The 57,671-nt window shown below is 36.3% G+C and carries 69 protein-coding genes and 1 pseudogene (1 of these 70 running past the window's edge); 10 read left to right on the plus strand and 60 right to left on the minus strand.

What is annotated here, in order from left to right:
* From I580_RS10430 to I580_RS10495, 14 genes are all read right to left on the minus strand, one after another.
* The coding region (locus I580_RS10430; protein ID WP_016249800.1) for a bacterial Ig-like domain-containing protein at window positions 1–2,655 on the minus strand (2,655 nt) is incomplete at its 3' end.
* 273 nt (window positions 2,656–2,928) lie between these two features.
* Window positions 2,929–3,564 (minus strand): hypothetical protein, encoded by a 636-nt coding sequence (locus I580_RS10435; protein WP_245558630.1) that lies wholly within the window; start codon window positions 3,562–3,564, stop codon window positions 2,929–2,931.
* A gap of 110 nt (window positions 3,565–3,674) precedes the next feature.
* Window positions 3,675–4,649 (minus strand): DUF5067 domain-containing protein, encoded by a 975-nt coding sequence (locus I580_RS10440; protein WP_010770653.1) that lies wholly within the window; start codon window positions 4,647–4,649, stop codon window positions 3,675–3,677.
* Window positions 4,646–7,246: a YfhO family protein gene (locus tag I580_RS10445; protein ID WP_010770652.1), complete on the minus strand. Its 2,601-nt coding sequence runs from the start codon at window positions 7,244–7,246 to the stop codon at window positions 4,646–4,648. Before I580_RS10445 ends, I580_RS10440 begins: the two co-directional genes overlap by 4 nt.
* Window positions 7,247–7,264: 18 nt before the next feature.
* Window positions 7,265–7,834: a signal peptidase I gene (lepB, locus tag I580_RS10450; RefSeq protein WP_143141725.1), complete on the minus strand. Its 570-nt coding sequence runs from the start codon at window positions 7,832–7,834 to the stop codon at window positions 7,265–7,267.
* A 33-nt stretch (window positions 7,835–7,867) separates the two neighbouring features.
* Window positions 7,868–8,548, minus strand: a complete 681-nt coding sequence (lepB, locus tag I580_RS10455) for a signal peptidase I (protein ID WP_010770650.1) — start codon at window positions 8,546–8,548, stop codon at window positions 7,868–7,870.
* 22 nt (window positions 8,549–8,570) lie between these two features.
* Window positions 8,571–9,236, minus strand: a complete 666-nt coding sequence (locus I580_RS10460) for a hypothetical protein (protein WP_010770649.1) — start codon at window positions 9,234–9,236, stop codon at window positions 8,571–8,573.
* Window positions 9,237–9,252: 16 nt separating this feature from the next.
* Window positions 9,253–10,344 (minus strand): WxLIP family cell surface protein, encoded by a 1,092-nt coding sequence (locus I580_RS10465; protein WP_010770648.1) that lies wholly within the window; start codon window positions 10,342–10,344, stop codon window positions 9,253–9,255.
* A gap of 256 nt (window positions 10,345–10,600) precedes the next feature.
* Window positions 10,601–11,407 carry a WxL domain-containing protein gene (locus I580_RS10470; RefSeq protein ID WP_010770647.1) on the minus strand — a complete coding sequence of 269 codons (807 nt, stop codon included), beginning with the start codon at window positions 11,405–11,407 and terminating at the stop codon, window positions 10,601–10,603.
* 31 nt (window positions 11,408–11,438) lie between these two features.
* On the minus strand, window positions 11,439–12,245 hold the full coding sequence (locus I580_RS10475; RefSeq protein ID WP_010770646.1) for a WxL domain-containing protein: 807 nt from the start codon (window positions 12,243–12,245) through the stop codon (window positions 11,439–11,441).
* A gap of 4 nt (window positions 12,246–12,249) precedes the next feature.
* Complete coding sequence (locus tag I580_RS10480; protein WP_010770645.1) at window positions 12,250–12,585, minus strand: EF2685/EF0750 family sortase-dependent surface protein; 336 nt, start codon at window positions 12,583–12,585, stop codon at window positions 12,250–12,252.
* A gap of 16 nt (window positions 12,586–12,601) precedes the next feature.
* Window positions 12,602–15,421, minus strand: coding sequence for a MucBP domain-containing protein (locus I580_RS10485; protein ID WP_010770644.1), 2,820 nt, complete (start codon window positions 15,419–15,421; stop codon window positions 12,602–12,604).
* 118 nt (window positions 15,422–15,539) lie between these two features.
* Window positions 15,540–16,202 carry a winged helix-turn-helix domain-containing protein gene (locus tag I580_RS16500; RefSeq protein WP_010770643.1) on the minus strand — a complete coding sequence of 221 codons (663 nt, stop codon included), beginning with the start codon at window positions 16,200–16,202 and terminating at the stop codon, window positions 15,540–15,542.
* Window positions 16,203–16,393: 191 nt separating this feature from the next.
* The gene (locus tag I580_RS10495; protein WP_010770642.1) at window positions 16,394–17,512 is read right to left on the minus strand and encodes a tyrosine-type recombinase/integrase; all 1,119 of its coding nucleotides are present in this window, start codon (window positions 17,510–17,512) and stop codon (window positions 16,394–16,396) included.
* 417 nt (window positions 17,513–17,929) lie between these two features.
* Between I580_RS10495 and I580_RS10500 the strand changes: the two genes are divergently transcribed.
* The 5 genes from I580_RS10500 (at window position 17,930) to I580_RS10520 (ending at window position 23,764) form a co-directional block, all read left to right on the plus strand.
* On the plus strand, window positions 17,930–18,688 hold the full coding sequence (locus I580_RS10500) for a LytR/AlgR family response regulator transcription factor (RefSeq protein WP_010770641.1): 759 nt from the start codon (window positions 17,930–17,932) through the stop codon (window positions 18,686–18,688).
* 21 nt (window positions 18,689–18,709) lie between these two features.
* Entirely contained in the window at window positions 18,710–19,978 is a 1,269-nt protein-coding gene (locus tag I580_RS10505; RefSeq protein ID WP_010770640.1) for a sensor histidine kinase, read from the plus strand.
* 77 nt (window positions 19,979–20,055) lie between these two features.
* Complete coding sequence (locus I580_RS10510; protein WP_010770639.1) at window positions 20,056–20,544, plus strand: GNAT family N-acetyltransferase; 489 nt, start codon at window positions 20,056–20,058, stop codon at window positions 20,542–20,544.
* A 115-nt stretch (window positions 20,545–20,659) separates the two neighbouring features.
* Window positions 20,660–21,997 (plus strand): branched-chain amino acid transport system II carrier protein, encoded by a 1,338-nt coding sequence (gene brnQ / locus I580_RS10515; RefSeq protein WP_010770638.1) that lies wholly within the window; start codon window positions 20,660–20,662, stop codon window positions 21,995–21,997.
* A gap of 258 nt (window positions 21,998–22,255) precedes the next feature.
* Window positions 22,256–23,764 carry a helix-turn-helix domain-containing protein gene (locus I580_RS10520; protein ID WP_010770637.1) on the plus strand — a complete coding sequence of 503 codons (1,509 nt, stop codon included), beginning with the start codon at window positions 22,256–22,258 and terminating at the stop codon, window positions 23,762–23,764.
* Between the two features lie 70 nt (window positions 23,765–23,834).
* On the opposite strand, the gene truA is transcribed toward I580_RS10520, so the two are convergent.
* The 36 genes and pseudogenes from truA to rpsJ form a co-directional block, all read right to left on the minus strand.
* Complete coding sequence (truA, locus tag I580_RS10525; protein ID WP_010770636.1) at window positions 23,835–24,581, minus strand: tRNA pseudouridine(38-40) synthase TruA; 747 nt, start codon at window positions 24,579–24,581, stop codon at window positions 23,835–23,837.
* A gap of 21 nt (window positions 24,582–24,602) precedes the next feature.
* A complete protein-coding gene (locus tag I580_RS10530) occupies window positions 24,603–25,400 on the minus strand; it encodes an energy-coupling factor transporter transmembrane component T family protein (protein WP_010770635.1) in 798 nt (265 codons plus the stop codon).
* Window positions 25,397–26,266 (minus strand): energy-coupling factor ABC transporter ATP-binding protein, encoded by an 870-nt coding sequence (locus I580_RS10535; protein ID WP_010770634.1) that lies wholly within the window; start codon window positions 26,264–26,266, stop codon window positions 25,397–25,399. Before I580_RS10535 ends, I580_RS10530 begins: the two co-directional genes overlap by 4 nt.
* The gene (locus I580_RS10540; protein ID WP_010770633.1) at window positions 26,242–27,081 is read right to left on the minus strand and encodes an energy-coupling factor ABC transporter ATP-binding protein; all 840 of its coding nucleotides are present in this window, start codon (window positions 27,079–27,081) and stop codon (window positions 26,242–26,244) included. Before I580_RS10540 ends, I580_RS10535 begins: the two co-directional genes overlap by 25 nt.
* Window positions 27,082–27,289: 208 nt before the next feature.
* Window positions 27,290–27,411: pseudogene (locus I580_RS17400) on the minus strand (DUF3788 family protein); the annotation flags it as partial.
* Window positions 27,412–27,435: 24 nt separating this feature from the next.
* Window positions 27,436–28,605, minus strand: coding sequence for a M20 family metallopeptidase (locus tag I580_RS10545; protein ID WP_010770632.1), 1,170 nt, complete (start codon window positions 28,603–28,605; stop codon window positions 27,436–27,438).
* A gap of 15 nt (window positions 28,606–28,620) precedes the next feature.
* Window positions 28,621–29,823: a hypothetical protein gene (locus I580_RS10550; protein ID WP_010770631.1), complete on the minus strand. Its 1,203-nt coding sequence runs from the start codon at window positions 29,821–29,823 to the stop codon at window positions 28,621–28,623.
* A gap of 287 nt (window positions 29,824–30,110) precedes the next feature.
* Entirely contained in the window at window positions 30,111–30,494 is a 384-nt protein-coding gene (gene rplQ / locus I580_RS10555; protein WP_010761666.1) for a 50S ribosomal protein L17, read from the minus strand.
* A gap of 27 nt (window positions 30,495–30,521) precedes the next feature.
* A complete protein-coding gene (locus I580_RS10560; protein WP_010761667.1) occupies window positions 30,522–31,460 on the minus strand; it encodes a DNA-directed RNA polymerase subunit alpha in 939 nt (312 codons plus the stop codon).
* An 80-nt stretch (window positions 31,461–31,540) separates the two neighbouring features.
* A complete protein-coding gene (gene rpsK / locus I580_RS10565) occupies window positions 31,541–31,930 on the minus strand; it encodes a 30S ribosomal protein S11 (protein ID WP_010761668.1) in 390 nt (129 codons plus the stop codon).
* Between the two features lie 27 nt (window positions 31,931–31,957).
* Window positions 31,958–32,323: a 30S ribosomal protein S13 gene (gene rpsM, locus I580_RS10570; protein WP_010766211.1), complete on the minus strand. Its 366-nt coding sequence runs from the start codon at window positions 32,321–32,323 to the stop codon at window positions 31,958–31,960.
* An 18-nt stretch (window positions 32,324–32,341) separates the two neighbouring features.
* Window positions 32,342–32,458 carry a 50S ribosomal protein L36 gene (gene rpmJ, locus I580_RS10575; RefSeq protein ID WP_002288710.1) on the minus strand — a complete coding sequence of 39 codons (117 nt, stop codon included), beginning with the start codon at window positions 32,456–32,458 and terminating at the stop codon, window positions 32,342–32,344.
* Between the two features lie 32 nt (window positions 32,459–32,490).
* Complete coding sequence (gene infA / locus I580_RS10580; RefSeq protein ID WP_002356224.1) at window positions 32,491–32,709, minus strand: translation initiation factor IF-1; 219 nt, start codon at window positions 32,707–32,709, stop codon at window positions 32,491–32,493.
* Window positions 32,710–32,903: 194 nt separating this feature from the next.
* A complete protein-coding gene (locus I580_RS10585; protein WP_010766212.1) occupies window positions 32,904–33,554 on the minus strand; it encodes an adenylate kinase in 651 nt (216 codons plus the stop codon).
* A gap of 86 nt (window positions 33,555–33,640) precedes the next feature.
* Entirely contained in the window at window positions 33,641–34,939 is a 1,299-nt protein-coding gene (gene secY / locus I580_RS10590) for a preprotein translocase subunit SecY (protein ID WP_010770630.1), read from the minus strand.
* Window positions 34,939–35,382 carry a 50S ribosomal protein L15 gene (gene rplO / locus I580_RS10595; protein ID WP_010761672.1) on the minus strand — a complete coding sequence of 148 codons (444 nt, stop codon included), beginning with the start codon at window positions 35,380–35,382 and terminating at the stop codon, window positions 34,939–34,941. Before rplO ends, secY begins: the two co-directional genes overlap by 1 nt.
* Before the next feature lie 36 nt (window positions 35,383–35,418).
* On the minus strand, window positions 35,419–35,598 hold the full coding sequence (rpmD, locus tag I580_RS10600) for a 50S ribosomal protein L30 (protein WP_010770629.1): 180 nt from the start codon (window positions 35,596–35,598) through the stop codon (window positions 35,419–35,421).
* Between the two features lie 13 nt (window positions 35,599–35,611).
* Window positions 35,612–36,112 (minus strand): 30S ribosomal protein S5, encoded by a 501-nt coding sequence (rpsE, locus tag I580_RS10605; RefSeq protein WP_010770628.1) that lies wholly within the window; start codon window positions 36,110–36,112, stop codon window positions 35,612–35,614.
* 20 nt (window positions 36,113–36,132) lie between these two features.
* On the minus strand, window positions 36,133–36,489 hold the full coding sequence (gene rplR / locus I580_RS10610) for a 50S ribosomal protein L18 (RefSeq protein WP_010761675.1): 357 nt from the start codon (window positions 36,487–36,489) through the stop codon (window positions 36,133–36,135).
* 96 nt (window positions 36,490–36,585) lie between these two features.
* Window positions 36,586–37,122, minus strand: a complete 537-nt coding sequence (rplF, locus tag I580_RS10615; protein ID WP_010770627.1) for a 50S ribosomal protein L6 — start codon at window positions 37,120–37,122, stop codon at window positions 36,586–36,588.
* Between the two features lie 31 nt (window positions 37,123–37,153).
* On the minus strand, window positions 37,154–37,552 hold the full coding sequence (gene rpsH / locus I580_RS10620) for a 30S ribosomal protein S8 (protein ID WP_010770626.1): 399 nt from the start codon (window positions 37,550–37,552) through the stop codon (window positions 37,154–37,156).
* Window positions 37,553–37,587: 35 nt separating this feature from the next.
* Window positions 37,588–37,773 (minus strand): type Z 30S ribosomal protein S14, encoded by a 186-nt coding sequence (locus tag I580_RS10625; RefSeq protein ID WP_002356214.1) that lies wholly within the window; start codon window positions 37,771–37,773, stop codon window positions 37,588–37,590.
* A gap of 18 nt (window positions 37,774–37,791) precedes the next feature.
* Complete coding sequence (rplE, locus tag I580_RS10630) at window positions 37,792–38,331, minus strand: 50S ribosomal protein L5 (protein WP_010770625.1); 540 nt, start codon at window positions 38,329–38,331, stop codon at window positions 37,792–37,794.
* Window positions 38,332–38,357: 26 nt separating this feature from the next.
* Window positions 38,358–38,666: a 50S ribosomal protein L24 gene (gene rplX, locus I580_RS10635; protein ID WP_010770624.1), complete on the minus strand. Its 309-nt coding sequence runs from the start codon at window positions 38,664–38,666 to the stop codon at window positions 38,358–38,360.
* 34 nt (window positions 38,667–38,700) lie between these two features.
* On the minus strand, window positions 38,701–39,069 hold the full coding sequence (rplN, locus tag I580_RS10640) for a 50S ribosomal protein L14 (protein ID WP_010766218.1): 369 nt from the start codon (window positions 39,067–39,069) through the stop codon (window positions 38,701–38,703).
* A gap of 59 nt (window positions 39,070–39,128) precedes the next feature.
* Window positions 39,129–39,395, minus strand: coding sequence for a 30S ribosomal protein S17 (gene rpsQ / locus I580_RS10645; RefSeq protein ID WP_010761681.1), 267 nt, complete (start codon window positions 39,393–39,395; stop codon window positions 39,129–39,131).
* A gap of 23 nt (window positions 39,396–39,418) precedes the next feature.
* On the minus strand, window positions 39,419–39,607 hold the full coding sequence (gene rpmC, locus I580_RS10650; protein WP_010766220.1) for a 50S ribosomal protein L29: 189 nt from the start codon (window positions 39,605–39,607) through the stop codon (window positions 39,419–39,421).
* A complete protein-coding gene (gene rplP / locus I580_RS10655) occupies window positions 39,597–40,031 on the minus strand; it encodes a 50S ribosomal protein L16 (RefSeq protein ID WP_002356208.1) in 435 nt (144 codons plus the stop codon). The genes rpmC and rplP overlap by 11 nt, the downstream gene beginning before the upstream one ends.
* Before the next feature lie 2 nt (window positions 40,032–40,033).
* Entirely contained in the window at window positions 40,034–40,690 is a 657-nt protein-coding gene (gene rpsC / locus I580_RS10660; RefSeq protein WP_010770623.1) for a 30S ribosomal protein S3, read from the minus strand.
* A gap of 110 nt (window positions 40,691–40,800) precedes the next feature.
* Window positions 40,801–41,148: a 50S ribosomal protein L22 gene (gene rplV / locus I580_RS10665; protein ID WP_010761685.1), complete on the minus strand. Its 348-nt coding sequence runs from the start codon at window positions 41,146–41,148 to the stop codon at window positions 40,801–40,803.
* A 21-nt stretch (window positions 41,149–41,169) separates the two neighbouring features.
* Window positions 41,170–41,448 carry a 30S ribosomal protein S19 gene (gene rpsS / locus I580_RS10670; RefSeq protein WP_010770622.1) on the minus strand — a complete coding sequence of 93 codons (279 nt, stop codon included), beginning with the start codon at window positions 41,446–41,448 and terminating at the stop codon, window positions 41,170–41,172.
* A 42-nt stretch (window positions 41,449–41,490) separates the two neighbouring features.
* Window positions 41,491–42,321 carry a 50S ribosomal protein L2 gene (rplB, locus tag I580_RS10675; protein ID WP_010770621.1) on the minus strand — a complete coding sequence of 277 codons (831 nt, stop codon included), beginning with the start codon at window positions 42,319–42,321 and terminating at the stop codon, window positions 41,491–41,493.
* 39 nt (window positions 42,322–42,360) lie between these two features.
* Complete coding sequence (gene rplW / locus I580_RS10680) at window positions 42,361–42,651, minus strand: 50S ribosomal protein L23 (RefSeq protein WP_010761688.1); 291 nt, start codon at window positions 42,649–42,651, stop codon at window positions 42,361–42,363.
* On the minus strand, window positions 42,651–43,274 hold the full coding sequence (rplD, locus tag I580_RS10685) for a 50S ribosomal protein L4 (RefSeq protein WP_010770620.1): 624 nt from the start codon (window positions 43,272–43,274) through the stop codon (window positions 42,651–42,653). The genes rplW and rplD overlap by 1 nt, the downstream gene beginning before the upstream one ends.
* 25 nt (window positions 43,275–43,299) lie before the next feature.
* Window positions 43,300–43,929, minus strand: a complete 630-nt coding sequence (gene rplC / locus I580_RS10690; protein WP_010761690.1) for a 50S ribosomal protein L3 — start codon at window positions 43,927–43,929, stop codon at window positions 43,300–43,302.
* Between the two features lie 24 nt (window positions 43,930–43,953).
* Window positions 43,954–44,262: a 30S ribosomal protein S10 gene (gene rpsJ / locus I580_RS10695; protein ID WP_002389727.1), complete on the minus strand. Its 309-nt coding sequence runs from the start codon at window positions 44,260–44,262 to the stop codon at window positions 43,954–43,956.
* A 435-nt stretch (window positions 44,263–44,697) separates the two neighbouring features.
* Here rpsJ and I580_RS10700 point away from each other — a divergent pair, with 435 nt between their 5' ends.
* Entirely contained in the window at window positions 44,698–45,024 is a 327-nt protein-coding gene (locus I580_RS10700; RefSeq protein ID WP_010770619.1) for a PadR family transcriptional regulator, read from the plus strand.
* Window positions 45,014–45,562, plus strand: a complete 549-nt coding sequence (locus I580_RS10705) for a DUF2812 domain-containing protein (RefSeq protein WP_010770618.1) — start codon at window positions 45,014–45,016, stop codon at window positions 45,560–45,562. Before I580_RS10700 ends, I580_RS10705 begins: the two co-directional genes overlap by 11 nt.
* A 156-nt stretch (window positions 45,563–45,718) precedes the next feature.
* Here the strand turns inward: I580_RS10705 and tuf are convergent, their stop codons facing one another.
* The 4 genes from tuf to rpsL all read right to left on the minus strand — a co-directional run bounded on the left by tuf (window position 45,719) and on the right by rpsL (window position 50,162).
* Window positions 45,719–46,906, minus strand: coding sequence for an elongation factor Tu (gene tuf, locus I580_RS10710; protein ID WP_010770617.1), 1,188 nt, complete (start codon window positions 46,904–46,906; stop codon window positions 45,719–45,721).
* 139 nt (window positions 46,907–47,045) lie between these two features.
* Entirely contained in the window at window positions 47,046–49,133 is a 2,088-nt protein-coding gene (fusA, locus tag I580_RS10715; protein ID WP_010770616.1) for an elongation factor G, read from the minus strand.
* An 82-nt stretch (window positions 49,134–49,215) separates the two neighbouring features.
* Window positions 49,216–49,686 (minus strand): 30S ribosomal protein S7, encoded by a 471-nt coding sequence (gene rpsG / locus I580_RS10720; RefSeq protein ID WP_010761695.1) that lies wholly within the window; start codon window positions 49,684–49,686, stop codon window positions 49,216–49,218.
* Between the two features lie 56 nt (window positions 49,687–49,742).
* Window positions 49,743–50,162 (minus strand): 30S ribosomal protein S12, encoded by a 420-nt coding sequence (rpsL, locus tag I580_RS10725; protein ID WP_010761696.1) that lies wholly within the window; start codon window positions 50,160–50,162, stop codon window positions 49,743–49,745.
* 352 nt (window positions 50,163–50,514) lie between these two features.
* On the opposite strand from rpsL, the gene rpiA reads away from it, so the two are divergent.
* From rpiA to gpmA, 3 genes are all read left to right on the plus strand, one after another.
* On the plus strand, window positions 50,515–51,189 hold the full coding sequence (rpiA, locus tag I580_RS10730) for a ribose-5-phosphate isomerase RpiA (RefSeq protein WP_010770615.1): 675 nt from the start codon (window positions 50,515–50,517) through the stop codon (window positions 51,187–51,189).
* A 123-nt stretch (window positions 51,190–51,312) separates the two neighbouring features.
* Window positions 51,313–51,900, plus strand: coding sequence for a recombinase family protein (locus tag I580_RS10735; RefSeq protein ID WP_010770614.1), 588 nt, complete (start codon window positions 51,313–51,315; stop codon window positions 51,898–51,900).
* Window positions 51,901–52,150: 250 nt separating this feature from the next.
* Window positions 52,151–52,837: a 2,3-diphosphoglycerate-dependent phosphoglycerate mutase gene (gene gpmA, locus I580_RS10740; RefSeq protein ID WP_010770613.1), complete on the plus strand. Its 687-nt coding sequence runs from the start codon at window positions 52,151–52,153 to the stop codon at window positions 52,835–52,837.
* A 179-nt stretch (window positions 52,838–53,016) separates the two neighbouring features.
* On the opposite strand, the gene I580_RS10745 is transcribed toward gpmA, so the two are convergent.
* From I580_RS10745 to I580_RS10770, 6 genes are all read right to left on the minus strand, one after another.
* A complete protein-coding gene (locus I580_RS10745; protein WP_010770612.1) occupies window positions 53,017–53,352 on the minus strand; it encodes a hypothetical protein in 336 nt (111 codons plus the stop codon).
* A gap of 33 nt (window positions 53,353–53,385) precedes the next feature.
* On the minus strand, window positions 53,386–54,576 hold the full coding sequence (locus tag I580_RS10750) for an iron-containing alcohol dehydrogenase (protein WP_010770611.1): 1,191 nt from the start codon (window positions 54,574–54,576) through the stop codon (window positions 53,386–53,388).
* Between the two features lie 152 nt (window positions 54,577–54,728).
* Window positions 54,729–55,436, minus strand: a complete 708-nt coding sequence (deoD, locus tag I580_RS10755) for a purine-nucleoside phosphorylase (RefSeq protein WP_010770610.1) — start codon at window positions 55,434–55,436, stop codon at window positions 54,729–54,731.
* 26 nt (window positions 55,437–55,462) lie between these two features.
* Window positions 55,463–56,281 (minus strand): purine-nucleoside phosphorylase, encoded by an 819-nt coding sequence (locus I580_RS10760; protein ID WP_010770609.1) that lies wholly within the window; start codon window positions 56,279–56,281, stop codon window positions 55,463–55,465.
* A 10-nt stretch (window positions 56,282–56,291) separates the two neighbouring features.
* Window positions 56,292–57,458 carry a phosphopentomutase gene (deoB, locus tag I580_RS10765; protein WP_010770608.1) on the minus strand — a complete coding sequence of 389 codons (1,167 nt, stop codon included), beginning with the start codon at window positions 57,456–57,458 and terminating at the stop codon, window positions 56,292–56,294.
* 126 nt (window positions 57,459–57,584) lie between these two features.
* On the minus strand, window positions 57,585–57,671 hold the 3' end of the coding sequence (locus I580_RS10770) for an ABC transporter permease (RefSeq protein WP_010770607.1). The gene runs 876 nt beyond the window's last position; the window shows 87 of its 963 coding nt (coding positions 877–963); its start codon lies off the right edge, out of view — the gene reads right to left on this strand; the stop codon is at window positions 57,585–57,587.

The following is a 57,671-nucleotide window of genomic DNA, read 5'->3' on the forward strand; positions in this document are numbered from 1 at the left end:
TACTTCTTTGCCTTCTTTATCCGTTGCTGATACAAAATTATCTTCGGGATTCCAAGTTTCTCCTACTGTAATTGTAGAATTTGTTGTTTTAATGCTTGTTTGATCTTCAATATCTGCTTCTTTTACTGTGATTACTGCTTCTTGGGTTACTGAACCATAACTATAAGTCACGATATATTCTCCTGCTTTATTTGTATCTACGTTTCCTTCTACATTTATTTCTGTATAGGCTACTTCTTTGCCTTCTTTATCCGTTGCTGATACAAAATTATCTTCGGGATTCCAAGTTTCTCCTACTGTAATTGTAGAATTTGTTGTTTTAATGCTTGTTTGATTTTCAATATCTGCTTCTTTTACTGTGATCACGGCTTCTTGGCTCATTGAACCATAACTGTACGTCACCGTGTATTCCCCAGCTTTACTTGTATCTACACTACCTTCTACTTTTACTTCTGTAAATGATACTTCTTTTCCTTCTTTGTCTGTTGCTGATACAAAATTATCCTCAGGATTCCAATTGTCTCCTACTTTTATAGTTGAGTTGGCTGTTTTAAGGCTTGTTTGATTATGAGGATCATCTACCTCTAACCAATTATTTTCTTGAATTCGATAATAATAGGTATCCTTAGTTGTAGGAAGGAGTAGCCCATCTTTATAACGATTCACACGTTTGCTTGCTTCTTTGTGGGTTAGTTCAATAATATCTCCAATTTCTACTGGAAAATTATTTAATTCTTTCGCAATATCCGTACCTTTTGAACTGCCATAGCCAACTACTTCTTTTTTTACAGTATCCATTGTTTTGTTATAAATTTTGATATCTGGATATTTATTGTCAGGCAAATTCTCTAAGATTCTTTTTTCATTTCCTAATGCTACCAACTTCTTATTTTTTTCATCATAGCCCACAGCAGCGTAATTCCCTCTTTGTCCAGCCATAACATAAGAATTACCCGGCGTAATTTTTACCGATATATCCAGTTTATTTTGTATCTCCAAAGCATTTTTTAAATAAACAGAAATAATAGCATTATTCGTGAAATCAAATGATTCGGAGAATGAATTAGTTGAAACTGCAATCAGACTAGCTTCACTTTCAATAGGTGTTGAGTATAATTTTCTAAAAACTGAATCATAGCTTGAAAGTTTTTGTATTTCTTCAAAGGGAATTGAAGCATTTTCGTATAAGTCACCTGTAGGAACAGTGTAAGGTCCAACACTATCAGAAATACGATACGTTCCATTTTGTTCGTCTTCTTCACTAGCCAATATATCTTTCCAAATATCTTTTTCTAGTGGTTGAAGATTTAAGTCGGACATCTCTTCTCGTGTTTCATCTGTCACAGTAAAGCGCCAATAATCAAAAAACGGTAATAAATTTCTTTCAGCTACTTTTGATGTCATCAAAATAAACATCTGTTTCTTTTCTAAATCCGTTTTAGGCTTTTCATTCTCTGGCAGTGAACGGTAATTTTGACTTAAAACGGAATAAAAATCATAACCAAATACACGGGGAAGAGTCATATATAAACCAAGTACTGCAAAATGATAATCACTGCTTTCTAGTGTTTCTCGATCAAAAGTCCACGTTGGATCTTCCGAAAGTTTATTAAAATAATTAGCTACCGATTCACGACTGCCATTAGATACATTGACAGCATCATATCGACCAGTTCCTTCAGAATTCCAATTTTTTTGGGCATAATCCGCATAGATATTTACTGTTACTTCTTTCATATTTTTCCACAAATAACTATTATCCTGATAAATATGACCAATCTCATGACTTAAGCCCCAGTCTGGAGTATCTCCATCTGAAGCAAATATTATTCTATCTTTTGTTGTCTTACTATGCAGTCCTACAAAATAATTAGTAGCAAACAGAGTTCCAGCACCAAATGAAGGATTTACAATGTGAATACGTTGCTTTGATTTTTTAGCGACACCAAAAGAATCATCTGCCAAACCAGCTACATGATCTGATAGCATCTTTACTTTTTTTACTGTATCTATAAATACCTTTTCTTGACCTTTTTTTAGAAAAATGTCTTTAGCACGATCAATACGAATAGTTGCAATGACATTATCATTCTCCATTTCCATAAAAGGAACATCTTTATATGTCTCTAACTGTGTTTCAAAATCGTTAGTGCTAGTTATTCCTTCAATATAATGTGGAACCTTTACACCGCCTTTGATCGTTACATTTTCAGGTCTTGTTTCAGAGTAATTTACAAGATAAACCATTCCACCAGATTCGTCTCTTTTAACACGATTAATTCCTTTATGAAGAGAAAATATTCCATTAGTAAATGGTTTTGTTTGCGTTCCATTCAAAATATAGGGAACATCATTGTAACCACCCCATTGACCAATACGTACTTCTAATTTTTCAGGTTCGTCTTTAACATCAATTTCAAGTTCTTCTCCTTGGTATAGGAATAAGCCTGTTGACTCAAAAGATGTAAATTCTTTTAATCGATTCTCCATTTCTTTGGTCTTAGTTGGATTTCCTCGTGGTTCAATAATCATTTCTTTTTCTATATTCCGTACACCATCATATGTTTCTGCAAAAGCAACTTTTGATGAAAATACTGATATAAAACAAAGTAACATAAATAATAATTTAATCTTTATTTTTTTTGATTGACGCATTCATTTCACTCTCATTTCCATTGGTTTAACAATTATACTCCAACTATTCTTCAGTTATACTAATAAGTAGAATACTTCATTTAGATTTTTCCATTACATATTAAATTGACTCCAGAAAAAATACGCTTATAACTGTAATAAACAACTGAGCGAAAAAAATTAGAGAGTCATGCCAATAAACTAAAAGCCACTTGCCTAATATCAGGTAAGTAGCTTTTAGTAACAGTTATGCTTTAAACTACATTGTTTTGTTCTATAGATATATGGCTATAATCATTTGGTCATTTGATCAGAAACTTCTGCATGAAACTCTCTAAGCGTTCCCGATGGATCATATCCCACAGCTATTTCTTTCAAAAAGTCCTTATCAGTGTTTAATCCTCTACTTGTAGAGACAACTGGAAGGTAGTCCGTTGTGATAATTGATTTTGTTTCTTTAACTTGTTTTTCATATCCTGCCAAACCAGAATTTATTTCTTTCTCAGATATATTCATATTTTTTCCAAGTACCTCAATAAGTTCGCTCACGTTCTTATTTGGTAATTCACCTTTTACTGGAGCTATGTTTATATTGATGATTTGTGATTTTAAATAGGCTTCTTTTCGATCAGCAGAATAGGTATAGGTGAGCACAACTTCCGCAAATACTTGTAATTCCTTTTCTTTATAGAAAGGATACAATGTTTTAAACACTAATTCCTTATTTTGAGAAAAAATAGAGTAAAGAGCCTCTTTTGGGATTACTGTTTTTGAAGAGAGTTCATCAAGTAGTGTTTTTTTTGTTATTTCATAATACTCTGGTACCTGTACTTTGTATTTCTCTTGAAGTAAATCTAATGCCTCTGCTTCAGTTTTAATTTTGGAGTAATCAAAATCACCAAAGGGGCGGCTACGCTCACCAGTCCACATCAACGATTGATCCTTTTTAGAAAAATCCGCATAACGCTCTTTTTTCCCGCAACCACTAAAAACTATTAATAAAACAAGGACTAGAAAAACAAGGATTCGCTTATTTATACTCATTGGGGAATCACCACCTCAACAGCCTTTTCACCTGGAAAAGCGTCTTGAGAAAAACTTAATTCAATATTACTCATATCTTTTAATTCATAAAGTACAGTAGTTTCAATTGCTTCACCACGTTTTACTTCTTTCGATTGATTATTTATCAGCTCTTTTAAATCTAATAGATTAGAGTCTGCAGATAATTTTCCTATACTGAGAATATTTCCATTTTGTTTTGCCGTCACATAATCGTTCCAAACAACTGGTTGGATCGGCGTATCCATTAAATTAGTAAAGGTATAGCGAATTGCTAATAATTTTTTCTGGTTTTCTCCCGTTACTTGACGTACACCAGTAGTTTCCATCTTGATATCGTGGTTTATAATTGAAATCACGTCACCTTCTTCTTCTCTCTGTTCATTTTTTGCTACTTCTGCCGCACCTTCATCAAAACCTGTTTCTTTAAAAGTAGCGACGGATTCATCAATTATTTTTGAACGTTTCTTATAAGAATTATCATCCGCTGAATAATACGTTAGTTGAACAAATCCGTGTTTCGTCCAAATATAATATAGATGGGCCCAAACACTTTTCTCTTTATAAGTTGTATTTAATGTATATTTATATGCGGGAGCCTTATTTACAGTGATTTTTTTCATGTAGATTCCTTCGATATCCTTGTAATGATAACGTTTCTTTAATTTTTCTCTAGTTTGTTTGCCAAAATCTTTTTGCGGAACATCTTTAACTGGTACACTGCTTATAAATACATAAGAGTTACTTTTTTTATCTTCCGCATTAAACGCAGCTTGAAGCCCATATTCATTATATCCAGCTTTAGATGTCTCCCAACCTGCTGGTAATTGAAATTCATAAGATATACCTTTATCTTCTATCTGTTGCTTATTTTTCGCCAATTTTTGTGTACAACCAATTAAGAGAAAAATACTTAAGCCTAATAAACAAATCACATGAAAAAATTTTTTCATTTGACTTTCCCCTCCTTTACTTTTTTCTTCAGCCAATAGATATAACCTGTGAATGCTAAAAAGCAACTTGCAAATAAGAAACATCCAACTTTCATTCCTTCTGGGTAATAGATTAGCTTAATCTTATGCTTTCCTTCTGGAACCTTTACTGATATTAACGCATCTTGAATAGCTTTAATTGTCACGATTTTACCATCGATCGTTGCTTTCCAGCCTGCATCATAAGGAATTGTTGTAAAGACGAGTTGTTCTTTTTTTGCGTTCACTTCTGCTTCCACTTTGTTGCCTTTTACATCAAATACAACCTCTTTTTGTCTGATTGATGCGATGGCTTGGTCTAATGCTTCTGTTTTCAGTAAAAGAACAGATGGGCGAACAATCTTGATTATTGTATTTCCAGTAAATTCAGCTGTAACTTTGATGGTTTTCGCCTTTTCATAATAACCAAGATTATGATAAATACCCGTAGAAGAAAGTGGACTGATTGTCTTCTGCCCAGAAACACTTATTTCAACAGTGCCATCATCTAATCCCTTAGAAGCTCTGGTATCTAAAGTTAAATAGGCTTGGCTTTTTTCTGGAATGGAGACTTCCCATGTAATTTTTCTACTTTCACCATCGGATGTTTCCTCTGAAAAATACGTATAATCTCCCTGTTCACTTACCACTAAGTTGTTACGACCGACTTCTTTCAAACTAGTGAACTGAAATAATGTATCTTCTCGTCTAGATAAATACTGGATCAACGCAGTCTGATTACTATTATTCTTTGGCTGATAAATTCCTTCATCGGTAAGTATGCCTAGTGGTAATGCATATTTATTTTCGTAAAGACTGTAGTTTTTCTCAGAAGCAATTTTTTTAAAGCCATATTTTCTTGGATCATTTTTTGCTAGATTATATTTCACTCCTAATAGCTCATCCATTAAAAGTGTATTATTTTGATAATGAATATTAAGATTCGTGTCTGGCGAACGATAACCCAATCGATCCATATATTGGGATGAGTGACGATTGCGTATAGACGAAAACATGGTGATGCCTGAATAGTTATAATTAAAGCTATCTGTTCGACTGATTGGATCTAAGTTTTCCATACGATAAAAGCCTTTAGTATGTTCTTTGGTTTTATTCACTAGAGGACTGATTTGCTGATACGCTTTTGTATAATACTTTCTATTTACATATCCCCACTCTCGATCGATTCCAATTGTCATCTGTTGTGTATTAAAATATAACTCTCCACAGATACATAAAAATAAAAGAACAGATAGAAGAGCTGTATATTTTGGATAATTCACTTTTAACCCAATAATCAAAAGATAGATAAGTAACAACACAGCAGACACGATCAATGACTCCTGCGTAATATAACCATAACGTTTTTTATTCGCTACAATAACAATTAAGATAAACAGCCCGACCAAAGACAGGGTAATATTACCTAGGATATTTAAATCTTTTTTTTCAAATTTTTCTAACCCATACCCAGCTAAAATCAAAACTAGTGTGGAATAAAGGAAACTATAGCGAAATAAAAACATATTTGGTGAATGCAGACCTTGCCAAAATAAATTCAATGGTTGAATATAGACACTTGCTACTATCACTAAAAGTAAACTACCGTACAGTAATTTGTTTTTCAAAGGAACTTTATTCGTCACAAAATAGAATATAGCAAACAATAATGACAATAACCCAATATAAATAAAGGGCGCACTTTCAAACTTCGATGTATCATAAACACCCGACATGCTTTTCACAATAAAGTCCCATGGACCCACATCCTCTGTAAAAAACCGTTTAATTGTATCCATTTTTTCCCCATTCATCCGCAAATCCATTACTGAAGGTAATATAATAACCATAGATGCCCCACCAGCAAGTAAAGAGGTAACAAAATAATGAGGAATCGCCTTTTTATAACGTTCCCAAATTGTCAAAGTTCGTACAAAGAAATATATGCAACTAAATACCCCAACCATAAAAGCCATATAATAATTTGTTATAAACAACAGAAAATAACTAACAAATAATAAAATTGGCTTGCTCTTATCCATTACTCGGTGAATCCCTAATAAAATCAGAGGTAGATAAATCATAGCATCCAACCACATCAGCATAATCGAATACGCTACAGTAAAACTCATTAATGCATAGAAAATACTCAAACTGACCTTTAGCAATTGGGGTAAATGGAAGGTTTGTTCGGAGAATATCCAAAACGTAATCCCCATAGTTCCAATTTTCAATAATAAAATTAGATACATTGCATCTGGTATATATAAATTATCGAAAAAAAAGACAATGAAAGTAAATAAGCTATTGGTGTAATAACTCATCAATGACACGAAATTTAATCCTAATGAGCTAGACCATGTATAAAAAAAAGATTGTTGTCCATGTAAAAAATTATTAAATCCTGAATAAAAATTAACTAGTTGTCCAAAACCATCACTTGCTAAAATCGTGCGATCACTTGTTGGATAAATTCCTAATTGAAAGTAGCAAGTTGCCATTATTGCTACAGGTATAACAAAACTAAGTCCTATAGCTAAAACATTCTTTTTCAAAATATGTTTCTGTTCTTGTTTCATTTGTTTCCTCGCTTTTCTTTAGTTGACCACTCCAAAACGAGTGAACGGATAATATCGAAAGATTACTTTCCCCTTCACTGCTTGCTTATCAATCAGTCCCAGCTCCCTGCTATCAGTGGAATGCCTTCTATTATCGCCTAAAACAAAAAACTTATCTTTTGGAATCACTGAAAGCCCCGCTAGTTGCGCTGCAACTTCCCATGTCACTCGAACCTTTAACGTTCCGTCTGGTAACTCGATCCCTGATAAATTACTATTGTTAGAAGGTGTTGAATTATTTGAAGCCATTTGAGCATTTAAATAGACCATATTTTGATCCAACCAAATCCGATCGCCAGGAAGTCCTATAACCCTTTTGATATAAGAATCATCTGCGTTTACTTGCGGCTGAAAGGTAATCAATGAATAGCGAGTCAAAGTAGCCGTTTTTTTTATGAACAGTCGATCTTTATTTTGAAACGTCGGCTGCATAGATTCTCCATTTACTATGTATGTTTTTACTTTAACTAAAAATAGAATGCTCAATAACACAAAAAGAAAAAATACACTCTTTCTAAGCCATCCGTTTTTTCTCTCTACTGGTTCTATGTTTTCCGCCTCTTTCTTTTTATCTACTGATTGTTAAAATTGTTTAAGGTTTTGAATAGGTAAAACTCTCATTTCTACGATCCCCACAATATTTTTTTCATCAACGCAATCATAGTCACGACTATCTATCCCATAAGGCCGATTATCACCCAAAATAAGGTACTTTCCTTCTGGAATTACCTGTTGTCTAGGTGTCCAGTCAGCTGTGTATAAACTCTTACTCTGTTTTGCTCGTTGTACCTCAGAATCTATAAATCGTTCGTATACTTCATGATCATTGACATATAATTTATCTTTTTTATAATAGATTTTTTCTCTCGGCAATCCAATCAATCGTCTTACTGAGGTTTCTTTACTTTCTGGATCTTTATAGAGAATTAATTTAAAGCGCCTACGTTTGGCTAATTTATTCACGAATACCCACTCACCATTTGTTATAGTCGGTACCATTGAATAGCCTTCGACCTTTACAAATGAAAAAGTAAAAAGCGAAAGGATATAAATTACTATCGTTAATGTTATCAAGCTGGCTCCTAGCTCAAAAAGAATTTTTTGACGTCGAGTTGCTTGCCGCTTTTTTGCAGCTTCTTTTTGCTTGATATAACGGATATGTTTTTTTGTCTTTCGCTTTTTAGAATGTATATTTTTTGGGGTTTTGTTTTTGGGTCTTTTCTCAGGGCATGAATGAGTTTTTTTTATTTGCTTTCCACTCATAATAAAATCCCTTCGCTTACAGTTATTTTTTTTGTTTCAACGCCTGCTCGTTTATTTTAAATCGTGTAAATACTTTCTTTTGTGTTTCCTTGATTTTATTAATATCTGCTACATACGCTTCTATCGTATCTGAGTCACTCAATTGTTCTACTTTTAATGAATAGAGATTTGTTCCAAACTCACGCAATTGAACATAGTAACGATTCAATAATTGCTGGCCGTCTTTTGACAAACTATTAGAAGCTGTGGAGCTTCCATATGATGCTAACAGTGAACTTAATTCCATTAATTTTTCTTTACTGTCTTTTACATCTTCTCCATTTTGGAGCGCATGCAATTGTGTATTTACTTCATTAGTTATAAAATATGTTTGGGCAATTACAGTGCTATCCACAGAGGAAAGATTTGTTTTCTCGTAGTAAGTAGTGTACAAACTAGCACATAACAGAAATACACTGCTGACAATTAAGATAATTCCTCTTTTTAAAAATTTCTGAACTTTATTTTCCAATTTATGTTTGATTCTAAGCCATTTTTTTCTTTTCCGTTTTGCTTTTGGCCTTTTTCGTTTGAGTACACCCAACTGTTTTTTATACGAATTAAAGAGTATAAACTGAAAAATACTTAAACAAAAAGCAATTAAAAATGCTGAAAAAAAGCATACAAAGAGCCAATTTAGTATTGTCATGGTCTACATCTCCTCTTTATCTTTTTCTCCGCCTTTTTTTCGCCTTTTTTACTTTATTATTAGATATACGATGAATAATCAAGTAAATCACTAGAAGTGTTCCTAAAACGCCAACAACAATCATTACAATGATCTTCCAACTGATCCCTCTATCTTGTACTAATGAAACATCTTGCGCATTGTATTTCTCGGCTTCTTTTTGAGTAACCTCAAATTCTTCTTGCCATTCCCATTTTTTATCTCCTGCAGTTACTAAAATATGACCAACATAATTTCCTGCCACAAATGACTCTCCATTTAAATTCACAGGAAATGTTATTGCAGAATTTGGTGCCATTCGATAATTTTCTTTTTTTGATTCATATAAAACTTCATCTGATCCTTTTTTGAATATCTGCACATCAACAGTCATTCCTTCTACGTAAGTTGCTTTGGTATTGGAAAAATTGGTTAGAAATGCATTACGATAGTTCGTTACACCTGCATTAATTTTATTAAAAACTAACTCTGGCTGTACCTTGACATCTGTTTCACTTAAAAGCATCCCTACGATAAACGCGTATTTATTTACTACACCTTTTTCAGCTTCATCTGCTTTTTTTTCTTCATTCGTCTCAGTTTTTTGTAGATATATACCACCTGAAATATAGCCATCAAATTGTTCTTTTGGCATTGTGATGTTCACAGGTATATTTTTCGTCTCTTTAGGTTGTAATGTGACTTTTTTTGGTACTTCTATAATATTTTTCATATCATAAACTAAAGATGGATCATTCTTTAGTTTTGTTGGTCCGTACTCGATTACACCGTTACTGTTTGTTTTAGCGCTATTGACTGAAAGGTCAACAGATAATTCTTTATCTGTCATATTATAAAATTCAATCTCTACAGTTTGCTTTTGCTCTGGTGTCATACGTAAATCAAAATAACCAGCATTACCTATTTGATTTTTTGGCTTAATTATTTTATAGGTATAGCCGATACCAGCAGGATTCTCTTGCGCACATACAGTTTGTGGAAGAATAAGTAGTAAACTGCTTATATAAAATAATGAATATAACATGTATTTAAACGATAATTTCATAGTTAATTCCTTTCCAAATAACATTTAATTCACTCGAGTTACAGATAAAGTAACCGATATGTGCGTGTTCTCATGCTCTATAACAATTAATCACAGTACCCATTGACAAACCAAATTGTCTACTATGTAAGAAAAAATCTGACCTACAATTTAAATCCTTAAAATACTTTTATCACTTTAAGATTTAATCACATCTTTTATCGGATTTAGAGTGTGTGCTAAAACTGATTAGTCGTTTTAGCACACACTCCTTCACCCTATTTGTAAATAGATAACTCAACTATTTAGTAGCTGATAATACCCAAGTTACTTCACCTTTATATTGGCCTTCAAAGATTGTTTGATCTTTACCAACTGTTAATTTTACTGATTTATCAGATGCAGTATCGCCTGCTGCATTTAATTTACCAAATTGAATATATGTTTGACCTTGACCTTTGTCTGGAGTAGCTGCGTTTGTGTTATTAACGACTGCTTCTGGAGCATCTTCTTTTACAGTTACAGTAGGTGCCACTGCATCTGGTGATAAAGCAATCTCATCCGCTACATTTGTTTGACGTTGAATATTTGAGTAAGTCAATGTTGCGCCTTCCAATTTACGTTCTACAGATGTATTTCCTTCAGTCACTGTTGTTGTCATTGGTTTAGTAATTTGAGCAGTTAGTGTATAGTTGTGATTTAATGTGCTGCGGACGTCTTTGATTACAACGTTATTAGCCATTTCTCCATTTGTTTCTTTATAGTTTTTTGCCCAGAATTCACGAGTATTCCCATCTGTAACAATCGCATGTTCACCAAAACTTAATGGTGTCACATCTTGAATCCCAAAAACTGCTGGTGTCAATGGACGAGTAACTGTGCCTGAAGTAAGATCAGTTACTGGAGTACCATCAGAGTTAGTAAGCTCTGGTCGAGTGGTATCCGTATCATCAGCTGTATTACGTGTGAATTGAATGTCCATATCTCCTTTATTAGTCGAGATAGCTTGTTCTGGTTCCTCTGCTGCTTTTGTGATACTTGGTAGTGCTATTGATACCCCAACTGCTGCTAATAATGCTGCACTACATAATTTGTTTGTTAATTTCATTTGTGTTTCCTCCTACTATTTTATCTACTATTTATGGTAGCTCGGATATAATCCAAGTTAACACCGTTGCGTAAGTGCCTGGTTTTTTTTTCGTTTTACCAGGCAAGGATAAACGGACTGCATTATTCATATACAGTGCTTGATTTTCCTGTGGATCAGAGATAATGTTCCCATTTTTGTCTAAACGTGGATTTATAGTTCCTGACTCATCTTCTGGATTGTCTTTAGATGCACCAAAAACAATACTCCACGTTCCGTTTCCTGTCCCCTTTGGAGAGTGGGCCAAGGTATATGTTTCTCCTAAGTTGTCCAAGCGAATTACTTCTTTTGATACATCCGGTTGTCTACTTGCACCATTACGTGTACTGACCCAAGAATTGTCAAAAGATAACACAGCGCCATCTAATTGTGTCTTTGAATCTTTTATATTGGTAAACTGTGTATCTTGACGAACCTGTAAGCTCCAACCAGTTTGTCCTTCTCGATAATCCGATATTTGAATAAATTGACCTCTAGGAGCTATTTCACCTTCAAACAGTAATGCATTTGCAGAATAACTCATATTTGAAAGATTAATTGCACTGCGACCAAACTGGAAATTTGGAACAAAATCAATTCGTAAAGGCCCCGATGTTTTTCCATAATCGACTCCTGGATTCAATGTTTTTTCTGGATGCTCGGGATCCAATATACCGTATCCAGGATCCAACATTCCTTTAAAAGAAATATCCATATCTCCTTGGTCTTGTGACTCAGCTTGAGCAGAACTAGGTGCTAGACTGCTAACGAAACTTATTGAAAAGAACAGCAATACTAGCAACCAATTTTTTTTTTGCATTCACTCATTGCTCCTTTCTATTTTTTTGATGATGTCTTCTCAGACCATAAACCAAACAAATAGTTACAACGAGCAAACTACCGCTTATCGCTAAGCCATTTTTTACAAGTTCACCTGTTGAAGGCATTCGCCCTTTAGGTTTAGAAATAGATATATTTGACGTGCTAGTTGACGTTTTTGTTCCTCCATTACTGGACGTACCCTCATCAAATAATGTGATTTCTCCTTTAATCGAAACTTCTGCTCCTTCTTGAGCAATAACTTTTCCCGTAGGTACTATTAAAAAAAAGAGTAAAAGAAAAGAAACAATTAGATACTTTATAAACTTATTTATTTTCATTCTTTTTCTGCTCCTTTTACTTTGCGTTCTCTAAAGTAATCGTTATTTGTGCTTTATACTTTCCAAGCACTTTAACGGCACCTGGTTGTAGGTCAAGCATAAATCCATCTCCTTTAGACCAGCGCTCTTTTGTCACATTATAGCTTCCTGAATCTGTATTTAAGTGACTAAAAATAACTGTATCTTGGTCTGTCAATGTCAATTCATCATCTTGATATTTATACTTGATTGCATCGGGGATTATTATATCTCCTTGCACTTTATCAGAATGAGTTAGTGGCTGATCTATCCTTGCCTTTAGATTCCATTTCACTTTATCAGCCCGTGTATCCGATATAACTAATGGTTCACCAATGATTGTAGGATTCGTATATTTAACCGCATCAATGGTTGCTTTTTTCGTTTCAAAATCTAGTATGTCAGGAGCTGAGCTGATTTTTAAAGTACCACTAAATTGGTAGGTAAAATCATTTTTCCCATCAATTATTGTAATCACTTCATTATCTGGCTTTTTTGCTAAAATATAATTATCATTAGTTAATTCTTTTATGGTCTCTGTAACCCCCGTCAATTTAGTTAAATCTATTGGCGTCCCCACATTTTCTTCTGATGTGTATGGATCATGCAATTGATTCCCTTTTTCATCTAAAAATTTAACATTTAATTGTGCAGTATTCGGTTTTACTATAACGTCTTGAGAAAAGTCTTTTAAAAATTGATTATTAAAAGCATTATCCATCGTAATTAAACTAAATATAAATTTATAATCTGAATTGGCAGGTTGTTCACTTGAAACGGTCCCGTCATATTTTAAATATACTTCTGTTCCCACCGGTACATCTTCATTTATTTTCCCTACCATTCGACCAGGTGGATCTCCTTGCTGTTGATAAAGAACTGTTCCGACAGATTTCCCATTTTTATCTACTAATTTCATATTGCTTGGTTCATCTTTAAATACGTTTTTAGGAAAAGTAGTTATAATTTGACCACCTTTAAAAGTACTATCTTCCATAGCTCCATTGTAAATTGTATTAAAACTGACCGTTATCTTATCATCATATTTCAAAACATTATTCTCTAGTAACTGCTCATTTTTATAAAAATCAATATTTCCGTCAAAACGTTTGTCTTTAAGAATAATTTTTACCGTAGCGTCTTCTGGCGTCTGACTTCCTTTGATATTGTCACTAACCGAAACAAGCGAAAAACCCCAATCATTCACTTCGTCAAGGAGAGCTGTATTGTCATACTCATTTCCTACAGTTTGCACTATTGATTTTTGGAAAACCTGCTTATTATTTTCATCCCTAAAATCAAATGTCAGTGATGATTGATTTGTAAATACAACAGGAGTTTCTGATTCACTTTCTCCTAATAAACCTCCAAAATCTTTTGAAAAAAGCGTCACTATCCCATTCACTTTGATTAATTTACTATTGTTGCCCTCTCCATTTGGATCATTTTCCGCATAGGCACTATAGTCTTTGGTAAAATCAATTTTCACAGGAACAGTAATCCTAAAAATATTAGAATATAACCCCGAACCATTTGATAGATTACTGTTTAAATAAGCTTCTGTTGCACTAATTTTAAGCATTTGTTGCCCATCTGATCCTACCGTGATCGTTTTATTAAATAGATCGTTAGTAATAGCTATACCATTCTGATCTTTGATACTAATGTCTTCAGTATTTATATTTTTAAAAACAGCGGGCAGTATTATCGCTAAATCAAATTGTTCGAGTACTTTACTCGGCTGAGACGGAACAACTTGGTAGATTGTGTATGCACTACTATCTGCTGCTTTAGTCACGGTATTCTCTCCACTCATAACTGGTATAGGAGGCTTAATAAGTAATGGTGGTGTAGCACTTAATATTTGAGTAACACTTGAACTAGTTTGGTTCATACAAATCCCTACAGCTCTAGTTGCTAAGTCTTCATACTGTTGAACTATTCTATTTGTTGCTAGATTCGAGTTAGCTTCAGATTGAAATGTATAGACTGGGTTTCCATTATTAATTGTCATAGTTGAATTTGGATCATACGTAACAATGCTATCGTTTGGTGTATATAAATTAGAAATTTGATCCCTTTGCAATATTAATTTTTTTGCAATGGTTATTTGATTATAGGTCACCACACCCGATGTTTTTATTTGCTTTGTTGTATCACTTTTTACTGTTGTGATTGCGATATTTATTTCTGTATCAGTTTTACCTGACATATATAAATTCAAGAAATTGCTTTTCTCCACACCTAATTCAAATTTTGCAGGTGTTCTTATTGTTCCCCATATATTAGTATCATTTACTTTCTTTATATAAGTAACCTTAACCAGCAAGTCTAGATTAACTCCGTTGTACATTCCAACGTTAGTAACTCTCAATACTCCTGGGGTGGTATCATCAGTTATTGGTACCACATCTAAATTCACATCACTTATAGTTCCTTTTGAGGTTTCGACTTTCTTTTTACTTGTTGCATACGTCGATTCGTAATACCATTTTGAATCATCATTCATTCTAGGAAAAAAAGAATACTTTGAATCCAAAGGAGTGTTATAATCAGATGTAACTCTTGGAAATGTAAAAATTGAATTATTAGCATATGTTTGAATAGACGTCCTTGCATTTAGTGGGTTCTTATTAGTTTTATCTGCACTAAGGTCAGTTCCATTTAATGGGCTGATTACTTTTTTGTCCTCAGTAGAGGCCTTCATAATTTGATTTTCTTCCATCTTATCTGCCAATATAGTATTCGGTTTTGCAACGGAGAACAGTACACAATAAAATAAAACTAGCATACTGAAGATAATTAAATACTTTTTCACTTTCCCAACTCCTTTTCAAGCTTCTTTTTTTCCTATTTCAAAAATATTCACGACATCACTAAATCTCTAATTTTTCTTGTTGATTTTTGTATAATGAGCTAAATCACTCTACTTGAATTCATCCAATTAAACGATAACCTTTAGTTCGAACAGTTTGAATATATTGTTCCCCCTGCATCCCTAGTTTTTTTCGCAGATGAAAAATCAAATTTGCAACTCGATATAAATCATCGTTTGCCTGTTTATTCCAAAGTGTTTCATAAATAGTTTGATAACTTACTGTTGATCCTTTCTGTTTGTACAATATTTGGAGGATTTGGTATTCAGAACGTGTTAATGGAATTTCTTTTCCTCCATTAATCACTGCACACATATTAGTATCATTTAGAACTATGCCTTCTCTTTTCTTTTTTTCTTCTTCAGGGTATCCAGAAAAAATACGACTAAATGTGTTTTTGAGCATTAATGGAAGCTCATTCGTTTCATTTTCTTCCAACATGCATCCGTTCATGCCCAAATGAAGGTACATATTAATTTCACGTATATTGATATTAGGCAAAATAACCCATATAAATACCTGTGGTGCTATTTGACAGTGAATCAACCATTCACACACTTGTGAAAAGCAATTATCTTTTCCCACATCCAAAATGATTCCATCCAAATCTTTTATTTGAGACTTATCTGATATTTTAACAGCTATGTAATTACTTTCATTTAGTAATTGATGTATCGCTTGACTATTTTCTTTTTCTAAAGTTACAACTCCGATTTTATGCACTATGTATCATCTCTTTCTTAATTTATTGGAACATCTGTTATTTTTCCTAATTCTCTATATTAATAAATGGTTAAACTCTAGCTGAGCATATATTTTGATTTTTATCTTAATTTTTCTACAATTGAGATAAATAAAACATTATTTCGATATTCACAACTGTTTTTAGCTCATATGACCATTTTAATGACGTCTTACATTTCATTTACTAATAGTTTATCAACTGTAGAAATCGCTTTTTTTCTTGTTTCGAAAAGGGAGCCTGTATACGTGTCCAAAGTCATCTTAATCGACTGGTGTCCAAGTATTTTACTAACACTTGCAATATCTGCACCTTTTTCAATGCACCGTGTAGCAAAAGTATGTCTTAATACGTGGAATTTAAAATCTGGTAAATTAGCGGTTTTGATTGTCTTTTTGAATTTGTACGTGATTGCTCTTGGTTCCATCAATTCAGATCCTGTACCGATAACATAGACTGATGAACTATCAGCTTTTTTATTCATTAAATACTTTTTTAGATTTTTTGCTAAAGGAATCTTCCGAATAGAACTTGCTGACTTGGGCGTTCCAGCTACTAACTTTGTTTTAGAATCAATTGAGTTTTCATTAGTTATTCTCGAAATCGTTCTTCTCACATGAATCACATTAGATTCAAAATCAATATCAGACCATTTTAATCCGCTGATTTCGCCAATTCTTATCCCTGAGTACAACGATAAAATGATTGGAGAGCAACCAAGCTCTTGCAAAGCAACTTTTTCAAGCTTACGTTGTTGTGGAATAGTCAGCACATCAATTTCTGCTGTTTTTAATTTCGGTAATTCAAGTGTTTTATACAGATTGCCAGTTACATATCCTTTTTTATGCGCCTCGCAAAACGCCTTTCTTAACAGTGTTATCACATTCCTAACAGAACCTGGAGAAAGACCTTTGTCTTGTAGCTCGTAGATAAAATTTTGAAGATCATTCGACCTAATTTTGGTTAAAGGAGTTGATCCTATAGATGAAAAAATATGTTTTTCAGCTAAGCGTACATAATTAGAGTAGGTCGTTGGTTTTACCCTGTTTTTTACATCCACTGTTAACCAGAAAACAAGCCATTCTTTTAAGGTTCCTTCATATGGTACAAACCGTTCATTCGTTTCTAAATGTTTTGCTTTTAAATGAATCAATTGTTCTTTAACACTTGCATAGGTTCTTCCATAAATAGAACCATATATAATTTTTCCGTTTTGTGTTCTTCCTTTTATATATCGTCCTTCCCAGCGACCATCTTTGCGCTTGTAAATATTCTCTCCTTTGCGTGTCATAAAATGACCTCCTTCTTTTGACAATTTTTTTGACGGCTTTCTTGAGAAAATAGCAATGAAAATGAATATATTCTATCCTTAATGTCTAATTGTCCGATGAAAAACAAATATTATATAAAACCATATTGACATTTTTCAAAAAAAAGATAGAATTACCTTATAAGATTTATTTCATTCCAAAGCTTTTATCTATCTCAATTGTAGAAAAATTAAGATAAACATTTATAGAGATATTCTTATAATAATTGTTATTTTCTATCAATTATTTTTTAATACTTAGTTATATTAATTCAAAATTTAAATGAATGACTTGCCTTTCAAACAAAAAAAATGCTTTTTGTGTAAAAGGCATTTTTTTTTAATATTTTTCTATTTTTTAGTATAGTTAATTAAAATACTTTTCTAGAGGATAAAACAATGACAATGACAATCACCTGCTTTATCGTAGAAGACGAATTGCAACATGGAAAAATAATTGCTGAAAGTATTGAAGACTTTTCTACCACTAACTCTGCAATTACATTTCAGCCAAAAATCATAAGTGAATTTATCCATTTCTATGAAAATTTAAATGACTTTGTCTTTGCAGATAAAGATATATTTATTATTGATATACACCTAAATACATATTTTTCAGGTATAGAGCTTGCGAAAAAAATTAGAGCTTTAAACCAGAAAGTTCCGATTATTTTTCTCACCAATGATGAGCATAGCGGCATACAAGTGATTAATGCACAAATCTCCCCCTTAGGATACGTAGTGAAGCATATCTTGCCAAATATTATTTTTAAAGAAGAATTATTTTCACTGCTTGAACAAATCAGATCACAGCTCCTAGTTAATCTAAATAGTGGAGAATTACTCGTTTTTCGATCTGGAAATAGACAAATTATAATTTATCCAGAAGAAATATTTTATATTGCAACCATTAAAGGCGTTCGTGGGAAAGTGCTTATTAAAACACAAAAAAGCGAAATCACCTGTACAGAACAACTTCACCAAATAAAGAAAAAAGTTAGCCATACTCACCTTTTTACAGAGCTAAAGTCCTACATTATTAATCTTGCTCACATCAAGTCGTTCTCTAGATTGGAAGGGATTATTCTATTTGATCATGGACAAGAACTTTATGTTGGAACGAAAATTATTGATAAGATTTCTAAAAAATTGAAATAATAGCCATGGAGGTGATTAATCATGTTCTCATTTACCATCTTATTTACTTTAAAAAATTTGTTGTTTTTATGGTTGATAGAATACAATATTGTCTTAAAAAGAAATCAAGTTCTTTGCTTATCCAGTTTTTTATTTCTAATCATTTTTTTAAGTTTTTTTGTTACTCAAACATTTACTTCCTTATTAAATATTATTTTTGTGATATTAAAAATTTTTTTATTGATTAAAATCTACAAAAATTGGCTAGTTCCTGTTCTTTCTTTTTCATGGATAACATTTATTCTACTGATAGTATGGACAATTACTTATGCGCTCCCCACTCAGCTATTTTCATTCTCACGTACTTCTGTGATTTTATTATTGATATCCCAACCCTTTTTATTAATAGCCATTTGTTTATCCATGAGGTTCTATATAAAAAAATATGATTTCTTTCTTATCCTTAAAAGTATACAAAAAAAGTACCGGCTTTTATCATTAGCGATTTTTTTGTTTTTTAGCATTATTTTTTATATGTATCAATCTATTGTCAATTATATTTCCCCACAACTACTTGCACTTTTTTTCTTATTAATTTGTCTTAGTGGCTTTTTGTTTAGTTTTTTCTTTCATTTAATTGCTTCATCTTATAATCAGCGACAAGCTTATGTAACCATGGCAAAATCAATGAATTCTGTAAAAGAGAAATATGAAACTACTCTGGAATTCAGACACGATTATAGAAATATATTAACTAGTGTTAATGGATATCTTAACGATGGTAAAATTACTGATGCAAAAACGTACATACAATCTATTATTAATTATTCATCCTCTGTCATAATTCCTGAATACTATTCACAGTTGCTCAACCTGTCTATTCCACCAATCCAAGCTATTTTGCTAGCTTTTTTTGAACAAGCCTCTTCAAAGGGAATCAATTTATATGTTGATATTCCTCAAAAAATTTATCAGATTGATATGGACTTAATTGATCTGACACGTTGCTTGTCTATTTTATTAGATAATGCTCTAGAAGCTTATAATGAAGATAAAAACTATACAATCCAAGTGTCAATATATCAAGAAAATGATCATACTCTTTTCCTTATTAAAAATCCTTTTACTTCTGATACTCACCTTTCACTAGATAAGATGCTTGAAAAAAAATATACCACTAAAAAAGGACATCTTGGAAAAGGCTTGCCAATAGTAATCAAAATTACATCTGAATATACAAATGTTGTAATGGACTTTTATATTGAAAATGATTTATTTACTTCTAATTTGGTAATAGGTACCCTTACTTGATATACTAAATTTACTAGTCGATTGATCCTGTTTTATAAATTATCATTCTTAAATATTGAAATGAAAGAAGGGATACAATGAAAGACCCAGTATCTATTCGTCTAATTAAAGAAAGCGATTTCCCTGAATTACTTGAGATAGAAAATACGATTTGGAACACTCGTAATTCTCCTGTACTTCATTATTATGAATCGGTTGATGAATACAAAGAAAAGATTCAAGGAAGACTTATTTTTGTTGCTGCAGATGAAGACAACGTTCACGGCTTTGTTGATGTACATCATCCTACTCCTTTACTCTCCCATAAGAAACAATGGATGCTAGGTATCGGAGTTCATCCAGATAGCCAATCATTAGGGATTGGTCGGAAATTACTGGATTATGTAAAAGATGAAGCTGCCAAAGAAGGCATTCGCAAAATTGCTTTGCGCGTCATGGGGCCTAATACTAGAGCAATCCAGTTTTATCGTAAGAATGGGTTTGTCCAAGAAGCATTGTTCAAAGATGAATTTTTTATCAATGGGGCATTCTGTGACGATTATCAATTTGCTTATTTTATCGAGTAATCTCAGATAGTTTTAATATTTTCAGAAAACATCGGTTCCTTTCTGAAAATACGCTTGCTGTAGACTCTTTATTCTGTTATTTTAGTTAAGGATAATGTTTAAGGAGTGTTAAATTATGACAAAGAAGTTAACATGGCGTGAGTATCTTTATGTAGGATCTATGCTATTTGGGTTATTTTTTGGGGCGGGAAATTTGATTTTTCCTGTTCATATGGGACAAGAAGCTGGAGCTACTATTTTTTTAGCTAACCTAGGTTTTTTGATCACTGGGATTGGATTGCCATTTTTAGGCGTAATTGCCATTGGCATATCCAAAAGTAATGGTATTTTTGATTTGGCTACTCGTGTAAATCGGCGTTATGCTGTTATATTTACAGTATTATTATATCTGACGATTGGGCCTTTCTTTGCATTACCTCGTCTAGCAACGACATCTTTTGAGATTGGTTTAGCACCATTCATACCAAGTGAGCAGCACAAATTGATTTTAGCAGTCTTTTCAGCGCTATTCTTTTTGATTGCTTGGGCTTTTTCTCGTAAGCCTTCTAAGCTGTTAGGTTATGTAGGAAAAGTTTTAAACCCATTATTTCTATTTTTACTAGCTATTTTAATTTTATTTGCGTTTATTTCTCCTTTAGGTTCTGTCTCTTTAGCGCCTGTTGCTAGTACTTATGAATCCAATCCTTTTTTTAAAGGATTTACAGAAGGTTATAATACTTTAGATGCACTAGCATCTTTGGCGTTTGGGATCATTATTGTTTCAACAATTAAAGGAATGGGTGTTGAACAACCAAATGATATTGCAAAAGACACCATAAAATCTGGTGCAGTTAGTATTGTTTTGATGGGCATCATTTATACATTTCTTTCTTATATGGGTACAATGAGTCTAGGTAAGTTTCCTACTAGCGAGAATGGCGGGATTGCTTTAGCTCAAATCGCTAATCATTATTTAGGGAATTTAGGCAGTATTTTATTAGCATTTATTGTGATTTTAGCTTGTTTAAAAACGGCAATTGGCTTAATCACTGCGTGTTCTGAAATGTTCAGTGAGTTGTTTCCAAAAGGAACCTATACATTTTACATTGCAATAGCCAGTATTTTACCTTGTTTATTTGCAAATGTTGGGCTAACGAATATTATTCAGTTTTCAGTTCCTGTTTTGATGTTTCTTTATCCTTTGGCAATGACTTTGATGATTTTAGTCATCATTAGCCCACTGTTTCACCACCGTAAAGAAGTTTACCGTATGACGACTTATGTCACAGTGTTTGCGGCATTACTTGATGCATTGAATAATACACCTGATTTTATTAAAGCAAATACTGTCGTTTCATCTATTTTAAAAACTGCAGAGAATTATCTGCCTTTATTTACGATTGGTATGGGATGGGTCGTTCCGGCGGCACTTGGCTTTTTAGTTGGTTTAATCTGGACTAAGCTAAAAAAATAGATACACTTATGTAAGATATGAACTGAGGTGAACCTAACAAAGGTTTATCTCAGTTTTTTTAATTTGTTATACTCTTATCTATCACACCAATACTTTTTCTAACAAAAAACAGGGTAAGGGGTATCTCTTATTCCTTTCATCCCCTTCTAAAAAAGATATCTTTTTGTTAAATATAGATTTCTAACTGTTCGACGACCACCATCTTAGCTGACAAGTGCCCCTAAAGTACAGTAGAATAGAGGCAAGGAAGTGATTAGCATGTTATATGAAGAATTGATGATGGATTCAGGAATGCTTACAAAGTTTAAGCTTTTTAAACGAATCACACAAATCAATCAGTCAGATATTTCTATTACTCAATTAGCTGATGAATTGTCTTTAAACTATCAGCAAACATTTATTATTATAACTGAGATCAATAATGATTTGACTAAAATAATTTCAACTCATCCATCGATTTTACACAAAGCAGGAAAAATGGATAGTACAAGATTAATAGTGACTATAGATGAATATCGCTATTTTCTATTAAAAAAATCGGTTCCTTTTCAATATATCCTCTATTTTTTAAATCATGATTCTCCAAATATAAACGATTTTTGCGATCGCTATTACGTTAGCCGTTCGACAGTTTCTAGAAAGATGCTGCCTTTGAAAAAACATGTAAAGCAATTTAATTTGCGTTTTACATATACTGAAGCAAATTTGACTGGTGATGAACGGGCTGTTAGAGTTGCTTTGTTTGATGCACTCTGGTTAGGAACACGTGGAACTGTCTGGCCTTTTAAAAGTGTTGCTTTTGAAGATGCAGAAAAACTTGCCAACGCCTTTTCTGAATATTTCCCATTATCTAGAACTTATTTAGGTGCAAAAGAGCTGACCTATTTCGCAGCGATTTTTCTTTGTCGCACACGTAGAAAGATTTTTGTTTGTTATGATGATCGCTACGACTTTTTGATGATGGATAATCCTTATTATGATTTTGAGCGCCTAAACAAAGAGCTTGGCCCTATTCAAGCTTTGCCGCCTAAAGAAAGTAAAGGAGAAAGTAGTTTTATTTTTTTCCTAGCACACTATGCTCCATTTTATACGTTAGAAGATGATGCTTCATTGTTTCAGACACTGCACGATTTTTCGACACGACCGAATCCAGTATATGAATTAGTGCAGGAATTTTTAGATTACGCTAAAGTCAATATCTTTAAAAAGGAACCCGAAGCGCTGGATAAATCAATTATTATCGGGAATTTACTAAATATTACGTTTACTTTTTTTGTCTTGCGTCAACCTTACCCTAACCTACAAAAATTAGTAGAATTGCCAGGTAAGAGAAAAAAAGCGGATGAACTTTTAGAATCAAAAATCCAAACTTTTTTTGATGCGAAATCAAAAGAAAAAGAATATAAATTTATTTATACAATTAAGAATCCACTAGTCAAAGCTTTCAAAAATGTTTTGCTTCCAGTATATGACAAACCAAAACATTCTGAGCATCTGATAGTCGGTGTAGCATTTGAACATAACTTTCTTTTAGTTAGAAGAATTTACCAATTTTTAAATGATTTAGGCTTTGTCGATTCTGCCCCTTACCAAGAAGCTCTAACTGAGCAATATGATCTTGTTATCAGCTCCTCGTTGCTACCAAGGAAAAAATATCCCGAACTGCCGCTTTATTTCTGGGATCTATCGTATGGTGAAGAAGGGCTAGCTGATTTATATCGAACCTTACAACAACTTTTTGAGAATAAAAATATCATTCAAGATTAGAAAACAGGTTCTATTGTAAAGATACGCAAAAAGTTCTCAGCTTACATTTAAGCTAAGAACTTTTTTTAGATTATTCATATTTCACTTCAACTAAATACAAACCTTCTGGATGAGCTGTTGGTCCAGCCAAATTTCGATCTTTCGCGGCAATAATTCCGGGAATCGAGGTTTCATCCATCCGCCCATTTCCCATTTTAAGCAAGGTTCCAACTAAAATTCGAATCATTTTATACAAAAAACCATCTCCACGAAACGTGAATATCAGCTCATCTCCTGCTTCATTCATTTCCACTCTCGCTTCATAGATTGTACGAACTTTATCTTCAATCTCCGTACCTGATGCACAAAACGATGTAAAATCGTGTGTTCCTATTAAATCAGTCAATGCTCGTTGGATTTTTTCAGTATCAACTTGATAGGGAAAATAACTAGCATAAAATCGTTTGAATGGACTTCTTGGTTTTCCAATATCTACACGAAATTGATACGTCTTTTCAACAACATGATAACGTGCATGAAAATCATCAGAAACAATTTCAACACTTTTTACCGAGATATCTTCAGGTGTTTGGGTATCCAATGCATAACGCATTTTTTCCAGCTCTCTTGTTTGTGGATAATCAAAATGAATAACTTGCCCTACAGCATGGACCCCAGCATCCGTTCGGCCTGAGCCAAAAATCGTGATTGTTTTACCATTGTTCATTTTGCGTAATGTTTTTTCAAATTCTTCTTGCACAGTTCGTCCATTTGGTTGAATTTGAAAACCATTAAAATTCGTTCCATCATACGCAATGATTGCTTTATAACGCGGCATTTCACTTCCACCTTTACTTCTCTAGCTTCTTAAAAAAATCAATACTACAGTCAATGCTACAAATGCCAATATGACAGCTGTATCTTTTGAATGCCAATGTAACACTCGATACTTCGTCCGACCGTCACCACCTTGATACCCTCGTGCTTCCATCGCAGTTGCCAAATCTTCTGCTCGATTAAAGCTGCTAACAAATAGTGGTATCAACAATGGGACTACCGCCTTCATTTTTTGAACTAGATTTCCTTCACCAAAATCAACACCACGGGCACGTTGTGCATTCATGATCTTTTCTGTCTCATCCATTAAAGTTGGTACAAAACGTAAGGCGATCGAAAGCATCAATGATACTTCATGAACAGGAAAATGAACAGCTTTTAGTGGACGTAACAAGTACTCTATCGCATCTGATAGATCAAGTGGCGGTGTCGTTAGCGTCAATAATGTCGACATGAAAATAATTAACACGAAACGGCAGAAAATAAAGAGTCCATTGATCACACCAAATTCAGTGATTGTAAATATTCCCCAACTAAAGTAAACTGTTCCGCCTTGAGTAAATAGCATCTGCAAGGCAACCGTAAATAGAATCAACCAAATCAACGGCTTGATTCCTCTTATAAAGAAGCGGATATTTACTTTTGATAAAAAAATGGCAAATAACGTAAAAATGGCTAAAATACCATAGGTTTGCCAATTATTCGCTAAAAATATGATTCCGATAAAATAAAAGCTGGCAAGTAATTTTGCTCGTGGATCTAGGGTGTGTATAAAGGAATCTCCTGGTATATAACGACCAAAAATCAACTTATTCATCATTGATCTTCACCCGCCATTTCTAATCCTTTTAACAACTTATCTGCCAACGCATCTGCAGTCAATGGTAGTATATCAAAAGTCATACCTTTTTCCATCAATTTTTCTGCAAATGACGCAGCCGTGGGAACACCTAATTGTTTTTCTTTTAACCAATCAATATTTTGAAAAACATCTTGTGGTGTACCAGATTTAACGATTTTCCCTTTTTCTAATACAATCACATGATCTGCATAATTAGCCACATCGTCCATTAAATGTGTCACTAGTACGATTGTCATTCCACGTTTTTCATGTAACTGTTGAAACATTTCCATCATTTCTTTACGACCTTGCGGATCAAGTCCTGCAGTCGGTTCATCTAATACCAAGACTTCCGGCTCCATCGCTAAAACACCAGCAATCGCTACACGTCGCATTTGACCACCTGATAATTCAAAGGGAGAACGTTCTAAATAAGTAGCATCCAATCCAACTAAGTCAAGCATTTCTGCTGCCAATCGCTGTGCATCTTCTCCTGTTACACCAAAATTCTTTGGACCAAACGCAATATCTTTAGCAACTGTTTCTTCAAATAGTTGAGCTTCTGGAAACTGAAAAACAATTCCAACTTTTTTCCGGATTGGTTTTAAATTTTTATTATTTGTTTCTGGTACAATTGTTCGATCACCGATTGTGACTGATCCTTTCGTCGGCTTCACCAGCGCATTCAAGTGCTGTAGTAGCGTAGACTTACCACTCCCAGTATGTCCTACAATTGCAGTGTACGAACCATCCTCAATCGTCAAGTTCAAGTCGAATAATGCCCGTTGTTCAAATGGTGTGTTCGGTTGGTACGTAAAATCTACTTGTTCAAAACGGATGTCCATAACCAATCCACCATCCTTTCTTCAGTCAAATATTCAGTTGGCACATCAACACCACGCTCTTTTAAAGCAATTTTTAACTTTTCTGGAAAAGGTAGATCTAAGCCCATCTGAATCAATTCTGTCCCAGCAGAAAAAATTTTTTCTGGTGTCCCTTCGCTGACAAGTTCACCTTGCTTCATTACTAAAATTCGATTTGCATTAGCCGCTTCATCGATATCATGTGTAATTGAGATAACCGTTAAGTTGCTTTCTTCTTTGATTTTTTTGATTGTTGTAATAACTTCTTCCCGTCCCTCAGGGTCAAGCATACTGGTCGCTTCATCCAAGATGATAATATCTGGACGCAAGGCCACAACACCGGCAATCGCTACTCGTTGTTTCTGACCGCCTGATAATCGAGCTGGTTCTCGTGTGGCAAAAGAATCCATACGTACTTTCTCTAGTGCATCTCTAACTCTAACAAGCATTTCCTCACGTGGAATTCCTTGATTTTCCAGACCAAACGCAACATCATCTTCGACAGTTGAGCCGACAAACTGGTTATCTGGATTTTGAAACACCATTCCGACCATTTTGCGGATGTCCCAAACATTGGTCTCATTCAGTTCTTTACCACCTACCGCAATACTGCCAGAGGCCGGTAAGAGTAGTCCATTGATTGTTTTTGCTAACGTTGATTTACCTGAGCCATTATGTCCAATGATTGCAATCCACTCACCTTGTTGGATGGAAAAAGATACATCTTTCAAAGCGGGAGAAGCATCTTCTGGTTGATAGTTAAAATCAATATTTTTTAATTCAATTATCGGTTGCATCGCGTACTCCCTCAATTATTTAGTCTTACTAACACTAACAAAAAATCAGTGTTTTTTCAATCATCTCTTCTTAACTTTGCACTAATCTCTATTATAACAAAATATTGCCTAATATGTGAATTCTTATCTGTCAAGACAGAAAGTTTTTTCCTTTAAAAATAAAATGTGTCTGGGACATAACTCTATGAGTCACGTCCCAGACACAAGAAATCTGAATAAACGGTGAGAGCAGAAGCAACACCTTGGGAAATAAGTTGGAATTCACAAAAATTTGAAGAGCAATTTTCGTGAATTTCTCTTATTTCTCGGAGTTAAACACTTCTGTCCCATCTCTCGCTGATAAAAAAATTACGACTATTTATTTAAATACTCAAATGCATACTGCGCATATAACTCTGCTCCAATTTCCATCGCATCTTCATCCACATTAAAACGTCCGTGATGATGTGCCCACTGCGTATCTTTTTCAGGATTCCCACATCCGACTAAAGCAAAACAACCAGGTGTATTTTCAGTGAAATAGCTGAAGTCTTCTCCTCCAGTGGTTGGCGGTTCTTGAATAAGTGCTGCCTCACCAAAATTTTCTTTGATGATTTTTTGTGCAAATAAAGCATCTTCCTCATCATTGATTACAGGAACAGTACCATAATTATATTCCACACTAGCTGTACCGCCATACATCGCCGCAGTTTGCGCAGCATAACGTTTTAACGCTTTCTCTACACGATCACGGGTTTCAATGCTAAAGCAGCGTACAGTACCTTCTAATCGAGCATTTTCAGCAATTACATTAAATCGTGTTCCCACATCCATTTTCCCCACAGTCACGACAACAGGATCTAAAGGATTTGTTTCTCTAGAAACGACACTTTGGACATTCATCACAAACGAAGAAGCGATCATAGCAGCATCAACACATGCATCTGGCATTGCTCCATGTCCCCCTCGCCCTTTAAAGTCAATAGAAAAAATATCAGCGGATGCAAATGATGATCCTACCACACATGAGACTGTTCCAGAAAGCATCTGAGACCAAATATGAATCCCAAAGACATCATCTACACCTTCCACTGCACCTTGTGCTACCATTGCTTTGGCTCCCTGTGCGTTTTCTTCTGATGGCTGAAAAATAAATCGAACGGTTCCTTTAATTTCTGACTGCACCTCTTTTAATGCTTTTGCAGCAGTCAAAAGCATCGCTGTATGAGCATCATGCCCACAAGCATGCATTTTCCCCTCTTCTAAGGACTTATAAGAAATGCCATCATTTAGCTCTTGAACAGGTAACGCATCCATATCAGCTCTCAAAGCTACTGTTTTTCCTGGTTGACCGCCAACTAATTCTGCAATGATTCCTGTAGGTTCAGTCTTACGATAAGGAATACCGATTTTATCTAACGTCTCAGCAACCTTTTCTGTTGTTCTAAATTCCTCAAATTGTAATTCTGGATGTTGATGTAAATCTCTTCTAAAATCAATCATTTCTTCTTTATACTTCTGAATCAATTTTTTTAATTCTTTCATTTTACTCCCTCATTTCTATAAACTCAATAAAATACTTGAAAAGATTCCAGCTAGTATAACAGATACGATCGTAACCGTTATAAAACCAGCAACTAACATCGGTGGCATCATATGACTTGTCAAAGCTTCTCTTTCTTTTTCATCTTCCGTCAATGACTGAATGACTTCATTAGTGATAATATAATCTGCTGGAAAGCCATATAGAGCAGTCAAGGAAACAGCAAATGCCATTTCTTTACTAACTCCCAGTAATCTTCCCACAATAGCAGAGAAGACATACATTCCAATCACGCCAATTACAATAATGCCAACCATCGGTAATAATAATGTTTCTAGCATTTCTGGTGTTGCTTTTTTTAATCCATCAAAAATAAATAACATCAATCCTAAAATTGCAAAACCAAAACTATTTGCTTTTTTTAATGGCTGTTTCTCTAGAAATCCTAATGAAGATGCCACAACACCAAAAAACAAACAAAGAACGAATGGGCTAATTGATACAAATGACGCACACCAAACTGAAACATAATAAGCTAATAATGCAACAATGGCTAAACGAAAAATTCTTGAAAAATCAGTGTGATATTTTTTAGGCACTGCCTTAAACAACCTTGGTATATCTTCATCACTTGCTTCTACTTGATTATCTTCTTGTTCATGAACTGGTGTCCATTCACCACTGCGGTATTTTTCAAGCATTCGCTGCCCTTCTTTTTTTAACATAATCGACGTTAATGGATACCCAGCAAACCCTTGCATCACATAGATTAAAATAGCTAGTACCGAAAGCGAAGTAAGACCTGCTGTTTGGGCGGCCTCAGACATAATTAAGGAAGAAACAACCCCTCCAACTAAAGGCGGAACAGCTACTAGAACTGTTTGGAGATCGAAAACCAAAGATCCAACTGTTAGTAATAATACAACGATTCCTAAAATACCTGATAGTGTGATAACGATCGTCTTCCATTGATTCGCTAATTCTTTGATTGATAGCAAAGTCCCCATATTGGTAATTAATAAGTACATCAATAATGTCGCAACAACTGGTGGAATCCCAGCAATTTCAACAATGTTTTCTGGAAAAAAAGTCCAATAACCAATAACAAACAGTACTGCACAAACAAAAACCGATGAAATCCATGCTTTTGTTTTGCTTGATACAACGTCTCCAATGTATAAAATTCCCATTAGTAACGTAAAAGCTGTCATTTGTGCCATGTTACTCCCCCTTAAAACCTCTCTTTTTTGTCAGAAAATTCCGACTAATAAAAGTATACTAAAATACACACTGGGATGCAATAACATAACAAAAATAATCAGAGGTACTCCTATAAAACAAAAAAGCCCTAAGAATAAATTCTTAGGACAAAAAAATACACCTTATCTATGATGAGTGCTTCCCTACCAGACAAGTCTGGCAGGGAAAGCGTTGAGCTAGACTAGGAGTCGCCTCCAACATCATAACACTCTAAAAGAATCATCTATAAAGTGACGGTATAGTTTGATTATTTAACAAATTCGATAATTACCATTGGTGCTGCATCTCCGCGTCTTGGTTCTGTCTTCAAGATACGAGTGTAACCACCTTGGCGTTCAGCGTAACGAGGTGCAAGGTCATTGAATAACTTTTGTAAAGCTGATTCAACAACGATTTTTTCGTCTTCTTCACGAACGCTAGCAACTTCATTACGTACAAAAGTAGCTGCTTGACGACGAGCATGAAGATCTCCACGTTTGCCTAAAGTAATCATTTTTTCTGTAGTCGAACGAATTTCTTTCGCACGAGCTTCAGTTGTAACGATACGTTCATTGATAATTAAATCAGTAGTTAAGTCACGCAACATTGCCTTACGTTGGCTTGATGTGCGTCCTAATTTACGATAACCCACGTTGGTTTTCCTCCTTCGTAAAAAGTATTAATCGTCTTTACGTAAGCCTAAACCTAAATCATGTAGTTTTAGTTTAACCTCTTCAAGAGATTTACGACCTAAATTACGTACTTTGATCATTTCTGGTTCAGATTTATTTGTAAGTTCTTGTACAGTATTAATACCTGCACGTTTTAAACAGTTATATGAACGAACAGACAAGTCTAGTTCTTCGATGGTCATTTCTAGCATTTTTTCTTTTTGTGTTTCTTCTTTTTCAACCATGATTTCAGCGTTTTTCGCTTCGTCAGTAAGGTTAACAAAGATGTCTAAATGCTCCGTCATAATCTTAGCAGCTAAGCTAAGGGCTTCTTGAGGAATGATTGAACCATCAGTCCATATTTCCATTGTTAATTTGTCAAAATCATCACGACGACCAACACGAGTGTTTTCTACTTGGTAGTTAACACGGCGAACTGGTGTATAGATGGAATCAACAGGGAGAACACCAATTGGCATATCTTCCTTCTTGTTTTCGTCTGCTTGAACATAGCCACGACCAGGTTTCACTGTTAAGCGAGCATGGAAAGTAGCTCCTTCAGAGACACTACAGATAATTAAATCTTTATTCAAGATCTCAACATCGCTGTCGACGATAATATCGCCAGCAGTTACTGTAGCAGGTCCTGTAATATCGATCTCAAGGGTTTTTTCTTCTTCTGCATAAAGCTTTAATGCTAAGCCTTTGATATTCAAAATAATTTGAGTTACGTCTTCTCTTACACCTTTAATGGTAGAGAATTCATGCAACACACCATCGATTTGAATATTGGTAATAGCAGCTCCTGGTAGAGAAGATAATAAAATACGACGTAGAGAATTGCCTAAAGTAGTCCCGTAACCTCTTTCCAGTGGTTCAACGACGAACTTGCCATAATCTCTATTCTCATCAATTTTTTCGATTCTTGGTTTTTCAAATTCAATCATTCTTATCTATACCCCTTTCAAAACGAAAAGTGTCTTGTTCAATGACGTTCTTAATTCAAACTCAGAATGAGTGGCACTCATTAAACACGACGGCGTTTTGGAGGGCGGCATCCATTATGAGGAACTGGAGTCACGTCACGAATTGCAGTCACTTCTAAACCTGTTGCTTGCAATGAACGAATCGCTGCTTCACGTCCAGAACCAGGTCCTTTAACTGTTACATCAACAGTTTTAAGTCCGTGTTCTTGTGCTGCTTTAGTTGCAGCTTCTGCGGCCATTTGAGCTGCAAACGGTGTTGATTTTTTGCTTCCTTTGAAACCTAATGAACCTGCAGATGACCATGCTAATGCATTACCATGACTGTCAGTGATCATTACAATTGTATTATTGAATGTAGAATGGATATGTGCAATCCCAGTTTCTATATTCTTTTTCACACGGCGTTTACGACTAACTTTTTTTGCTGCCATGAAGATCTAACCTCCTTCACTTAGGAATTATTTTTTCTTGCCTGCTACAGTACGAGCTGGGCCTTTACGAGTACGTGCATTATTTTTCGTGTTTTGTCCACGAGTTGGTAATCCACGACGGTGACGGATACCACGGTATGAACCGATTTCCATCAAGCGTTTGATGTTCAAGTTCACTTCACGACGAAGATCACCTTCAATTTTTAACTTATCAATTTCCGCACGGATAGCATCTGTTTGTTCGTTTGTTAAATCACGAACGCGAATATCTTCAGATACGCCAACGTTTGCTAAAACTTTTTTAGCAGTAGTGTTACCAATACCAAAAATGTAAGTAAGGGAAATCACTACACGTTTATCACGAGGGATGTCTACTCCTGCAATACGAGCCATTCTACGTTACACCTCCTATTATCCTTGACGTTGTTTATGTTTTGGATTTGCTGGGCAAATGACCATAACACGTCCTTTACGGCGAATTACTTTACAATGTTCACACATTGGTTTTACTGATGGTCTTACTTTCATGATAATACCTCCCTGAATTTTACGGAGTACAATTATTTAAAGCGATAAGTGATTCGACCACGAGTTAAATCATATGGAGATAACTCTACAGTTACTTTATCTCCAGGTAAAATACGAATATAATGCATACGAATCTTACCGGAAACAGTAGCAAGAACTTGGTGTCCATTTTCTAGTTCAACTTTAAACATTGCATTCGGCAAAGTTTCGACGACTGTACCTTCGACTTCAATCATATCTTCTTTAGCCACGCACAGTACCTCCTTGTACTTGTTTCGCATTTTCACACGATAAAATGGCGGAAACTTCAGCTCCCACCCAGAATTTTCAATTAAACTTCCACAAAAAGGTAGAAGTCGGACTGATATATTCTATCATAAACTATTCTATTTGGCAAGAGAATCTGAATCAAACACAAATGGTAAGCTTGCGGCAAATCAGAAAACTATTTTTTTTCAATGATTTCTTTCACTTCTGAAAAAACAGTATCGATCTCGCGATTCCCATCTATTGTATGCAATACGTTTTTAGCTTTATAAAAGTCTAAAATTGGTGCACTGCTTTTGATGTTGACTGCCAGACGGTTTTTGACCGTTTCAGGCTTGTCATCTTCTCTTTGATAAAATTCATGTCCGCCGCAACGATCACATGTTCCTTCTACGGTAGGAGGATTGAAGATTTTATGATAAGTTGCCCCACACGAACGGCAGATAAACCGACCGGCTAAACGTTCAACCAAAATTTCTTCTTCTACATGGATGTCGATGACAGCATCAATTTTTTTATTTAATTCTGTTAACATTTTATCTAATGCTTCTGCTTGATCCAAAGTTCGTGGAAAACCATCTAATAAAAAGCCTTTATCAGTATCAGGTTCCGCCAAACGTTCTTTGACAATTCCATTTGTTACATCATCAGGAACTAAAGCACCTTTATCGATATAAGATTTCGCTTCTAAGCCAAGAGCAGTTTCGTTTTTCATCGCAGCACGGAACATATCTCCTGTAGAAATATGAGGAATACCGTACGTATCCACGATCTGTTCTGCTTGAGTTCCTTTGCCTGCTCCAGGCAATCCCATTAAAATGAGGTTCATTTCATTTCCTCCTAATTTTAAAGGCTGGCTTTTGAAGCTAGCCTAGCGAGAGAATGGTGCTGAGGATGATCCTCAACACACGACTCCTACTTATTGATAAAGCCAACATATTGACGTTTCAACATTAAACCTTCTAATTGTTTCGCTGTTTCTAAAGCAACACCAATCACAATCAGTAAGCTTGTTCCTCCCAGTCCAATAGATTGCGGTAAGTTCCAAATCATTTGAGCAATGATTGGAAGTAACGCAACTAGTCCTAGGAATATAGAACCGACAACACTTAGTCTCATTAACATTCCAGAAATATATTCTTCTGTCCCTTTACCTGGTCGCACACTTGGAATATAACTTCCTTGCTTTTGTAAGTTTTCCGCTAATTTCTCAGGGTTAACTTGAACAAATGCATAGAAGAATGTGAAAGCGACGATCAGTACAGTATAAATAATCGCACCTGGAACGGTATTGTAACTAAAAATTTGTGTCATTACATCATACCAACCTTCACCAGAATAATTCTTAGAGAAGGCTTGTAAAACAGCATTCGGCGTTGCGATCAATGAACTAGCAAAGATAACTGGGATAACCCCTGCAGCATTTACTTTTAACGGTAAATAACTACTAGTTGGCGCACCAGAAACACGTTTTGTATATTGGATTGGAATTTTTCGTTCTGCTTGCTGGAAGAATGTTACTAATGTAACAATAACCAAAATTGCAATAATTAAAAGAGCAATAAAAATAGCAGACTGCCAAATTTTAGAAGACTCAATATTGATAAAGTAATCGTCAACGATCTCTTTGATTCCTTCTGGTAACCGAGAAATAATCCCAGCGAAGATAATCATTGAAACCCCATTACCGATCCCTTTTTCAGTAATTTGTTCTCCTAACCATGTAACAAACATTGTTCCACCAGTTAAAATTACAGAAATCATCACAAAAGTGCTGATGTTAGGATTTTTTACGATCCCAACTGAACTTAATTGGTTAAATCCAGCAGTAATCCCAATAGATTGAGCAATACCCAAGACAATCGTTAGATATCTTGTTGCTTGATTTAATTTCTTACGTCCAACTTCACCTTGCTTCGACCATTCTACAAATTTTGGTACGATATCCATTTGTAATAATTGGATGATGATCGATGCTGTAATGTACGGCGAAACCCCCATCGAGAAGATAGAGAAGTTTTGCATCGCACTACCACTGACCATATTCAACATATTTAAAAATGGTAAATTGCTCAAGTCTTGCAAACCTTTTGCATTTACGCCAGGTACAGTTATATGCGCACCTAAACGAAATACAAAAAGAATGAATACAGTAAACAAAATTTTTGATCTAATGTCTTTGACTTTAAAAGCGTCTTTTAATAGTTTAAACATTAGATCACCTCGATTGATCCACCAGCTGCAACAATTGCTTCTTCTGCTGCTTTAGAGAATTTAGCTGCTTTCACAGTTAATTTTTTAGTTGTTAATTCACCATTAGCAAGAACTTTGATTCCAGCTTTTTCGTTTTTCACGATTCCAGCTTCGATCAATCCTGCAGGTGTAACTTCAGTTCCATCTTCGAAACGATTTAAGACATCTAAGTTGATGACTGCATAATCTTTACGGTTGATGTTCGTGAAGCCGCGTTTTGGTAAACGACGGAATAATGGAGTTTGACCCCCTTCAAATCCAAGTCTTACACCACCACCTGAACGAGCTTTTTGCCCTTTTTGTCCACGGCCGGCAGTTTTACCATTACCAGATGAAGTACCACGTCCAACACGGTTACGTACTTGGCGTGAACCTTCAGCAGGTTTCAATTCATGAAGTTTCATTGGTTTGGCACCTCCTTAACAATGTACTATTGTAAATTAAACTTCTTCAACGTCCACTAAATGTGACACAGTGTTGATCATACCTTTAACTGCTTCGTTAGCAGGTTTGACAACAGAGCTGTTTAGTTTACCTAAACCTAATGCTTTAACTGTATCTTTTTGGTTTTGAGGACGTCCGATAACGCTGCGTTTTAATGTAACTTTTAATTCAGCCATTATTTTGTCCTCCTTATCCTAAGATTTCTTCTACAGATTTACCACGAAGTGCTGCCACTTCTTCGGCACGTTTTAATTGTTTTAACCCTTCAACTGTTGCGCGAACAACGTTGATTGGTGTATTTGAACCTAATGATTTTGATGTAATATCTGCTACACCAGCTAATTCCAATACGGCACGAACTGGTCCACCAGCGGCTACCCCAGAACCTTCTACTGCAGGTTTCATAAGGATACGGCCACCACCGAATACCCCAATCACTTCGTGAGGGATACTAGAACCAACCATAGGCACTTCAACTAAGTTTTTCTTCGCGTCTTCGATTGCTTTGCGGATTGCTTCTGGCACTTCTTGTGCTTTACCAGTCCCAAAGCCAACATGACCGTTTTTATCTCCCACAACAACTAATGCTGCAAAGCGTAGACGACGTCCACCTTTAACAACTTTCGTTACGCGGTTGATAGCAACGACGCGGTCTTCTAATTCCAAGTGTTTTGGATCAATATAAACCATGAATGGTGTTCCTCCTTCTCCTAAAATTCTAGTCCATTTTCACGCGCTGCTTCAGCTAAAGCTTGCACGCGGCCATGGTAAAGGTATCCACCACGGTCAAAGACTACTACTTTAACGCCTTTTTCAGCGGCACGTTCAGCGATTAATTTACCAACAGCTGCGGCTGTTTCTGTTTTGTTTCCACCTGAAATTTCTTTATCTAAGGCAGAGGCACTTGCTAGCGTTACACCCGCTACGTCATCAATGATTTGCGCGTAGATGTTTTTGTTAGAACGGAATACGTTCAAGCGTGGGCACTCAGCAGTACCAGAGATTTTGTTACGTACACGACGATGTCTCTTTTGGCGTGTTTTGTTTTTATCTGGTTTTGTAATCACAATTGTCACCTCTTTGTATTTGCTAGCTATTAAGCTGCGATAGACAACGGATCGTTATTTTTCAAACTGAATTGAAAAATAACTCTCAAGCTGCTATTATTTACCAGTTTTACCTTCTTTACGACGTACGAATTCGCCAACATAGCGGATCCCTTTGCCTTTATAAGGTTCTGGAGGACGAATTCCACGGATGTTTGCTGCTAATTCACCAACGTGTTCTTTGTTAGCGCCTTTTACAACTACTTGTGTATTCGAAGGTACTTCTACAGTTACACCAGCTGGTGGTGTAATTTCTACTGGATGAGAATACCCAACGTTAAGAACTAATTTAGTCCCTTGCATTTGAGCACGGTACCCAACCCCGATAAGTTCAAGACCTTTTTCAAAGCCTGTACTTACACCAACAACCATGTTGTTGAAGTTCGCACGAGTTGTTCCGTGGATTGTTTTCATATCTTTGCTATCGTTTGGACGAGTGAATGTTACTACGTTTCCTTCGATATTCATTGTGATATCAGCAGAAAATTCACGTGTTAATTCACCTTTAGGTCCTTTTACAGTAATGTTGTTTCCTTCTTGCTTGACCTCAACGCCAGCAGGAAGTTCAACGATTTTATTACCAATACGGCTCACTTAGAGACACCTCCTTGTGTGTTTTTTTAAATTACCATACGTAGGCGATTACTTCGCCGCCGATGTTTTTAGCTCTTGCTTCTTTATCAGTGATAACACCTTCAGAAGTAGAGATAATCGCGATTCCTAGACCATTCAATACTTTAGGTACTTCGTCAGATTTGACATAAGCACGTAAACCTGGTTTAGAGATACGTTTTAAGTTTGTGATAACACGTTCTTCGTTTTTACCGTATTTAAGGAAAACACGAATCACGCCTTGTTTGTCATCTTCGATATATTCTACATCGCGTACGAAACCTTCACGTTTCAAGATTTCAGCGATATCACGTTTGATTTTTGACGCAGGCACTTCTAAGCTTTCATGTTTAACCATGTTTGCATTACGAATGCGCGTTAGAAAATCTGCAATTGGATCTGTCATGACCATTGAACTATTTACCTCCTTTATGCGAGTTTACTTGTTTACCAGCTAGCTTTCTTCACGCCGGGAATTTGACCTTTATAGGCAAGTTCGCGGAAGCAAATACGGCAAAGATGAAATTTACGATAAACTGAATGTGGACGTCCGCAACGTTCACAACGAGTATATGCTTGTGTTGAATGTTTTGCAGGGCGTTTGTTTTTAGCAATCATTGATTTTTTAGCCACGTAGTTCGCCTCCTTTTATTATTTTTGGAATGGCATACCTAATTGTGTCAACAATTCACGAGATTCTTCATCTGTGTTTGCTGTTGTTACAATAACGATGTCCATACCGCGTACTTTATCTACTAAATCATAATCAACTTCTGGGAAGATTAATTGTTCTTTAACACCTAAAGTATAGTTACCGCGTCCGTCAAAAGCTTTTTTGCTTACTCCGTGGAAGTCACGTACACGAGGTAGAGAAACAGATACTAATTTATCTAAAAATTCGTACATTCTTTCTCCGCGTAAAGTAACTTTCGCACCGATTGGCATTCCTTCACGTAAACGGAAACCAGCGATTGATTTCTTAGCTTTAGTGATCAATGGTTTTTGACCTGTGATCAATGCTAATTCTTCAACTGCTTTATCTAAATTTTTTGCGTTTGAAACAGCGTCACCCACACCCATGTTAATAACGATCTTATCAACTTTTGGTGTTTGCATAACTGAACTATAATTAAATTTTTCCACTAATGCTGGAGTAATTTCTTTAATATATTTTTCTTTCAGGCGGTTCATTTAGTAAGCCCCTCCTTCCTTTTAATCTATTTATCTAAGACTTCACCGGTTTTTTTAGAAACACGGACTTTTTTACCATCGATTTCTTTGTAACCTACACGACCAGCTACACCTGTTCCGTCAATCACCATTACATTAGAAACATGAATCGGCGCTTCGACTTCTAGGATTCCGCCTTGCGGCGCTGCTTGATTTGGTTTTTGGTGTTTTTTCATGATGTTAACACCTTCAACGATGACTTTGTCTTTTTTAGGAAACGCTGCTAATACAACGCCTTCTTTATTTTTGTCTTTACCAGTGATAATTTTCACTTTATCGCCTTTTTTAACAAACATTACTGTTTCGCACCTCCTTTGATACGTGTCCTGATTATAATACTTCTGGTGCTAGAGAAACGATCTTCATGAAGTTGTTTTCACGTAATTCACGTGCAACAGGACCGAAGATACGAGTTCCACGCGGGCTCTTATCATCACGAATAATTACAGCAGCATTTTCATCAAATTTAATGTATGAACCGTCTGTACGACGAGCTCCTGATTTAGTACGAACGATAACGGCTTTTACGACTTCACCTTTTTTGACAACCCCACCTGGCGTTGCTTGTTTAACCGTAGCAACAATCACGTCACCAATATTAGCAGTTTTACGTCCAGAACCACCTAGTACTTTAATCGTTAAGATTTCACGAGCACCTGAGTTGTCTGCGACTTTTAATCGGCTTTCTTGTTGGATCACGATGTGTATCCCCCTTTCAGATTTTATGTTTCAATCTATATAGGAAAATCTCGTTTTTATTAGATAATAACTGCTTCTTCGACTACCTCTAGTAAACGGAAACGTTTTGTAGCTGATAATGGACGAGTTTCCATGATTCTTACGATGTCTCCAACTTTTGCAGTGTTGTTTTCATCATGAGCTTTGTATTTCTTAGAATATTTCATACGTTTACCATAAATAGGATGGTTTTTCTTTGTTTCTACGACAACAGTGATAGTTTTATCCATTTTGTCTGAAACAACACGACCTTGGTAAACTTTGCGTTGATTTCTTTCTTCAGTCATACGCGTTTGGCCTCCTTCCACTATTAGTTAGCTTGTTCACGCAATACTGTTTTGATGCGTGCAATCGATTGACGTACTTCTTTAATACGTGCAGTGTTTTCTAATTGACCTGTTGCTAGTTGGAATCTAAGATTAAATAATTCTTCTTTGAATTGCTTTTCTTTTTCAAGCATTTCGGCAGTGGTTAATTCTCTGATTTCTTTAACCTTCATTCGATTCACCACCCATTTCCTCACGTTTTACAATTTTGGTTTTCACCGGTAATTTGTGGGATGCAAGACGAAGTGCTTCACGAGCTACTTCTTCAGGTACGCCTGCGATTTCAAACATGATCTTGCCACGTTTAACTGGAGAAACCCAGCCTTCAGGAGCCCCTTTACCTTTACCCATACGAACACCGATAGCTTTACTTGTATATGATTTGTGAGGGAAAATTTTAATCCATACTTTCCCGCCACGTTTCATATAACGAGTCATAGCAATACGGGCAGCTTCGATTTGACGGTTAGTAATCCAGTGAGATTCAGTTGCTTGTAAACCCCATTCACCAAATGCTACTTCTTTTCCGCCTTTGGCTTCACCACGCATTTTACCTCTAAATTCACGACGGTGTTTTACACGTTTAGGTACTAACATGATTATTTCCCTCCTTTCTCAGTGTTTTTTTTCGTTGGAAGAATTTCTCCACGGTAAATCCACACTTTAACTCCTAATTTTCCGTAAGTTGTGTCTGCTTCTTCCCATGCGTAATCAATATCAGCACGCAAAGTGTGAAGTGGAACTGTACCTTCAGAGTAACCTTCTGAACGAGCGATATCAGCACCGTTTAAACGACCTGATACTTGAGTTTTGATTCCTTTAGCGCCTGAACGCATAGTGCGTTGGATCGCTTGTTTTTGAGCACGACGGAACGCAACACGGTTTTCTAATTGACGTGCAATTCCTTCGCCTACTAATTTTGCATCTAAATCTGGTTTTTTGATTTCAATGATGTTGATGTGAACTCGTTTACCAGTTAGTGAATTTAATGATTTTCTTAGGTTTTCGACTTCAGATCCGCCTTTACCAATAACCATACCTGGTTTAGCTGTGTGGATTGAAATATTCACACGATTTGCAGCGCGCTCGATCTCAATTGTAGACACAGCGGCATCAGCAAGTTTTGACGCGATAAATTTACGGATTCTTAAATCTTCGTGTAAGAACTCAGCATACTCTTTTTCAGCATACCATTTTGCATCCCAGTCGCGGATGATGCCTACACGCATTCCAATTGGATGTACTTTTTGACCCACTGATTGTCCCTCCTCTTAATCTTTTAAGGTTCGGTAGTCACTATCTTTTAATACTTAGGTATCAAAGATAATGATCCTCCTCTTATTAAGTGACGTCTGTTTAAAACAGATTATTTTTCTGATACTACTACTGTAAGATGACTTGTACGTTTATTGATTGGTGATGCTGAACCTTTTGCACGTGGACGGAAGCGTTTCATTGTTGGTCCTTCGTTAACAAATGCTTCAGATACTACTAAGTTTTCAACGTCTAAGTCAAAGTTATTTTCTGCGTTAGCAACTGCTGACATTAAAACTTTTTCAATGATTCCAGCAGATTTGTTTGGCATGAATTTCAAGATAGAAATTGCATCCGCAACGCTTTTACCTCTGATAAGATCGATTACTAAACGGGCTTTACGAGGTGAAGTGCGAACTGTTTTTGCAGTTGCCTTAGCTGATGTAATTTGTTCTGACATTTGCATTTCCTCCCCTCAAAATTAACGTCTAGTTTTCTTATCGTCGGCTCCGTGGCCACGATAAGTTCTAGTTGGTGCAAATTCACCTAATTTATGTCCTACCATGTCTTCTTGGATGTATACAGGAACGTGTTTACGTCCATCATATACGGCAATTGTAAACCCAACGAATTGTGGGAAAATTGTAGAACGGCGAGACCAAGTTTTAATTACTTTCTTCTTTTCGGCACCTTGTTGAGCTTCTACTTTTTTCATTAAATGCTCATCAGCGAAAGGTCCTTTTTTCAAACTACGACCCATGGTGAACCTCCTCTCAAAATGTACGACACATGGTCAAAAAAATTATTTAGTACGACGACGAACGATAAGTTTGTCTGATTTAGCTTTTTTATTACGAGTTTTCAAGCCGATAGCTGGTTGACCCCAAGGTGATACTGGAGCTTTACGTCCAATCGGTTGTTTACCTTCACCACCACCGTGTGGGTGATCGTTCGGGTTCATTACGCTACCACGTACAGTTGGGCGTTTACGCATCCAACGAGAGCGGCCTGCTTTACCAATGTTGATTAACTCGTGTTGCTCGTTACCAACAGCACCGACAGTTGCACGGCAAGTTGCTAAGATCATACGAACTTCACCAGAGTTCAAACGGATCAATACGTATTTGCCTTCTTTACCAAGTACTTGAGCACTTGTTCCAGCAGAACGGATTAATTGACCGCCTTTACCAGGTTTCATTTCAATATTGTGGACAACAGTACCTACTGGAATATTTTCCAATGGTAATGCGTTCCCTACTTTAATATCTGCTTCAGTACCGGAAACAAGGCGCATGCCTACTTCCAATCCTTTTGGTGCTAAAATGTATGCTTTAACTCCATCTTCGTAATGTACTAACGCGATGTTAGCAGAACGGTTTGGATCATACTCGATAGTTTTGACAACCGCTACAACGTTATCTTTATTACGTTTGAAGTCGATCATACGGTATTGACGTTTGTGACCGCCACCTTGATGACGAACTGTAATACGACCGTTGTTGTTACGACCGGCATGGTTTTTTAATGGCGCCAACAACGTTTTTTCCGGTGTTGATGTCGTGATTTCAGCGAAATCAGATGCTGTCATATTACGACGGCCATTTGTGGTAGGTTTGTACTTTTTAATCGCCACGTCTTTTTCCCTCCCATTTAATAGTTAAACATGGTCTGCTTATTCAGCAGCATCGAAAATTTGAATTTCTTTTGAATCATCTGTTAATGTCACAACAGCTTTGCGACGTTTTTTTGTATAGCCAGCGTGTTTACCCATACGTTTAAATTTAGGGCGCACGTTAATGATGTTTACGTTTTTAACTTTAACATCAAATGCTGCTACAACAGCTTGTTTTACTAAAGTTTTATTAGCACGAGTGTCCACTTCGAAAGTGTATTTCTTTTCGTCCATAGCAAGCATGGATTTTTCAGTGATCACTGGGCGTTTGATTACGTCTAGTAAGTTCATTATGCAAGCACCTCCTCAATTTGAGTAAGAGCAGTTTGTGTTGCCAATACTTTTGTATTAGAAACGATATCTAAAACACTTACGTTATCAGAAGTTACTACAGAAACGTTTGGTAGATTACGAGCAGATAATGCTGCAAAATCATTGCCTGTTTCTAAAACAACTAATACTTTTGTATCAATAGATAAGTTTGTTAAAACTTGTTTGAATTCTTTTGTTTTTGGTGCATCAAAGCCTAAAGCTTCAACTGCTACCAAGTTATTTTCAGCAACTTTATCTGATAATACAGATTTCATTGCTAAACGACGAACTTTTTTAGGAAGTTTGTAGCTGTAAGAACGCGGTGTTGGTCCGAAGACTACGCCACCTCCACGCCATTGTGGTGAACGAATTGAACCTTGACGAGCACGACCAGTTCCTTTTTGACGCCATGGTTTACGGCCGCCGCCACGAACTTCTCCGCGGTGTTTAACTGAGTGTGTACCTTGTCTTAATGAAGCACGTTGCATGATGATTGCATCGTAGACAACAGTTTCATTTGGTTCGATTCCGAAAATCTCTTCGTTTAAAGTGATTTCACCATTTTGAGTTCCATCTTGTTTAAATAATGCTACATTCGGCATTCCTTAGTTCCTCCTTTCCCTACGCTTATTTAGCTTTCACAGCTGATTTGATTGTGATTAATGATTTTTTCGCTCCAGGAATGTTACCTTTAATCATGATTACATTTCTTTCAGCGTCCACTTTAACAATTTCAAGGTTTTGAATTGTTACGCGGTTACCGCCCATACGGCCGGCAAGTTTTTTATTTTTAAATACACGGTTAGGTGCAACTGGACCCATTGACCCAGGACGACGGTGGTAACGAGAACCGTGAGACATTGGTCCGCGGCTTTGTCCGTGACGTTTGATAACGCCTTGGAATCCTTTACCTTTCGAAGTTCCTGTAACATCAATAATGTCTCCTGCTTGGAAAACATCTACCTTAATTTCTTTACCTACTTCATATTCTCCTAGCTCAACATTTTTGAATTCCTTAATGAAGCGCTTAGGAGCCGTGTTTGCTTTTGCAACATGACCTTTCGCAGGTTTGTTCGATAAAACTTCACGTTTGTCTTGGTAACCGATTTGGATAGCTTCGTATCCGTCAGTCTCAACAGTTTTCACTTGTAAAACTACGTTTGGCGTAGCTTCAACTACTGTTACTGGAATTAATTCACCAGACTCAGTAAAGATTTGTGTCATTCCCACTTTTTTTCCTAAGATTCCTTTGGTCATGAGTACACCTCCATCATCTTGATTTTATAGTTTGATTTCAATATTTACACCAGATGGTAAGTCAAGCTTCATTAAAGCATCAACTGTTTTTGGTGTTGGGTTCACAATGTCGATTAGACGTTTGTGCGTACGCATTTCGAATTGTTCGCGTGAATCTTTGTATTTATGAGTCGCACGAATAACTGTGTAAAGCGAGCGTTCTGTTGGTAATGGAATTGGTCCTGACACGTCAGCTCCAGTTCTTTTTGCTGTTTCCACAATTTTATCCGCTGATTGATCTAAAATACGGTGTTCATACGCTTTTAAACGGATACGAATTTTTTGTTTTGCCATCTTGTTCCCTCCTTCGCCTATTTTGAAAGTAGACATAGCTCCACGAAAATTTTTCCGTCACGCTCGTTCGTGGCAAAGCGTCCGGGCGTGTCGCAACCTCTCGTTTCTTAGCCGGTAGATCAAAAGCTTGATTTACCAATGCTTTTTACACTTCTGTAAATAGCACCTTTGTAATTATATTATAGAAACATAGTAATAGCAAGGATTTTTTCAAGAAAATGACATTTTTTTTCAGACTACTTTCCCCTGACTGCTCTCCCTAGTTTAGCAACCTTTGATAATCTTTATTTATTAATAGAAAACGACAGCTTAATTTCCTTCTTCGTATAATTACACCCAAGCTAATTCTTTAAAATTATCTTGACGTATATCGAGGTTCGATATACAATAACAATACGATATATCGAACCTCGATATAAAAAGGTGGTCTATTTAATGGAAGAAAAACTAAGAAAAATCTATGTACCAATGACCGAAACCGGTTTTTACATCCTATTCTCATTAAAAGAAGAACGTCACGGTTACAGTATCATTCAGTACGTAAAAAATTTAACGAATCAAGAAATTATCATTAGTGCAGGGACAATGTACGGTAGTCTTAGTAAAATGGAAAAAGATGGGTTGATCCAGGCAACAAAAGAAGAAAACAGGCGTAAAAGCTATTTAATCACAGAACTGGGAAATGAGATCTTACTCCATGAAATCAATCGAATTAATAGATTATACAAAAACAGTATAGGAGCGAAAGTAAATGAAGAATAAAAAAATAATAAAATGGTTCGGTTTAGCTGATTTTTCCAAAGAGGAAGTCTTTTTGCAGCAGCAACATGAGCAAGGGTGGAAAATGGTTGATTTAAAACTCCCTTTCAGTATCTATATTTTTGAAAAATGCAAACCTGAAGACTATGTATACCAACTAGATTTCAAACCAGAAGAAACAGATACCGACGAGTATTTGCAACTTTTCCAAGATTGCGGTTGGGAATACTTCTATAAATTTGGCTGCTGGTATTATTTCAGAAAACCAAAATCTGAAACGATAGAGGAAAACGTCATTTTCAGTGATGCGCCCTCTCGTGCCGAAATGGCAAAAAAAGTAGTAAAGTTCCAAAGTATATGCATTGCCGCTGTTTTGTTCCCTGCACTCTGCTTGTTCCCTACACTATTAAATAGAAGCGAAGAAAAAAGGAGTATGCCCGTTGTTTTCTTGTCAATATATGCGATTATTCTATTTCTTTTAATTGGGATTCATTTAACAAATTTTTTGAAGCTCAATCGCATTATCAGAAACGATAAATAGTTACCCGTCCCCAGATAAACACCTTCTAAAAAACGTTACTACTTCCACCCCACTCTATTCCTTCATAAATAAAAAAGCCGGAGGGAATTCCCTCCGGCTTACGTCCGAGTACGCCGATGTTTTACGTCGGTTTTATTGCTTTATATTAATCTGTAATTATTTAACGATTTCAGAAACAACGCCTGAACCAACAGTACGTCCGCCTTCACGAATAGAGAAACGAGTTCCGTCTTCGATAGCGATTGGGTGGATCAATTCAACGTCCATTGCAACGTTATCACCAGGCATTACCATTTCAACGCCTTCTGGTAATTCAACTACACCAGTTACGTCAGTTGTACGGAAGTAGAACTGAGGACGGTAGTTAGTGAAGAATGGAGTGTGACGTCCGCCTTCTTCTTTTGATAAAACATAAACTTCAGCTTTAAATTTTGTGTGTGGAGTGATTGAAGCAGGTTTTGCCAATACTTGTCCACGTTCGATATCTTCACGAGCAACACCACGTAATAACGCACCGATGTTATCGCCAGCTTCAGCGTAGTCTAATAATTTACGGAACATTTCAACACCTGTAACAGTTGTTTTAGATGTTTCTTCTTTAATACCAACGATTTCGATTTCGTCACCAACGCGAACTTCTCCACGTTCAACACGGCCTGTAGCAACAGTACCACGTCCAGTGATTGAGAATACGTCTTCGACTGGCATCATGAATGGTTTGTCAGTATCACGAGTTGGAGTTGGGATGTACTCATCAACTGCAGCCATTAATTCCATGATTTTTTCTTCATATGAAGCGTCGCCTTCTAAAGCTTTCAAAGCAGAACCAGCGATAACTGGAGTGTCGTCACCTGGGAAGTCATATTCAGATAATAAATCACGAACTTCCATTTCTACTAATTCTAATAATTCTTCGTCATCTACCATATCCATTTTGTTTAAGAAAACAACGATGTATGGTACACCAACGTTACGTGATAACAAGATATGCTCACGAGTTTGAGGCATAGGACCATCAGCAGCAGATACTACTAAGATAGCTCCATCCATTTGTGCAGCACCAGTGATCATGTTTTTAACGTAATCCGCGTGTCCTGGGCAATCCACGTGTGCGTAGTGACGAGCATCAGTTTCATACTCAATGTGAGAAGTGTTGATTGTGATACCACGTTCTTTTTCTTCTGGAGCGTTATCGATATCAGCATAGTTTTGAGCTTCACCGCCACCGTGTTTAGCTAACACAGTTGCAATTGCAGCAGTTAATGTAGTTTTACCATGGTCAACGTGTCCAATAGTACCAATGTTTACATGGGGTTTAGAACGGTCAAATTTTTCTTTAGCCATTTTAAATGTTCCTCCTAAAATATATGAATTTTATTTTATTTGATAGATAGTTTACAGCTACCTGATCATCTTTAATTAGTTTAACCGAAATCGGTAGAAAATCCTAGTCATAAATAAGCATAAGCCAATTTCTTAACTATTAAGCGTTGTTTCCGCCATTTTTCTTGATGATTTCTTCTTGTACAGATTTTGGTACATCTTCATAGTGGTCAAAGACCATCATAAACGTACCGCGACCTTGTGTTGCTGAACGTAATGTTGTAGCGTAACCGAACATTTCAGCTAGAGGCACCATCGCATTAACGATTTGTGAGTTACCGTGTGCTTCCATACCTTCAACACGTCCACGACGACTTGTAACGTGTCCCATAATATCACCTAAGTAATCTTCTGGTACAGTGATCGTTACTTTCATCATTGGTTCTAAGATAACTGGGTTAGCTTTCTTAGCAGCCGCACGTAGAGCCATAGAAGCTGCTACACGGAAGGCTGTTTCATTTGAATCGACATCATGGTATGAACCATCATAAAGTTTTGCCTTAATATCAACTAATGGGTATCCAGCAAGAACACCGTTGTTCATTGATTCAGCTAAACCTTTTTCAACCGCTGGGATGTATTCACGAGGAACCACACCACCGACGATAGCATTTTCAAATTCAAAACCTTTTCCTTCTTCGTTTGGTGTAAATTCAACCCAGACATGTCCGTATTGACCTTTACCACCAGACTGACGTACAAACTTACCTTCTGCCTGCGTTACAGGAGCACGGAAAGTTTCACGGTATGATACTTGTGGAGCACCAACGTTAGCTTCAACCTTGAACTCACGTCTCATACGGTCTACTAATACGTCTAAGTGCAATTCGCCCATACCAGAGATAACTGTTTCACCAGTTTCAACGTTTGTTTCAACGCGGAATGACGGATCTTCTTCTGCAAGTTTTTGCAGAGCTACACCCATTTTATCTTGGTCAGCTTTTGATTTAGGTTCAACAGCAACTTGAATAACTGGTTCTGGGAACTCAATTGATTCAAGAATAACTGGTGAATCTACCGCACATAAAGTATCACCAGTTGTTGTATCTTTCAATCCAACAGCGGCAGCGATATCTCCTGAGAACACTTTATCGATTTCTTTACGTGTGTTCGCGTGCATTTGTAGAATACGACCGATACGTTCTTTTTTGTCTTTAGAAGCGTTCAATACGTATGAACCACTTTCAAGGACACCAGAATAGACACGGAAGAATGTTAAACGACCTACGAATGGGTCAGTCATAACTTTAAATGCTAGTGATGCAAAAGGTGCTTCGTCATCAGCAGGACGAGTTGTTTCTTCGTCTGTTTTAACGTCGATCCCTTTGATTGCATCGATATCTAGTGGTGATGGCAAGTAGTCAAGAACTGCATCAAGCATTAATTGAACACCTTTATTTTTAAAGGCAGAACCAGCCATTACTGGGAAGAACTCAACGTTGATCGTTGCTTGGCGGATACCCGCTTTTAATTCTTCAATTGTAATTTCTTCACCGTCTAAATATTTCATCATTAGGTCTTCATCAGTTTCAGCAACAGCTTCAACTAATTTTTCACGCCATTCAACTGCTTGATCCATATATTCTTCTGGAATTTCAGTTTCTTGGATGTCTGTACCTAAGTCATTTGTATAGATTTCAGCTTTCATCGTAATTAAATCGATGATCCCTGTAAAGTTATCTTCTGAACCAATTGGCAATTGGATTGGATGTGCATTTGCTTGTAAACGATCATGTAATGAGTTTACAGAGTATAAGAAATCCGCACCGATTTTATCCATTTTGTTACAGAAAACAACACGTGGAACTTTATATTCAGTCGCTTGACGCCAAACTGTTTCAGTTTGAGGTTCCACACCTGATTGTGAATCAAGAACGGTTACAGCACCATCCAATACACGTAGTGAACGTTGAACTTCAATAGTGAAATCCACGTGTCCTGGTGTGTCGATGATGTTTACACGGTAACCTTTCCATTCTGCCGTTGTTGCGGCAGAAGTGATCGTAATACCACGTTCTTGCTCTTGTTCCATCCAGTCCATTTGTGATGCACCTTCGTGCGTTTCACCAATTTTATGGATTTTACCAGTGTAATAAAGGATACGCTCTGTTGTTGTTGTTTTACCAGCATCAACGTGAGCCATAATTCCAATATTACGAGTTTTTTCTAACGAAAATTCTCTTGCCATTCTAGGTTGTTCTCCTCTCTTTATTTAGATCGATTGTAAAGTGACTGTCTGTTGTAAAGTTAAATTACATACAGAGAGGATCTTACCAACGATAATGTGCAAACGCACGGTTAGCGTCCGCCATTTTATGTGTGTCTTCACGTTTTTTAACAGAAGCACCAGTGTTATTGGCAGCATCCATGATTTCTTTCGCTAGACGTTGTTCCATTGTATGTTCACCGCGTAGGCGAGCATAGTTAACAACCCAACGTAAACCTAAAGTTGTACGACGTTCTGGACGAACTTCAACTGGTACTTGATAGTTAGAACCCCCAACACGGCGAGCTTTTACTTCTAGTACAGGCATAACGTTTTTCATTGCTTGCTCGAAAACTTCCAATGGATCGTTACCTGTAGATTCTTTGATGATATCAAATGAATTATAGATGATATTAGCAGCAATCCCGCGTTTTCCATCAACCATTACACGGTTGATTAAGCGAGTTACTAATTTTGAGTTATAAATTGGATCTGGTAAAACATCGCGTTTTGTAACAGGACCTTTACGTGGCATCCGTAACTCCTCCTTCCGAAAATTCTTTATTATAGATTACCTTAGTGATTGTCAAATTATTTAGCTGCTTTAGGCATTTTAGTACCATATTTAGAGCGGCTTTGTTTACGATCTGTAACACCAGCTGTATCAAGCGCACCACGTACGATATGATAACGTACCCCTGGTAAATCTTTTACACGTCCACCGCGTAATAATACCACGCTATGTTCTTGTAAGTTGTGACCGATCCCTGGGATATAAGCTGTTACTTCGATTAAGTTAGACAAACGAACACGGGCATATTTACGTAAAGCTGAGTTCGGTTTTTTAGGTGTCATAGTTCCCACACGAGTACAAACCCCACGCTTTTGTGGTGAATTTACGTTCGTTTGAGATTTTTTGAAGCTATTATATCCTTTGTTTAACGCTGGTGAATTAGATTTCTCCACCTTTGATTTACGAGGTTTACGTACTAATTGATTAATTGTAGGCATTCCTTGTTTCCTCCTTCCTCATTTCGCATCTAGTCCCACACATCCAGGTGGTTCTTTTTTAGCGATAAAAAATAATGCAATCTCTGCACTCATTATCAAATATGCTTCGATAGACAGTCAGCACGTCTCCAACGAGAGACCTGTAGATAAAGCACCTTTGCTAGGATAGCATGATAATACGAGGATGTCAACCACTTGCCGCCTTTTTTCTAGTAAATTGAGCACTTTTTTTCTTTTTTAGTTAAGTTAATAATTTAATAGAAGAAAATTGACAGTTTCATAAATCATTCTATCTTTTTTTTCCATTTAACGGTACAATATCTTTGATTATTTGAAAGGGGTAAACAAGTAGATGAATCTTAAACAAATGGCAGGGATCGAAGCAGCAAAATATGTAGAAGACGGTATGATCGTAGGACTAGGTACTGGATCTACTGCAAAATTTATGGTAGATGAAATCGGGCGTCGTGTGCGAGAAGAAGGATTATCAATCATTGGTGTAACGACCTCAAAAGAGACTGAACGTCAGGCCCAAGAACTTGGTATTCCTTTAAAAGGTATCGATGAAGTTCCTTATGTAGACTTGACAATTGATGGAGCAGATGAAATCAGTGAAGATTTTCAAGGAATCAAAGGCGGTGGCGCTGCCTTATTATTTGAAAAAATCGTTGCGACGTATTCAAAAAAATGTATTTGGATCGTAGATGAATCAAAACTTGTTAAAAAATTAGGCAAATTCCCATTACCTGTTGAAGTGGTTCCATACGGTAGTCAACAGTTAGTTCATCTGTTCAAGGAACAAGGATACGCTCCCGTTTTAAGAACAACAGACGCTGGACAAATTTTAGTCACAGACGGTGGGCATTACATCATTGATCTTCATTTAGAAGAAATCACTGATCCCATCGCTTTAGGTACCTATTTAGATCAGTTAGTGGGGGTCGTTGAACACGGTTTATTCCTTCAAATCGTTTCCACTGTGATTGTCGGCGGAGAATCTGGCCCTAAAACAATTCATGTTCCATAACAAATTATTTGAATCTGATTTGAAAATGAAGGAAAACATTAAAATAAGATAAAAAAACAACTATCATTCCGTTCATTTTTATGCTACATTTTTAGTATCCTATTTTACTAGAAAGGGCGAACAATGAAAACAATTGGTTATGCACGTACAACAATCACTGATAATGATTTAGAGGCTCAAATCAAAACATTATCTGACTTTGGCTGCGATGAGATTCATCATGAATCTTTCGACATTACAAATGACAAGCATCTAATTTCTGAGCTTGAGACTGTTCTAAATCTTTTAAACGCAGGAGACACTTTGGTTATCTGCCGCTTAAACCGCTTAGGACGTTCAACCCGTCAATTAACGGAACTGACACAAAAATTCAAGGGATCTGGCATCAATCTGGTCAGTCTTGATGAAGAAATCGATACTCGTGATCCGATGGGGGAAATTTATTTCAAATTAATGAATGGTCTAGCTATGATGGAATGCGACCTGATTAAAGAACGGACTTTGGTCGGACTAAGTACCGCTCGCAAAAAAGGCAAAATCGGCGGACGACCTAAAATAGATGAACGGACAATCAAAAAAATTCGTTACTTATACCATGAAAAAAAAGAAACGATTCAGTTTATTTCTTCTAAATGCAATGTATCTGTTGGAACTTGCTACAAATACATCAATTTATCTGAAGTTGATTTGGCAAAGATTTCTCAAGAATAATAGAGATTCAGTAACAGTAATATCAACCGTGTGATCAGAAGCTGTTCCTTCGGAAATAAGCTGAACACTTCTGTCACCTCCTCTTTTATGTTCATCCTTTTTTCGTAAAACTACCGTACTTTTTAGAATTTAAACGAATTACTCGTTTCAGTATTTTTCACTAATTTACAATGGAAATCTATTTTAAAACGGTGTACAATAGAAAAGGAAATGAAAGTTTCAGAAACTACAACTCAAAGGAGAGCTATACATGCCAAAATTAGTATTTTCTCGTCATGGACTTAGTGAATGGAATGCGTTAAATCAATTTACAGGTTGGGCTGACGTAGATTTAGCACCAGAAGGTGTTGAAGAAGCAATCGAAGGCGGCCGTAAAATCAAAGAAGCTGGAATTGAATTTGATGTAGCTTATACTTCTGTATTAACTCGTGCTATCAAAACATGTAACTTACTTTTAGAAAACTCAGATCAATTATGGGTTCCACAAATCAAATCTTGGCGCTTGAACGAACGTCATTATGGTAAATTACAAGGTTTAAACAAAAAAGAAACTGCTGAAAAATATGGAGATGACCAAGTTCACATTTGGCGTCGTTCTTACGATACTTTACCTCCATTGATGGAAGCCACGGATGAAGGTTCTGCAGCAAACGATCGTCGTTATGCAATGTTAGACCAACGTGATATTCCAGGCGGAGAAAACTTAAAAGTTACTCTAGAACGTGCTTTGCCATTCTGGCAAGACGAAATCGCGCCTGCTTTACTAGACAACAAAACTGTTTTAGTAGCAGCTCACGGTAACTCTTTACGTGCTTTAGCTAAACATATCGAAGGTATTTCAGATGAAGATATCATGGATCTTGAAATCCCAACAGGTCAACCACTTGTTTACGAATTAAACGATGACCTAACAGTAGCGAAAAAATACTACTTATAAAAAAGTTGAGCCCGGGACAAAACTAATTTTTAGTTTTGTCCCGGGCTCTAAAACCGAATAAACGGCGAGAAAAAAGCAGCTCCTTCGGAAATAAGCTGGAATTCACAAAAATTTGAAGAGCAATTTTCGTAAATCCCCTCTTATTTCTCGGAGCTAAACACTTTTGTCTCGGCCTCTTTTTAGTTCTCTAAGTTTTCTTTCAAACGTTCAAGCCAATTGGCGATAACTTCTCGCTGTGTCACAAATTCAAAATCAGACATATTATATTGAACGTAGTAACGTCCATCCACAAAGCGTACCATGATCGAAGATCGTATCTTTTCCTCCAATGCATCCTTTTGCAATTCTTCACGGTAAAATATCCAACTTGTCGCCGAAACATCCTCAGAATTCTGTAAATCTGTTTGGATAATCTGACTAATCGTCTCTATTAAATCAATTTGCTTTATATCTTTAAAATAAGCATACCAAAGCGTCCGATTTTCAGAATACGTTTCATCAAACAACTGCTTCATAGAATCATCCCCTTCTTGAATTTTTAATTTCAGTTATAAAAAGCTAGATTCAGTCAAACATTCACGGTAAATCGCTTCAACATCTGATTCAGCTAACGGAACAAACGCATCCGTTTTGATTGTACTGTGTGCAACTGCTTGTTTCGCCATTTCACCAAATTTTTCCTCGTCGATTCCGACAGCTGGCAATGTCATTGGAATGTCACAAGCTTTGAAGAAATCATATGTTGCTTGAATGCCTTTTTTCGCTGCAAGCATGGGATCTTCTTCAGTGATTCCCCAAACGTTACGGGCAAACTGAGCAAATCTAGCGACTGTTTGTTCTGAAAGAACATAATTCATCCAGCGAGGGGTTAAAATAGCCAATCCAATTCCGTGAGTAATGTCATAAAATGCGCTTAACTCATGCTCCATCGCATGACAGGACCAAACACCATGTTTACCATTTCGCGTTAATCCATTTAACGCTAAACTACTTGACCACATCAAGTTCGCGCGGGCATCATAATTATCAGGTGTTTCTAATGCAATCGGGCAATTCTTGATTACCGCACGCATCAAACCTTCTGAAACAAAGTCTTGTACATCCGTTCCTTCCGTGATATTGAAATAACTTTCGAATAAGTGGCTTAATATATCAGCAGAACCTGCCGCTGTTTGATAAGCAGGTACAGTAAATGTCGTGGTCGGATCTAAAAATGACACTTTCGGCATCATCGCTGGCCCACCAACACCTAATTTTTGGTTTGTAGCTAAATTGGTGATTACGGCACCAATATTCATTTCACTCCCTGTTGCCGCTAAAGTCAAGATCGTAACAATCGGTAATGCCTCACCTTGAAATCCTTTGCGTCCTGCTATCACTTCCCATGGGTCTTCATCACTGTAAAAACCTGCCGCAATCACTTTAGAACAATCGATCGTCGATCCGCCACCTACAGCTAAAATGACATTGATCTCATTTTCCCGGCATAATGCTACGCCACGACGAACTGTTTCAATTCGAGGATTGGGCTCTACACCGCTCAATTCCACCACTTTATTTCGATTCTTTCCAAGTAAATCAATCACTTGATCGTATAAGCCGTTTTTTTTAATACTGCCTCCGCCATAAACGAGCAATACATTTTTACCATATACGTCCAGCACATCTGTTAACTCTGTGGTCAAACGGTCTTTCCCAAAGCGAATATCTGTCGGTACGTAAAATCTAAAATTATCCAATTTTTCTTCCTCCGTTCAATTTAGGTTTCTTATTATATGATAGTCCATCAAAAAGGAGTGTCAAGAAAACAGTTCTTTAATTCTGCTCGATTAAATCATAGTATAAAAACAGCTCCATCTATAATCAGGAGCTGTTTTACTTACTATTTTTATTAACTGTTGATTGCTGTTTCTAGACCGACTTCGATCATATCATTGAATGTTGTTTGACGTTCTTCGGCAGTTGTTTCTTCGCCTGTTACTAAGCTGTCACTAACCGTCATGATCGCCAAAGCTTGCACATCAAATTTAGCTGCTAAATAATATAACGCCGCAGCTTCCATCTCAATTGCTAAAACGCCTAATTTCCCTAATTCAAAAACGCCATCCATACTATCTTTATAAAAGACATCATCAGATAAGACATTCCCTACGTGAGTTACGAACCCTTTTTCTTTTGCTGTTGTATAGGATTTCAATAGCAAATCAAAATCAGCGATTTGCGGAAAGTCGTACTTAGGAAAATCATTGCGGATCATTGACGATGGTGTAGCAGCTGCTTGTGCAATCACTAAATCTCTTACATGTACTTTTTCAGAGATCGATCCGCAAGTACCAACACGAATCAATTTTTTCACGTCATAAGAGTTGGTCAATTCATGGGCGTAAATAGTCGCAGAAGGCATCCCCATCCCTGTTCCTTGAACAGAGACACGTTCTCCTTTATACGTACCTGTATAGCCTAACATTCCTCTGACTTGGTTATAACAGACTGGATTTTCTAAAAAAGTTTCCGCGATGTATTTCGCACGTAACGGATCTCCTGGTAATAAAATTTTATCTGCGATTTCACCTGGTTTTGCTTCGATATGAACGCTCATATTTTTTCTCCTTTATAATAACTCTTTTATAGTTCAGCTAATGTTGCTTTGATCAATTCTTTAAACTGAGCCTTAACACGTTCTGTTGTTTCAACAACTTCCGCATGGTTCAAGCTACTTTGCATACCAGCAGCTAAGTTTGTGATACATGAAATCCCTAAAACTTTCAAACCACTATGTGCTGCAACAATCACTTCTGAGACAGTCGACATGCCAACTGCATCGGCTCCCATCACACGGGACATACGAATTTCAGCTGGTGTTTCATAGGTTGGACCTGAATAGCCCATATAAACGCCTTCTTGTAATGGTACATTTTGTTCTTTTGCCACTTTTTTAGCAATTTCAAAGTAAGCAGGCGTATAAGCATGACTCATATCTGGGAAACGAGGACCCATCGCTTCGTCATTCTCACCAATTAGCGGGTTATCGCCTGTAAAGTTGATATGATCTGTGATCAACATCAAATTACCTGGAGTGAAGTTTTCGTTCACACCGCCCGCAGCATTTGTTACGACAAGCGAATGTGCTCCCATTGCCGCCATCACACGAACTGGATACGTCACTTTTTGCATTGAATGACCTTCATAATAGTGGAAACGTCCTTGCATAGCCAAAACCTTTTTTCCAGAAAGTGTACCATAAACTAATTTACCAGCATGTCCAACAACCGTTGAAACTGCAAAGTGGGGAACTTCTGAAAACGGAATAGCAATCGCATCTTCTACTTCATCTGCCAACTCCCCTAAACCAGAACCCAGAATCAAACCAAAATCAACTTCTCCAACGCCTTTTTCTTTTAAAAACGCTGTTGTCTCTTTTAACATTTCACCTAATTTTGTCATTATGTCTCTCCTATACCAGTTTATTTAAAAAGCTTTCGCCATTTTCTGTTTTTGGAACTGCAAAGTTTTCAGCCACAGTCGCTGAGATATCTGCATAATGACCTTGTGGCAAGCTGCCTTGTCCATTCATTTTTTTGCTGTAAACTAACAATGGAACATATTCTCTTGTGTGGTCAGTTCCAGGGAAAGTCGGATCATTTCCATGGTCGGCTGTGATCATCAACAAATCATCTTCTTCCATTGCATCGATGATTTCTGGAAGTCTTAAATCAAAAGCTTCGATTGCATGTGCATAACCGACTACGTCACGACGGTGACCATATAATGCGTCAAAATCAACCAAGTTAGTGAAACTCAAACCTTCAAAATCGCGTTTCATCACGTTAAGTAATTGATCTACTCCATCCATATTGCTCTTCGTACGAACCGAATCAGTAATGCCTTGACCGTTGAAAATATCATTGATTTTCCCAACTGCAATGACTTCTTTTCCATTTTCCTTCAACGAATCCAGCACAGTATGACCGAATGGATCTAGCGCATAGTCGTGACGATTGCTTGTTCTAGTGAAATTACCTGGTTCCCCAACATACGGGCGAGCGATGATGCGACCAATCATATAGGGTTCATCTTTAGTAATGTCACGGACATACTGACAAATACGGTATAATTCTTCTAAAGGAATGATTTCTTCATGAGCTGCGATTTGTAATACTGGATCAGCGGATGTGTAAACAATCAAGTCCCCTGTTTCCATTTGATGTTGTCCATAATCATCAATGACTGCTGTACCACTGTATGGTTTGTTACAAACAATCTTACGGCCAGAAAATTCTTCGATTTGTTTTAATAATTCTTCTGGAAATCCATCTGGAAATACTCGGAAAGGTTTTTGAATATTCAAGCCCATAATTTCCCAGTGTCCTGTCATCGTATCTTTCCCTACCGAAATTTCTTCTAATTTTGTCGCATACCCTTTATGGTCGGCTACAGCTTCAACATTATGAAGAGGAGCAATTGTTCCCAGGCCTAGGTTTTCTAAATTAGGAATCGTCAAACCTGCTTCTTTTGCGATATGACCTAGTGTATCACTACCTACATCACCAAATTTTTCAGCATCTGGCGCTTCACCAATACCGACTGAATCCATTACAACTAAATGCACACGTTTAAACATAACCATCCTTCTTTCCTATTCTTTTAAAAGCTTTACCTGTTCATTCTGTAAAACCAGAGTGCTAATTATTTATAAAAAGGGCACGACTTAAGATAACTTCCCATAGCCCGCCCTTTTATACTAACTTTATTTTGATTTGATATAATTTTTCCCAATCGCTTTTGGTCCAGAAGCTTTTCCTAAGAAAACGACTAAAACGATAATGGTCAACAC

This window comes from Enterococcus caccae ATCC BAA-1240 (assembly GCF_000407145.1).
GTDB lineage: Bacteria > Bacillota > Bacilli > Lactobacillales > Enterococcaceae > Enterococcus_L > Enterococcus_L caccae.

Coding starts and splice junctions, on each gene's coding strand:
- I580_RS10435 (WP_245558630.1), bottom strand. CDS start 3,564: ATGTGGACTGGTGAGCGTAGCCGCCCCTTTGGTGATTTTGATTACTCC.
- I580_RS10440 (WP_010770653.1), bottom strand. CDS start 4,649: ATGAAAAAATTTTTTCATGTGATTTGTTTATTAGGCTTAAGTATTTTT.
- I580_RS10445 (WP_010770652.1), bottom strand. CDS start 7,246: ATGAAACAAGAACAGAAACATATTTTGAAAAAGAATGTTTTAGCTATA.
- lepB (WP_010770650.1), bottom strand. CDS start 8,548: ATGAGTGGAAAGCAAATAAAAAAAACTCATTCATGCCCTGAGAAAAGA.
- I580_RS10460 (WP_010770649.1), bottom strand. CDS start 9,236: ATGACAATACTAAATTGGCTCTTTGTATGCTTTTTTTCAGCATTTTTA.
- I580_RS10465 (WP_010770648.1), bottom strand. CDS start 10,344: ATGTTATTTGGAAAGGAATTAACTATGAAATTATCGTTTAAATACATG.
- I580_RS10470 (WP_010770647.1), bottom strand. CDS start 11,407: ATGAAATTAACAAACAAATTATGTAGTGCAGCATTATTAGCAGCAGTT.
- I580_RS10475 (WP_010770646.1), bottom strand. CDS start 12,245: ATGCAAAAAAAAAATTGGTTGCTAGTATTGCTGTTCTTTTCAATAAGT.
- I580_RS10480 (WP_010770645.1), bottom strand. CDS start 12,585: ATGAAAATAAATAAGTTTATAAAGTATCTAATTGTTTCTTTTCTTTTA.
- I580_RS10495 (WP_010770642.1), bottom strand. CDS start 17,512: ATGACACGCAAAGGAGAGAATATTTACAAGCGCAAAGATGGTCGCTGG.
- I580_RS10500 (WP_010770641.1), top strand. CDS start 17,930: ATGACAATGACAATCACCTGCTTTATCGTAGAAGACGAATTGCAACAT.
- I580_RS10505 (WP_010770640.1), top strand. CDS start 18,710: ATGTTCTCATTTACCATCTTATTTACTTTAAAAAATTTGTTGTTTTTA.
- I580_RS10510 (WP_010770639.1), top strand. CDS start 20,056: ATGAAAGACCCAGTATCTATTCGTCTAATTAAAGAAAGCGATTTCCCT.
- brnQ (WP_010770638.1), top strand. CDS start 20,660: ATGACAAAGAAGTTAACATGGCGTGAGTATCTTTATGTAGGATCTATG.
- I580_RS10520 (WP_010770637.1), top strand. CDS start 22,256: ATGTTATATGAAGAATTGATGATGGATTCAGGAATGCTTACAAAGTTT.
- truA (WP_010770636.1), bottom strand. CDS start 24,581: ATGCCGCGTTATAAAGCAATCATTGCGTATGATGGAACGAATTTTAAT.
- I580_RS10530 (WP_010770635.1), bottom strand. CDS start 25,400: ATGATGAATAAGTTGATTTTTGGTCGTTATATACCAGGAGATTCCTTT.
- I580_RS10535 (WP_010770634.1), bottom strand. CDS start 26,266: ATGGACATCCGTTTTGAACAAGTAGATTTTACGTACCAACCGAACACA.
- I580_RS10540 (WP_010770633.1), bottom strand. CDS start 27,081: ATGCAACCGATAATTGAATTAAAAAATATTGATTTTAACTATCAACCA.
- I580_RS10545 (WP_010770632.1), bottom strand. CDS start 28,605: ATGAAAGAATTAAAAAAATTGATTCAGAAGTATAAAGAAGAAATGATT.
- I580_RS10550 (WP_010770631.1), bottom strand. CDS start 29,823: ATGGCACAAATGACAGCTTTTACGTTACTAATGGGAATTTTATACATT.
- I580_RS10560 (WP_010761667.1), bottom strand. CDS start 31,460: ATGATTGAATTTGAAAAACCAAGAATCGAAAAAATTGATGAGAATAGA.
- rpsK (WP_010761668.1), bottom strand. CDS start 31,930: ATGGCAGCAAAAAAAGTTAGTCGTAAACGCCGTGTGAAAAAGAATATA.
- rpsM (WP_010766211.1), bottom strand. CDS start 32,323: ATGGCTCGTATTGCAGGAGTAGACATCCCTCGTGATAAACGTGTAGTG.
- rpmJ (WP_002288710.1), bottom strand. CDS start 32,458: ATGAAAGTAAGACCATCAGTAAAACCAATGTGTGAACATTGTAAAGTA.
- I580_RS10585 (WP_010766212.1), bottom strand. CDS start 33,554: ATGAACCTCATTTTAATGGGATTGCCTGGAGCAGGCAAAGGAACTCAA.
- secY (WP_010770630.1), bottom strand. CDS start 34,939: ATGTTTAAACTATTAAAAGACGCTTTTAAAGTCAAAGACATTAGATCA.
- rplO (WP_010761672.1), bottom strand. CDS start 35,382: ATGAAACTTCATGAATTGAAACCTGCTGAAGGTTCACGCCAAGTACGT.
- rpmD (WP_010770629.1), bottom strand. CDS start 35,598: ATGGCTGAATTAAAAGTTACATTAAAACGCAGCGTTATCGGACGTCCT.
- rpsE (WP_010770628.1), bottom strand. CDS start 36,112: ATGGTTTATATTGATCCAAAACACTTGGAATTAGAAGACCGCGTCGTT.
- rpsH (WP_010770626.1), bottom strand. CDS start 37,552: ATGGTCATGACAGATCCAATTGCAGATTTTCTAACGCGCATTCGTAAT.
- rplE (WP_010770625.1), bottom strand. CDS start 38,331: ATGAACCGCCTGAAAGAAAAATATATTAAAGAAATTACTCCAGCATTA.
- rplX (WP_010770624.1), bottom strand. CDS start 38,666: ATGTTTGTTAAAAAAGGCGATAAAGTGAAAATTATCACTGGTAAAGAC.
- rpsQ (WP_010761681.1), bottom strand. CDS start 39,395: ATGACTGAAGAAAGAAATCAACGCAAAGTTTACCAAGGTCGTGTTGTT.
- rpmC (WP_010766220.1), bottom strand. CDS start 39,607: ATGAAGGTTAAAGAAATCAGAGAATTAACCACTGCCGAAATGCTTGAA.
- rplP (WP_002356208.1), bottom strand. CDS start 40,031: ATGTTAGTACCTAAACGTGTAAAACACCGTCGTGAATTTAGAGGTAAA.
- rplV (WP_010761685.1), bottom strand. CDS start 41,148: ATGTCAGAACAAATTACATCAGCTAAGGCAACTGCAAAAACAGTTCGC.
- rpsS (WP_010770622.1), bottom strand. CDS start 41,448: ATGGGTCGTAGTTTGAAAAAAGGACCTTTCGCTGATGAGCATTTAATG.
- rplW (WP_010761688.1), bottom strand. CDS start 42,651: ATGAACTTACTAGACGTAATCAAACGCCCAGTGATCACTGAAAAATCC.
- rplD (WP_010770620.1), bottom strand. CDS start 43,274: ATGCCGAATGTAGCATTATTTAAACAAGATGGAACTCAAAATGGTGAA.
- rplC (WP_010761690.1), bottom strand. CDS start 43,929: ATGACCAAAGGAATCTTAGGAAAAAAAGTGGGAATGACACAAATCTTT.
- rpsJ (WP_002389727.1), bottom strand. CDS start 44,262: ATGGCAAAACAAAAAATTCGTATCCGTTTAAAAGCGTATGAACACCGT.
- I580_RS10700 (WP_010770619.1), top strand. CDS start 44,698: ATGGAAGAAAAACTAAGAAAAATCTATGTACCAATGACCGAAACCGGT.
- I580_RS10705 (WP_010770618.1), top strand. CDS start 45,014: ATGAAGAATAAAAAAATAATAAAATGGTTCGGTTTAGCTGATTTTTCC.
- tuf (WP_010770617.1), bottom strand. CDS start 46,906: ATGGCTAAAGAAAAATTTGACCGTTCTAAACCCCATGTAAACATTGGT.
- fusA (WP_010770616.1), bottom strand. CDS start 49,133: ATGGCAAGAGAATTTTCGTTAGAAAAAACTCGTAATATTGGAATTATG.
- rpsG (WP_010761695.1), bottom strand. CDS start 49,686: ATGCCACGTAAAGGTCCTGTTACAAAACGCGATGTTTTACCAGATCCA.
- rpsL (WP_010761696.1), bottom strand. CDS start 50,162: ATGCCTACAATTAATCAATTAGTACGTAAACCTCGTAAATCAAAGGTG.
- rpiA (WP_010770615.1), top strand. CDS start 50,515: ATGAATCTTAAACAAATGGCAGGGATCGAAGCAGCAAAATATGTAGAA.
- I580_RS10735 (WP_010770614.1), top strand. CDS start 51,313: ATGAAAACAATTGGTTATGCACGTACAACAATCACTGATAATGATTTA.
- gpmA (WP_010770613.1), top strand. CDS start 52,151: ATGCCAAAATTAGTATTTTCTCGTCATGGACTTAGTGAATGGAATGCG.
- I580_RS10745 (WP_010770612.1), bottom strand. CDS start 53,352: ATGAAGCAGTTGTTTGATGAAACGTATTCTGAAAATCGGACGCTTTGG.
- deoD (WP_010770610.1), bottom strand. CDS start 55,436: ATGAGCGTTCATATCGAAGCAAAACCAGGTGAAATCGCAGATAAAATT.
- I580_RS10760 (WP_010770609.1), bottom strand. CDS start 56,281: ATGACAAAATTAGGTGAAATGTTAAAAGAGACAACAGCGTTTTTAAAA.
- deoB (WP_010770608.1), bottom strand. CDS start 57,458: ATGTTTAAACGTGTGCATTTAGTTGTAATGGATTCAGTCGGTATTGGT.